Annotated in this window: 54 protein-coding genes and 1 riboswitch (1 of these 55 running past the window's edge); of the genes, 30 read left to right on the forward strand and 24 right to left on the reverse strand. The window is 52.9% G+C overall.

The window, feature by feature from the left end; translation table 11 throughout:
* Positions 1-153: 153 nt before the first annotated feature.
* The 10 genes from OXI60_02385 to argB all read left to right on the forward strand — a co-directional run bounded on the left by OXI60_02385 (position 154) and on the right by argB (position 9,365).
* On the forward strand, positions 154-900 hold the full coding sequence (locus OXI60_02385; GenBank protein ID MDE0308666.1) for an aspartate/glutamate racemase family protein: 747 nt from the start codon (positions 154-156) through the stop codon (positions 898-900).
* Positions 901-1,621: 721 nt separating this feature from the next.
* Positions 1,622-2,218 carry a ubiquinol-cytochrome c reductase iron-sulfur subunit gene (gene petA / locus OXI60_02390; GenBank protein ID MDE0308667.1) on the forward strand — a complete coding sequence of 199 codons (597 nt, stop codon included), beginning with the start codon at positions 1,622-1,624 and terminating at the stop codon, positions 2,216-2,218.
* Positions 2,215-3,471, forward strand: a complete 1,257-nt coding sequence (locus OXI60_02395; GenBank protein ID MDE0308668.1) for a cytochrome bc complex cytochrome b subunit — start codon at positions 2,215-2,217, stop codon at positions 3,469-3,471. The genes petA and OXI60_02395 overlap by 4 nt, the downstream gene beginning before the upstream one ends.
* Positions 3,468-4,124: a cytochrome c1 gene (locus OXI60_02400; GenBank protein ID MDE0308669.1), complete on the forward strand. Its 657-nt coding sequence runs from the start codon at positions 3,468-3,470 to the stop codon at positions 4,122-4,124. The genes OXI60_02395 and OXI60_02400 overlap by 4 nt, the downstream gene beginning before the upstream one ends.
* Positions 4,125-4,206: 82 nt before the next feature.
* Positions 4,207-4,839 carry a glutathione S-transferase N-terminal domain-containing protein gene (locus tag OXI60_02405; GenBank protein MDE0308670.1) on the forward strand — a complete coding sequence of 211 codons (633 nt, stop codon included), beginning with the start codon at positions 4,207-4,209 and terminating at the stop codon, positions 4,837-4,839.
* Positions 4,832-5,257 carry a ClpXP protease specificity-enhancing factor SspB gene (locus OXI60_02410; GenBank protein MDE0308671.1) on the forward strand — a complete coding sequence of 142 codons (426 nt, stop codon included), beginning with the start codon at positions 4,832-4,834 and terminating at the stop codon, positions 5,255-5,257. The genes OXI60_02405 and OXI60_02410 overlap by 8 nt, the downstream gene beginning before the upstream one ends.
* A gap of 38 nt (positions 5,258-5,295) precedes the next feature.
* Positions 5,296-5,835, forward strand: a complete 540-nt coding sequence (gene hslV, locus OXI60_02415) for an ATP-dependent protease subunit HslV (protein MDE0308672.1) — start codon at positions 5,296-5,298, stop codon at positions 5,833-5,835.
* 15 nt (positions 5,836-5,850) lie between these two features.
* Positions 5,851-7,257, forward strand: coding sequence for an ATP-dependent protease ATPase subunit HslU (gene hslU / locus OXI60_02420; GenBank protein MDE0308673.1), 1,407 nt, complete (start codon positions 5,851-5,853; stop codon positions 7,255-7,257).
* A 258-nt stretch (positions 7,258-7,515) separates the two neighbouring features.
* On the forward strand, positions 7,516-7,962 hold the full coding sequence (locus OXI60_02425; GenBank protein MDE0308674.1) for an Hsp20/alpha crystallin family protein: 447 nt from the start codon (positions 7,516-7,518) through the stop codon (positions 7,960-7,962).
* A gap of 491 nt (positions 7,963-8,453) precedes the next feature.
* Positions 8,454-9,365 carry an acetylglutamate kinase gene (argB, locus tag OXI60_02430; protein MDE0308675.1) on the forward strand — a complete coding sequence of 304 codons (912 nt, stop codon included), beginning with the start codon at positions 8,454-8,456 and terminating at the stop codon, positions 9,363-9,365.
* A gap of 21 nt (positions 9,366-9,386) precedes the next feature.
* On the opposite strand, the gene OXI60_02435 is transcribed toward argB, so the two are convergent.
* Both OXI60_02435 and msrB read right to left on the reverse strand, forming a co-directional pair.
* Entirely contained in the window at positions 9,387-10,328 is a 942-nt protein-coding gene (locus OXI60_02435; protein ID MDE0308676.1) for a DMT family transporter, read from the reverse strand.
* Positions 10,329-10,442: 114 nt separating this feature from the next.
* Positions 10,443-10,847, reverse strand: coding sequence for a peptide-methionine (R)-S-oxide reductase MsrB (msrB, locus tag OXI60_02440; GenBank protein ID MDE0308677.1), 405 nt, complete (start codon positions 10,845-10,847; stop codon positions 10,443-10,445).
* A gap of 183 nt (positions 10,848-11,030) precedes the next feature.
* Here msrB and OXI60_02445 point away from each other — a divergent pair, with 183 nt between their 5' ends.
* From OXI60_02445 to OXI60_02455, 3 genes are all read left to right on the forward strand, one after another.
* Complete coding sequence (locus tag OXI60_02445; GenBank protein ID MDE0308678.1) at positions 11,031-11,897, forward strand: DMT family transporter; 867 nt, start codon at positions 11,031-11,033, stop codon at positions 11,895-11,897.
* A 214-nt stretch (positions 11,898-12,111) separates the two neighbouring features.
* Positions 12,112-12,894, forward strand: a complete 783-nt coding sequence (gene djlA, locus OXI60_02450) for a co-chaperone DjlA (GenBank protein ID MDE0308679.1) — start codon at positions 12,112-12,114, stop codon at positions 12,892-12,894.
* 76 nt (positions 12,895-12,970) lie between these two features.
* Positions 12,971-13,936 (forward strand): quinone oxidoreductase, encoded by a 966-nt coding sequence (locus OXI60_02455; GenBank protein MDE0308680.1) that lies wholly within the window; start codon positions 12,971-12,973, stop codon positions 13,934-13,936.
* Positions 13,937-13,943: 7 nt separating this feature from the next.
* Here the strand turns inward: OXI60_02455 and OXI60_02460 are convergent, their stop codons facing one another.
* Complete coding sequence (locus tag OXI60_02460; GenBank protein MDE0308681.1) at positions 13,944-15,209, reverse strand: molybdopterin molybdotransferase MoeA; 1,266 nt, start codon at positions 15,207-15,209, stop codon at positions 13,944-13,946.
* A 124-nt stretch (positions 15,210-15,333) separates the two neighbouring features.
* Between OXI60_02460 and OXI60_02465 the strand changes: the two genes are divergently transcribed.
* Positions 15,334-15,540: a DUF6494 family protein gene (locus tag OXI60_02465; GenBank protein ID MDE0308682.1), complete on the forward strand. Its 207-nt coding sequence runs from the start codon at positions 15,334-15,336 to the stop codon at positions 15,538-15,540.
* A 6-nt stretch (positions 15,541-15,546) separates the two neighbouring features.
* Here OXI60_02465 and OXI60_02470 read toward each other — a convergent pair whose 3' ends face one another.
* Genes OXI60_02470 through OXI60_02500 form a run of 7 tightly spaced genes read right to left on the reverse strand, consistent with a single transcriptional unit; the run spans position 15,547 to position 21,320 of the window.
* Positions 15,547-16,485, reverse strand: coding sequence for an ABC transporter substrate-binding protein (locus OXI60_02470; GenBank protein ID MDE0308683.1), 939 nt, complete (start codon positions 16,483-16,485; stop codon positions 15,547-15,549).
* 5 nt (positions 16,486-16,490) lie between these two features.
* Positions 16,491-17,243 carry an ABC transporter permease gene (locus tag OXI60_02475; protein MDE0308684.1) on the reverse strand — a complete coding sequence of 251 codons (753 nt, stop codon included), beginning with the start codon at positions 17,241-17,243 and terminating at the stop codon, positions 16,491-16,493.
* A complete protein-coding gene (locus OXI60_02480; protein ID MDE0308685.1) occupies positions 17,233-17,979 on the reverse strand; it encodes an ABC transporter ATP-binding protein in 747 nt (248 codons plus the stop codon). Before OXI60_02480 ends, OXI60_02475 begins: the two co-directional genes overlap by 11 nt.
* A gap of 13 nt (positions 17,980-17,992) precedes the next feature.
* Positions 17,993-19,060: a TRAP transporter substrate-binding protein gene (locus OXI60_02485; GenBank protein MDE0308686.1), complete on the reverse strand. Its 1,068-nt coding sequence runs from the start codon at positions 19,058-19,060 to the stop codon at positions 17,993-17,995.
* A gap of 10 nt (positions 19,061-19,070) precedes the next feature.
* Positions 19,071-19,877, reverse strand: a complete 807-nt coding sequence (gene thiD / locus OXI60_02490) for a bifunctional hydroxymethylpyrimidine kinase/phosphomethylpyrimidine kinase (GenBank protein MDE0308687.1) — start codon at positions 19,875-19,877, stop codon at positions 19,071-19,073.
* A complete protein-coding gene (gene thiE / locus OXI60_02495; GenBank protein MDE0308688.1) occupies positions 19,874-20,599 on the reverse strand; it encodes a thiamine phosphate synthase in 726 nt (241 codons plus the stop codon). The genes thiD and thiE overlap by 4 nt, the downstream gene beginning before the upstream one ends.
* Positions 20,580-21,320 (reverse strand): hydroxyethylthiazole kinase, encoded by a 741-nt coding sequence (locus OXI60_02500; GenBank protein ID MDE0308689.1) that lies wholly within the window; start codon positions 21,318-21,320, stop codon positions 20,580-20,582. Before OXI60_02500 ends, thiE begins: the two co-directional genes overlap by 20 nt.
* 62 nt (positions 21,321-21,382) lie before the next feature.
* Positions 21,383-21,486: riboswitch (TPP riboswitch) on the reverse strand.
* A gap of 36 nt (positions 21,487-21,522) precedes the next feature.
* On the opposite strand from OXI60_02500, the gene OXI60_02505 reads away from it, so the two are divergent.
* Positions 21,523-22,620 carry a mandelate racemase/muconate lactonizing enzyme family protein gene (locus OXI60_02505; protein ID MDE0308690.1) on the forward strand — a complete coding sequence of 366 codons (1,098 nt, stop codon included), beginning with the start codon at positions 21,523-21,525 and terminating at the stop codon, positions 22,618-22,620.
* A gap of 9 nt (positions 22,621-22,629) precedes the next feature.
* On the opposite strand, the gene tenA is transcribed toward OXI60_02505, so the two are convergent.
* Entirely contained in the window at positions 22,630-23,313 is a 684-nt protein-coding gene (gene tenA, locus OXI60_02510; GenBank protein ID MDE0308691.1) for a thiaminase II, read from the reverse strand.
* 148 nt (positions 23,314-23,461) lie between these two features.
* On the opposite strand from tenA, the gene OXI60_02515 reads away from it, so the two are divergent.
* From OXI60_02515 to OXI60_02530, 4 genes are all read left to right on the forward strand, one after another.
* Positions 23,462-23,947, forward strand: a complete 486-nt coding sequence (locus OXI60_02515; protein ID MDE0308692.1) for a hypothetical protein — start codon at positions 23,462-23,464, stop codon at positions 23,945-23,947.
* A 211-nt stretch (positions 23,948-24,158) separates the two neighbouring features.
* Positions 24,159-25,121, forward strand: a complete 963-nt coding sequence (locus OXI60_02520) for an ABC transporter substrate-binding protein (protein ID MDE0308693.1) — start codon at positions 24,159-24,161, stop codon at positions 25,119-25,121.
* A 150-nt stretch (positions 25,122-25,271) separates the two neighbouring features.
* Complete coding sequence (locus tag OXI60_02525; protein ID MDE0308694.1) at positions 25,272-26,327, forward strand: ATP-binding cassette domain-containing protein; 1,056 nt, start codon at positions 25,272-25,274, stop codon at positions 26,325-26,327.
* Between the two features lie 27 nt (positions 26,328-26,354).
* On the forward strand, positions 26,355-28,418 hold the full coding sequence (locus OXI60_02530) for an ABC transporter permease subunit (protein ID MDE0308695.1): 2,064 nt from the start codon (positions 26,355-26,357) through the stop codon (positions 28,416-28,418).
* A 38-nt stretch (positions 28,419-28,456) separates the two neighbouring features.
* Here OXI60_02530 and OXI60_02535 read toward each other — a convergent pair whose 3' ends face one another.
* Complete coding sequence (locus OXI60_02535; protein MDE0308696.1) at positions 28,457-28,657, reverse strand: hypothetical protein; 201 nt, start codon at positions 28,655-28,657, stop codon at positions 28,457-28,459.
* 348 nt (positions 28,658-29,005) lie between these two features.
* On the opposite strand from OXI60_02535, the gene OXI60_02540 reads away from it, so the two are divergent.
* Positions 29,006-30,199, forward strand: coding sequence for an aminotransferase class V-fold PLP-dependent enzyme (locus tag OXI60_02540; protein MDE0308697.1), 1,194 nt, complete (start codon positions 29,006-29,008; stop codon positions 30,197-30,199).
* Here the strand turns inward: OXI60_02540 and OXI60_02545 are convergent.
* Positions 30,192-31,025 (reverse strand): methylated-DNA--[protein]-cysteine S-methyltransferase, encoded by an 834-nt coding sequence (locus OXI60_02545; protein ID MDE0308698.1) that lies wholly within the window; start codon positions 31,023-31,025, stop codon positions 30,192-30,194. The two genes, OXI60_02540 and OXI60_02545, sit on opposite strands and share 8 nt — an antisense overlap.
* Before the next feature lie 85 nt (positions 31,026-31,110).
* Here OXI60_02545 and OXI60_02550 point away from each other — a divergent pair, with 85 nt between their 5' ends.
* Positions 31,111-33,609: an FAD-dependent oxidoreductase gene (locus OXI60_02550; protein MDE0308699.1), complete on the forward strand. Its 2,499-nt coding sequence runs from the start codon at positions 31,111-31,113 to the stop codon at positions 33,607-33,609.
* Between the two features lie 44 nt (positions 33,610-33,653).
* Positions 33,654-34,403 (forward strand): alanyl-tRNA editing protein, encoded by a 750-nt coding sequence (locus OXI60_02555; GenBank protein ID MDE0308700.1) that lies wholly within the window; start codon positions 33,654-33,656, stop codon positions 34,401-34,403.
* A gap of 122 nt (positions 34,404-34,525) precedes the next feature.
* On the opposite strand, the gene OXI60_02560 is transcribed toward OXI60_02555, so the two are convergent.
* From OXI60_02560 to OXI60_02575, 4 genes are all read right to left on the reverse strand, one after another.
* Positions 34,526-34,660: a hypothetical protein gene (locus tag OXI60_02560; GenBank protein MDE0308701.1), complete on the reverse strand. Its 135-nt coding sequence runs from the start codon at positions 34,658-34,660 to the stop codon at positions 34,526-34,528.
* A gap of 218 nt (positions 34,661-34,878) precedes the next feature.
* Positions 34,879-36,432, reverse strand: a complete 1,554-nt coding sequence (locus OXI60_02565) for a cation:proton antiporter (protein MDE0308702.1) — start codon at positions 36,430-36,432, stop codon at positions 34,879-34,881.
* 378 nt (positions 36,433-36,810) lie between these two features.
* Positions 36,811-37,086: a hypothetical protein gene (locus tag OXI60_02570; protein ID MDE0308703.1), complete on the reverse strand. Its 276-nt coding sequence runs from the start codon at positions 37,084-37,086 to the stop codon at positions 36,811-36,813.
* 215 nt (positions 37,087-37,301) lie between these two features.
* On the reverse strand, positions 37,302-38,504 hold the full coding sequence (locus tag OXI60_02575) for a Xaa-Pro peptidase family protein (protein ID MDE0308704.1): 1,203 nt from the start codon (positions 38,502-38,504) through the stop codon (positions 37,302-37,304).
* Positions 38,505-38,818: 314 nt separating this feature from the next.
* Between OXI60_02575 and OXI60_02580 the strand changes: the two genes are divergently transcribed.
* Positions 38,819-39,211, forward strand: a complete 393-nt coding sequence (locus tag OXI60_02580; GenBank protein MDE0308705.1) for a GFA family protein — start codon at positions 38,819-38,821, stop codon at positions 39,209-39,211.
* Positions 39,212-39,518: 307 nt separating this feature from the next.
* On the opposite strand, the gene OXI60_02585 is transcribed toward OXI60_02580, so the two are convergent.
* From OXI60_02585 to ald, 3 genes are read right to left on the reverse strand one after another with little or no spacing between them, the layout of a single operon-like run.
* Positions 39,519-40,508, reverse strand: a complete 990-nt coding sequence (locus tag OXI60_02585) for a phosphate acyltransferase (GenBank protein MDE0308706.1) — start codon at positions 40,506-40,508, stop codon at positions 39,519-39,521.
* Positions 40,509-40,513: 5 nt separating this feature from the next.
* Positions 40,514-42,265: a sulfoacetaldehyde acetyltransferase gene (xsc, locus tag OXI60_02590; protein ID MDE0308707.1), complete on the reverse strand. Its 1,752-nt coding sequence runs from the start codon at positions 42,263-42,265 to the stop codon at positions 40,514-40,516.
* Between the two features lie 50 nt (positions 42,266-42,315).
* Positions 42,316-43,437, reverse strand: a complete 1,122-nt coding sequence (gene ald, locus OXI60_02595) for an alanine dehydrogenase (GenBank protein MDE0308708.1) — start codon at positions 43,435-43,437, stop codon at positions 42,316-42,318.
* 249 nt (positions 43,438-43,686) lie between these two features.
* Between ald and OXI60_02600 the strand changes: the two genes are divergently transcribed.
* Both OXI60_02600 and OXI60_02605 read left to right on the forward strand, forming a co-directional pair.
* The gene (locus OXI60_02600) at positions 43,687-44,988 is read left to right on the forward strand and encodes an aminotransferase class III-fold pyridoxal phosphate-dependent enzyme (GenBank protein MDE0308709.1); all 1,302 of its coding nucleotides are present in this window, start codon (positions 43,687-43,689) and stop codon (positions 44,986-44,988) included.
* 112 nt (positions 44,989-45,100) lie between these two features.
* Positions 45,101-46,171, forward strand: coding sequence for a cobalamin-independent methionine synthase II family protein (locus tag OXI60_02605; GenBank protein MDE0308710.1), 1,071 nt, complete (start codon positions 45,101-45,103; stop codon positions 46,169-46,171).
* 158 nt (positions 46,172-46,329) lie between these two features.
* Here OXI60_02605 and OXI60_02610 read toward each other — a convergent pair whose 3' ends face one another.
* Positions 46,330-48,090, reverse strand: a complete 1,761-nt coding sequence (locus OXI60_02610; protein ID MDE0308711.1) for a hypothetical protein — start codon at positions 48,088-48,090, stop codon at positions 46,330-46,332.
* A 351-nt stretch (positions 48,091-48,441) separates the two neighbouring features.
* On the opposite strand from OXI60_02610, the gene OXI60_02615 reads away from it, so the two are divergent.
* On the forward strand, positions 48,442-49,074 hold the full coding sequence (locus OXI60_02615) for an NIPSNAP family protein (protein ID MDE0308712.1): 633 nt from the start codon (positions 48,442-48,444) through the stop codon (positions 49,072-49,074).
* 99 nt (positions 49,075-49,173) lie between these two features.
* On the opposite strand, the gene OXI60_02620 is transcribed toward OXI60_02615, so the two are convergent.
* The 3 genes from OXI60_02620 to OXI60_02630 are packed head-to-tail and all read right to left on the reverse strand — an operon-like array spanning position 49,174 to position 51,993.
* Positions 49,174-50,478, reverse strand: a complete 1,305-nt coding sequence (locus tag OXI60_02620) for a TRAP transporter large permease (GenBank protein MDE0308713.1) — start codon at positions 50,476-50,478, stop codon at positions 49,174-49,176.
* Positions 50,479-50,504: 26 nt separating this feature from the next.
* The gene (locus tag OXI60_02625) at positions 50,505-51,005 is read right to left on the reverse strand and encodes a TRAP transporter small permease subunit (GenBank protein MDE0308714.1); all 501 of its coding nucleotides are present in this window, start codon (positions 51,003-51,005) and stop codon (positions 50,505-50,507) included.
* On the reverse strand, positions 50,998-51,993 hold the full coding sequence (locus OXI60_02630) for a TRAP transporter substrate-binding protein (protein MDE0308715.1): 996 nt from the start codon (positions 51,991-51,993) through the stop codon (positions 50,998-51,000). The genes OXI60_02625 and OXI60_02630 overlap by 8 nt, the downstream gene beginning before the upstream one ends.
* Positions 51,994-52,512: 519 nt before the next feature.
* On the opposite strand from OXI60_02630, the gene OXI60_02635 reads away from it, so the two are divergent.
* The 4 genes from OXI60_02635 to OXI60_02650 all read left to right on the forward strand — a co-directional run.
* Entirely contained in the window at positions 52,513-53,478 is a 966-nt protein-coding gene (locus OXI60_02635; GenBank protein MDE0308716.1) for an ABC transporter substrate-binding protein, read from the forward strand.
* A gap of 112 nt (positions 53,479-53,590) precedes the next feature.
* Complete coding sequence (locus OXI60_02640; protein MDE0308717.1) at positions 53,591-54,394, forward strand: ABC transporter ATP-binding protein; 804 nt, start codon at positions 53,591-53,593, stop codon at positions 54,392-54,394.
* Positions 54,395-54,406: 12 nt separating this feature from the next.
* Positions 54,407-56,299, forward strand: a complete 1,893-nt coding sequence (locus OXI60_02645; protein ID MDE0308718.1) for an ABC transporter permease — start codon at positions 54,407-54,409, stop codon at positions 56,297-56,299.
* Between the two features lie 208 nt (positions 56,300-56,507).
* Positions 56,508-57,671 carry the 5' portion of a CoA-acylating methylmalonate-semialdehyde dehydrogenase gene (locus tag OXI60_02650; protein MDE0308719.1) on the forward strand. 357 nt of this gene lie beyond the right edge of the window, so the window shows 1,164 of its 1,521 coding nt (coding positions 1-1,164); it begins with the start codon at positions 56,508-56,510; its stop codon lies beyond the right edge, outside the window.

Here is a 57,671-nt window from a genome sequence, read left to right on the forward strand (position 1 = left end):
TTTGCCTTATCGGGTGCCGTCGGCTGCGGCATTCACTCGGTTCCGAGAGTCGCTGATGTACCTCCACCGCCCGCATTATGAATAACTTATAGTATGGTTTTGTACCATACGGATTCCAGATTCTCTCATTATTTTGTCTCCGTTGACTGACTCATGCGGATATTGCTGATCAACCCCAACACCAGTGAATTCGTAACTGATCGTGCGGTCGAGGCGGCGCGTAAAGTTGCTGCAGCCGATACGGTCGTCAAAGGGGTGACTGGCAGCTTCGGTGCACCGATCATCAACAGTGAGACGGATATGGTGGTTGGCGCGCACTCAGCGGTGGATCTCGCTGCTGTCCATGCCGCGGGGTTCGATGCGGTCGGACTTGCGGTATCGTTCGATACTGGACTTGCGGCTTTGCGCGAGATGCTGACAATTCCGGTCGCAGGCTTGGCGGAGAGCTCGATTCGACTCGCACTTGAGCACAGCAGGCGGATTGCATTGGTATCTTTCGGCGAGCGTACGCGGCCGCTGTACGAAAGACTGGCACTGCGATATATGCACCGGGATAATCTCGCCGGTGTGCGATGCATGGAAGCGCTCAGTGCCGCCGAGATGAATGATCCTGACTATCTGCAGGAAAGGATAGAACTGGAAGTTGAGAAGACCACACTTGTACTTGACTGCGATGCTGTTGTATTGCTGGCCACCGCATTCGCAGGTCTTTCTGACAGTGTGACGCACAAGGTGCCCGTGATCGACTGCGTTGCCGCAATGATCCGCGAACTCGAGTCATCCAACCGAAATGAAAAGGTCAGACGAATGCTCACCGATGAAGCGCTTCCCCAACACAAGCTAATGCACGGTGTGTCGGAAGATCTTTCAGGTTTTTATCGGAATTTACCGTCGGAATGAAACAATTTGGCAGCGTCTGACGATCTGCTGGGAAGGCAGTCTTGATCTTCGGATTGAGGATTTGAACTCCCCAATTTCATATAGATATCATTAGTGATATATATTTTGCAATATGAGTAATAATATATCATTTGTGATATGTATTGTGAACATGCATATGGAATATTGCAATATGGATAATTTGTAAAACGACGAGTTTGTGTGCGCGTCGACAGCGAAACGATTTACGGGTTCGCCGCCAATTTTCTGGCTGGGACTCGAATTCGTTCGAAACTCCGAGTCAATATTCTTTGTTGTTTCCAATCAACCTGTCCCTGATCCTCCCATCACTCATGGACAATTGCTCCCGTCGGGTCAGCGGCCACAATTTCACATGGCTGCCTTCCGTGCACGGGATTCCGATACTTTCTCCATCAGCAAAAGATTCGTTGAACCAGCCAGAATGAAACACGCCGCCTGCCTGTTTCTGTCAACCTTAAGTTTTATGTCTGTCAGAATATTCGGATTTCGTTGATTTTCATCAAGCGTAACCCGTGCAGTTCCACCGGATTACGCCTGCGAATCGCGGCGTTCGAGCGGTATAAACTGTCAAATTTGTTCTGCTATAATTTTTCGCCGTACTGTCAAATTTCAGAACATCAGGACAGTATGAAGGCACCGGTTGGCACGTGACCGTTAAGCCGGTGCTCTTGCTTTATATATGACAGCTAGAGGAGAAAAGATGGCTGACGAACATGTCGATAAGGATCGCCGGCGGTTTCTGACAGGCGTCACAACCGGAGTGGGTGCGGCAGGTGTCGCAGCCGCGGCAGTGCCATTTGTTTCCAGCATGACGCCGAGCGCGAAAGCACGCGCGGCAGGTGCCCCTGTACTGGTTGACATCGGGGATCTGGAACCTGGAAAACTGCTCAAGATAGAATGGCGGGGCAAGCCTGTCTGGATTATCAAGCGGACGCAGGAAATGCTCGACTCACTGGAGACCGTGCAAGATGAGCTTGCCGATCCCGATTCGGACCGTGAGCAGCAACCGCAATACGCGCAGAACGCCACCCGTTCAATTGAACCGGAAGTATTGGTCCTGGTGGGACTTTGCACCCATCTCGGCTGCTCGCCACTCGAAAAGCTCAAGCCGGGTGAGTTGGACTCGGATTGGCAAGGGGGCTTTTTCTGCCCCTGTCATGGGTCAAAATTCGACTTGGCGGGGCGTGTATACAAAAATGTTCCCGCACCGACCAATCTTGAAGTCCCACCACACCGATTCCTATCTGACTCCAGAGTCGAGATCGGTGTTGATTCGGTGGAGGAAGATCTGGCGTGATTGCGAAACTTCGTAACTGGATTGATGAGCGCTATCCCGCGACGAAAGTCTGGGAAGAGCACGTCTCAAAATACTACGCACCGAAAAATTTCAATTTCTGGTATTTCTTCGGATCTCTGGCACTTCTTGTTCTCGCCGTGCAGATCATAACGGGAATATTCCTGACCATGCATTACAAGCCTGACACCGATCTGGCATTTGATTCGGTAGAGCACATCATGAGGGACGTGTCGTGGGGCTGGCTGATGCGGTATCTGCACTCGACCGGCGCATCACTGTTCTTCGTGGTGATATATCTGCATATGTTTCGGGCGCTGCTCTATGGTTCCCACCGCAAACCGCGTGAGCTTTTGTGGATCGTTGGAATGGTGATCTACCTGACACTGATGGCGGAAGCGTTTTTCGGCTACCTGCTGCCGTGGGGCAACATGTCGTACTGGGGGGCGCAGGTGATCATCTCGCTGTTTGCGGCGATTCCCTTTGTCGGTGAGGGCCTTGCCGAATGGATTCGCGGCGATTTCGTCGTGTCGGATGCAACCTTGACACGATTTTTCGCGTTCCACGTCATTTTGGTTCCACTGCTGCTGGTGGGTCTTGTATTTGTGCATATGGTCGCCCTTCACAAGGTCGGCTCCAACAATCCCGACGGTGTCGAGATCAAGGCACGCAAGAAAGAGGATGGAACACCGAAAGATGGCATTCCGTTTCATCCCTATTACACCGTCAAGGATCTTTTCGTCGCAGGTGTATTTCTCTGTATTCTGTTCGGTATCACCTTCATCGCACCGGAGATGGCAGGATGGTTTCTGGAGCGCGCGAATTTCGAACCGGCCAATCCATTGCAGACACCACCGGACATCATTCCGTTGTGGTACCTGACACCTTACTACTCGATTCTTCGCGCAGTCACCTATCCGCTGTTCGGCGTGGACGCAAAACTATGGGGGGTTCTCTCCATGGGGTTTGCGATATTCCTTTTCTTCCTGCTGCCATGGCTGGACAGATCGCCGGTGAAGTCGATTCGATATAGAGGCTGGATGTTCAAGACCGCATTGACTGTATTCACAATATCTTTTGTGTTGCTTGGTTATCTGGGTACAAAAAATCCCCAGGCGATCGATCTGTTCCTGTTTACCAATGTCACATGGGCACAGATCTGTTATTTCCTTTATTTCGCATTTTTCCTGCTGATGCCGATTTACACAAGACTTGATCCAGTGAAACCAGTTCCAGATCGGGTGACGTTCAAATGATCAGATCAATCGTTTCAATATTGTTGCTGTCCATTGCCGGGAGCGTATATGCGGCTTCCGGAGGTTCCGAAAATCTGGACCCGGTCCACATCAATCTGGACGATCGCAAATCGCTGCAGCAAGGTGCTGCGACATTCGCCAGCTATTGCCTGTCATGTCATGGCATCAAATACATGCGGTATAACCGGATGGCAGACGATCTTGGAATCAGCGAGGACGTGTTGCGGGAGAATTTTCTTGTCGGCTCACAGAAACCGTCAGATCCGATGGACGTGACCATGTCGGAAGAAGATGCCAAACGGTGGTTTGGTACCGCACCGCCCGACCTCAGCCTGACGGCAAGGTCACGCTCTCCGGAGTGGATCTATACGTTCTTGCGAGGGTTTCACGCTGACGACGGTTCTGTAACGGGATGGAACAACGATCTGTTTGAGGATGTCGCCATGCCGCATGTGCTTTACGAGCAGCAGAATAATTTTGAGCCGGATGACTACGACAAACTGGTCCGTGATGTCGTCAATTTTCTGGTCTATGTCGCCGAACCGGCAAGACTTGTCCGCTATAACATTGGGATACTGGTATTGCTGTTTACGGGTCTTTTCACGATCCTTGCCTATCTGTTGAAGAAGGAGTATTGGAAAGACGTTCATTGAATCAATTGAAAGTTCCACTATTGCCCCCACATATGTAATTTGCGATCCGTCTATTCACAAACAGAACCGTTGAATTCGGGAAATGGCAGACAATATTGAGAATCGAAGATCCGGGATGATTCTGTTTTCGACCGAGACTTGCATAGAAGGTCATGCATGCCGGATGGTACTGCACGAAAAGGAAGTGGAGTGCGAAGTCGAATATGTCGACCTGAACCGCAATCCGAATCCCATCATCGAATTGAACCCGTACGGTGAGAGTCCGACATTGATGGACCGGGATATGGTCCTGTATGGTTCTCATGTCGTAGCTGAATACCTGGACGACCGACTCCCCCATCCGCCCTTGATGCCGCCCGATCCGGTGAATCGCGGCAGGGTGAGAATGATGATTTACAGAAGTCAGCGCGACTGGTTGCGCAGGCTCCGGGAATTGGACGAAAAGAAACAGAAACCCAATAAGATCTTCCGCACCGCACTCACTCGAGATCTGTCCAGTCTGGCTCCTTATCTGGCGGAACAGGATTTCTGGCTGGGTGAGGAATTCAGCTTGGTCGATTGCTTCATTGCCCCCTTATTGTGGCGACTGAAACACTATGGTATCGAACTGCCGTCGCAGTCTCGTTCCATCACGCAGTACGCCGGTCGGCTATTCGTCAGGGAATCTTTCCGCAAGAGCCTCAGCGAAGCGGAAATGGAAATGCAACTTGATTGACGCAGACATGCAGCAGGAGATTTCCAAAGTACCGTACCTGATTGATGCGATGCGAAGTTGGGCCATGGATTCCGGATACACGCCGTATCTGACAATTCAGGCCGATTATCCCGAAGTGAATCTTCCGTTCGATAAGATCGAATGCGAGAACGGATTGGTCACACTCAACATTCATGACCGGGCATTGAGAGGCTATACGGTTTCCGACGGCTGGATCCTGTTCGAGGCACGGTTTTCCGGAGAGAGTCATCACGTGGACCTGCCGCTCGAGTCAGTGGTGTCGCTGATTGTTCCCGAAGCGAGGAATCAGATGGTTTTCAAAGAACACAGCACGGAATCCGTACAATACGATGATTCATCACAAGCGTCGGAAAGTTCGCCGCGCAAGGGCAAACCTCACCTGCGCCTTGTTGAGTGAACGATCGCAGATTGCAACTTTCCCCAAGCGGCCCTAAATTGCCAACAATTCGCAGTACAACAATTCTGTCAGTGCGTCGGGGCGACCGCGTGGTGCTCGGTGGCGACGGACAGGTTTCGCTTGGCGATACCGTGATCAAGTCGAACACCAAGAAAGTTCGGCGACTTTACAAAGATCAGGTGCTGGCGGGATTTGCCGGCGGCACCGCGGATGCGTTTACCTTGTTTGAACGTTTCGAGGGCAAGCTGGAAGAGTACTCGGGAAATCTCGTTCGATCAGCGGTCGAACTGGCAAAGGAGTGGCGAACGGACCGATTTCTCAGACGTCTTGAGGCATTGCTTGTTGTCTGTGACCTGAACGATTCCCTGATTATTTCGGGCAACGGTGATGTGATTCAGCCTGAAGATGGATTGATGGCGATCGGATCCGGTGGCAATTATGCCAAGGCGGCGGCCAAGGCGTTGCTTGAGTCGACGGATCTGGATGCCAGGCAGATCGTTGAGAAAAGTCTTGCCATCGCTGGAGAGATCTGTGTCTATACCAATCACAGCATAACAATTGAAGAGCTGGAGGCTTGACAGAACGTGTCGGAGATGACACCTCGAGAAATTGTCCAGGAACTGGATAAGCATATCATTGGCCAGCTCGATGCCAAACGTGCGGTCGCCAATGCGCTGCGCAATCGGTGGCGGCGCCTCAATGTCGAAGACGAGGATCTCCGTGCGGAGATCACGCCCAAGAACATCCTGATGATCGGACCCACCGGCGTCGGAAAAACCGAAATTGCCCGTCGGCTTGCGAAACTCGCGAACGCACCATTTCTCAAGGTTGAGGCATCCAAGTTCACTGAGGTTGGCTATGTCGGCCGCGAGGTTGATTCAATCGTTCGCGATCTGCTGGAGTTGGCCGTCAAGATGGTTCGTGAAGAGAATTACGAGTTGGTTCAGGTGCGTGCAGAGGCTGAGGCGGAAGATGCGGTGCTGGACATACTGATTCCTCCTGCTCGTGCGGATTATGATGATGACTATGGTTCCTCCGACCCGGATTATGACGACGACGAGTTTCCAAGAAACATTTCGCTCCAGCATTTCGACGACAGGGACGAGGTGGCGCCCATAGAGGACAGCGCAGCCAGAAAGTCGTTCAGAAAGAAGCTCAGACAAGGTGAGTTGGACGACAAGGAAATCGAGATTGAGCTCAGCACCTCTATCGGTGTGGAAATATTCGGACCACCGGGGTTCGAAGAGATGACCAGTCAGTTGCAGGGCATGATGCAGAATCTCGGAAATCGAAAGAGTCGCAAACGCAGGGTCACTGTCGCACAGGCGCTGAAATTACTGACTGACGAAGCGGCGGAACGCATGGTGAACGACGAACAGATCAAGATCGATGCCATCAACAGGGTTGAGGAGAATGGCATCGTATTCCTGGACGAGATAGACAAGATCGTCGGTCGCTCGCACCACACGAGCGGTCCGGATGTCTCACGTGAAGGTGTCCAGCGCGACCTGCTTCCCTTGGTTGAGGGCGCCACGGTATCGACCCGCTACGGTATGGTGAAAACTGATCACGTACTGTTCATTGCCTCAGGTGCGTTCCAGCTGACAAAACCGTCGGACCTTATTCCGGAGCTGCAGGGTCGCCTGCCCATCAGGGTGGAACTGAACGCGTTGACCACCGAAGATTTCATTCGAATCCTGAACGAGACTGACAGTTCCCTGACCCAGCAGTACTTTGAACTGCTGAAAACCGAGAAGGTGGAGTTGGAGTTTGTCGATTCCGGCGTGCAGTGTCTGGCTGAGTTTGCATGGCGGGTGAACGAATCGACCGAAAACATCGGCGCCCGCCGGTTGCATACGGTCATGGAGCGCCTGCTGGAGAAGATTTCCTTCGAGGCCGCCGACCGAAGCGGCGACAGGGTTGTCATCGACAAAGAGTTTGTTGAGCAGGAATTGCAAGGACTCGTCGAAGATCAGCAGCTTGCCCGTTACATTCTCTAGCCATCTTTGAGGGACCGCACTGCTGCAGTCGTACCCCACACTCAGCTCACAACTGCGCCGTTACAAGATCCGCCCTTCGGGGCAGTGCTGAACTTTCACTGCGATCCGGCCAGACCGGTGGTGAGATGGCGAATCTCCACTCGCGCCTCACTTTTTCTGTCAGCACTTGAAAAAAGCAATTGTGCTCCCACTTATACAACCAGAGGATTCACGACAACCGGGAATCAATGAAAAATTTAAGTGTTTGAGGTAGATAACATGAATCAACTTGTAAGAACCAGAGATTGGAGCACAAACCCCGTGTCTGTTTTTGATGCGGGTTGGGGTCTTTACAGTCCCTTTTCGAAGATTCGAAATGCGGTACCGTCGGGAGCTGCTGTGCTTGCGGTCGATATCAGCGAAACTGACACCGGGTATGATGTCGTTGCCGACCTGCCGGGAATTTCGAAGGATGCGCTGAACGTATCGGTTGCCGATAATGTTCTGAGTATCGAGGTCAGTGCCGAGAAGGACAACGAGGACAATCTTGAGGGTCGTATGATTCGCCGGGAACGATACCGGGGAAAGGTGACCAGGTCGTTCAAACTGGGCGAAGCTATGGACAGCGAGAACATTCAAGCCAGTTACAAGGATGGTGTACTGTCCGTTTCTGTGCCGAAGAAAGAAATCTCGCAACCCAAGAAGATTGAAGTTTCGGTTCATTAGTTTCATCGTCTGATCAATTTCAGACGATTGAGCAACTGTTCGAGCGACTGCCTGGGTGCAGTCGCTCTTTTTTGTGCGCCAGGCATGGCGCGCAGCGCCTTGACTGGCGCTATTGCAGTGCACGCGGTGGTGGCCGGATGACTTGGCGGTGAAAGTACGCTGCTGGCCCGACAAGGGGAACAGTCAGCCGAACGGCAAGGGTGTCCGTTGCGAAGCGGAATCTGAAGCAAGCCGAAGGCAAACCACTGGCCTGACGAAGTCGAATCGCATACGAGGCGGTCACGGTGGGTGAGAAGGCAGATATCTTCCAAGCCCCATGCTTGCACGGCAGCCGTGGACGCATATGCGGCGGGTATAAGTCGGAAAGTCGCGCGCATTGCGCTGGGAGGACGGCGGGAGCAATCCCGCCTCCTGCCCGATGCTGGTAGGTCCATCCGCGAGCCTAATTTATCGGATAATACAGACATTGTGAATCTTGGTTTCGGCAGGTTATGACAGGCACAAAATCCAGTACCAGGCGGTCAGCAAATATTCTTCTTGAGGGACTGCCCTATATTCATCAGTTTCGCGATAAGACTATCGTGATCAAATACGGTGGCAATGCAATGAATTCGGTGGAACTGCAAAGGGATTTTTGTCGTGATATCGTGCTGATGAAGAGTGTGGGGTTGAATCCTGTGGTGGTGCACGGAGGCGGACCCCAGATCAGTCGGGCCATAGAGGCAGCAGGTCTCAAGTCCAGATTCGTGAACGGTCTGAGAGTGACTGACCGGCAGACGATGGACATCGTGGAGAAGGTGGTCACTCAATCCATCAATCCTGACTTGGTCAGTATGGTGATCGAGGAAGGATGGGACGCGTTCGGACTCGGCGCAAACTTGGGCGGTACGTTCATTCGGGCAAAGAAACTGAATTCTGATTTCATTGATCCGGATTCCGGAATGCCGGTGGAATATGGTTTTGTCGGAGATGTTGAGAGTATCGATGTCCAGTTGCTTCAGCTCGAATCCAGCGACAATGCGATTCCGATCGTCGCACCAATCGGTGTCGATCAGGACGGCCTTACCTACAACATCAATGCCGACACGGTCGCCGGCTCGGTCGCTGAGGCGGTCGGGGCCGAAAAGTTGGTGGTGCTGACCAATACGTCGGGCATCCTGGATTCACAAGGTGCGTTGATATCGAATCTGACAACCTCACAGCTCGAGGGTCTGATCGAAGATCGGACGATTTCCGACGGCATGCTGCCAAAGGTACGCTGCGCGAAACATGCGCTGGACCACGGAGTGCAGTCCGTTCAGATCGTCGACGGTCAGCTTCCCCATTCCGCGTTGCTTGAGATCTTTACAGACGCGGGTGTCGGGACGCTGTTGGTCAGCGATGAGTCTCTCGATCAGGCCTGAAGGTTCGCTGTCAGCCTGATCTCAAGTCTCGCTCAATGCGCCGGGCGTATTCTCTTTTGTCAGGTTCCTGGCCTTCTGAACGATTCCGATACCCATGAACATCAGCAAAGTCGCTATCCAGACCAGTATCGGCAACACCTCATCGTGGACGTACGCGCCGATCATGATCCCGATTATCGTGGTTGAATAGGTAACCTGACTCGAATACAGTGCACCGGACATCTTTACCAGGGTAAAGAACAGGCAGAATGCGATGGACGTCACCAATCCCTGAAGCAGGGTCAGACTGGCAACCAGTGGTGGTGCGTTCCATAGTGGGTACAGCGGCTCGAACAGCAGCGTAGCGACGAACATCACGGCGGTCGCAGTGACCAGCATGCAGGTTGTCATATCCATGATATGCAGATCTGCCGGACGGCAACGCGCGGTGTACACCAGGTTCATGGCATAGAACGCGGGGGCCAGAAAGCCGATGAGAACACCCCCTATCGGCGCTTTCATTTCGGCGATGGAGTCGGGTAGCAGAATGAGGACAATGCCGACAAATGCCAGCAGCACTCCAACTGTTTTCAGCGGATGGTGCTTTTCCGTATTGGTGATCAGCGAGAAAATGTAAGTGAATATCGGTGTCACCGCGATCAGCAGTACCATCAAGCCGGCTGGAATCTCGACGACCGCGAAATACATGGCTGTAGTGGGGATGGCGCTCCCGGTCAGTCCGCAGACCAAATAGAACACAATGTAGGGAGGCGGCCGCTGCCTGCTTCGGATGAAGTTTATTGAGCCGGTCATGATTGAGGCCGTGAAGAAGATCCAAAACGAGTAGCTGAGCGGAGAAACACCCTGCTGGGTGACATACTTGGATAGGCTTGGCACACCACCCCAGATCAATCCCAGAATCAAGATCAGGGCAAAGGGCAGGTAACTGACTGTGGTGCCGAAGCCTGTGCGGTCGGAAGTCATATATTTTCCGGAGTCAATGGCTGGCTGACCGCAGCAGGCGCTGTCGCGTAGTCATCAAACGGGGTCGGCGCAATGCCGGACAACCGAAATCCGGGGCACGAACAATCAGCTGAGTCAGCTTGCGGATTGCGGACCAGGCTCGAACACCAGTGCCACGCCATTGTTGCAATACCGTTTCCCGGTCGGTTTCGGACCATCTTTGAAAACATGTCCGTGATGGCCGCCACATCGCGCGCAATGATACTCAGTTCGAGGTATGATCAGCTTGAAGTCGGTGCGGGTTTCTATACTGCCCTCGATGGCGGAGTGAAAACTCGGCCAACCGGTTCCACTGTCGAATTTTGTGTTGGAGTCAAAAATAGCAAGACCACAGCCGCGGCATTTGTAGACACCATCGGCATTATTCTTGTTCAGCTCGCTGCTGAAGGGCGGTTCAGTTCCCTCCTGTCGCAGTACGTGATATTCATCCACACTCAGCAACTCTCGCCATTGCGAATCTGACTTGGTAACTTTTTCCATAGCAACGTGAACTCCTGCCAAACAGTTGAAGGTCAAGAAACACAAAGATAGCAGAATTATCCGCACTGCGAGTCGGTTTCTTTCAAATTTACTTGTGCGGAGCGCAACTTAAACTAAAATTCCATTTTTCGTATCTGGAGACAGATGCAAGTTTGATCGGTTCTACGAATGATCCCGGATTCAATGAGGGAAGATCGCGCAAAGGGTGTGTTTCTCGTCCTGACCGCTGGAGTATTTTGGAGTTTCGCAGGCCTTGCTGTTCGGCTTATCGAATTCGCCAACGAATGGCAAATTCTGTTTTACCGGTCGACCACACTCGTTGCCTTTCTCGTTCTTTACCTGTCGGTCTCGCGCGGCCGCGCGGTCATTGATGCAGTTCGCGATTGCGGCTGGATTGGATTCTTCGCGGGATTTTCGCTCAGCCTTGCGTTCTGTACCTGGATTTACGCGCTGACGCATACAACCGTCGCGAATGCTCTGTTTCTGCTTTCTACGGCACCTTTCATAGCCGCACTCGCGGGCTGGTGGCTCCTCGGCGAGAGAGTGACCAGCACCCTGGTTTGGTTCATTCTCATGGCAACGGTCGGTGTTGCGGTCATGGTGGCGGAGGGGTATCAGTTCGGTACGCTTTTCGGGACTGTCATGGGATTGCTGTCTGCAACAGGATTCGGGTTATTCGCCGTTTTTCTCAGAATGGGCAGAACAACCGACCTGGTCCCCGCGGTTTTGTGGGCTGGTGTGAGTGCCACCATAATATCCGCTTGCATGGTCGGGTTGACCGGATCAGGTCTAGAGGTCACTACGCGGGATTGGCTGCTTTGCGCCTCGATGGGAATCTTCCAGGTCGGAGTTGGCCTGGTGATTTTCACGCACGGTGCAAAATATCTCCCAGCTGCCGAAATCACATTGCTTTCGCTTACAGAAATTGTGCTTGGTCCTATCTGGGTGTGGCTTGCCATCCGCGAAGTGCCAGGCATCATGACCGTGATCGGTGGTGCGATTGTGCTTTCGGCTATTGCCGGTCAGTCGTTTTTCACCCTTCGCAGGTGAGATCGAGCGGCTGTTGCATGATGATTGCGCGCGGTGCCCGGCTGCTTCGTGCATCGAACTGCTGGGTCCGTGTATGTGGCTATAATAATGGCTCCTGACCCTGCGACAAGACATGCTCTTGAGAATTACTGTCAGAAAATCCGATTGCCATGCCGCGGCTGGACCGCTCGCGGACGATACGGTAATGCCCATTCACTGCAGTTGAGGTGTATCCATGGCTTGGTGGGGTAAGGTAATCGGTGGTGTTCTAGGATCAATGGCACTCGGCCCGATCGGGATCATTCTGGGTGTCGCGGTTGGCAACATGTTCGACAAGCGACGAGCTTCGGTCGGCAGTGGCAGCTGGAATATGCAGGAAAGAATGCAGACCGTATTCTTTACCACCACTTTCTCAGTACTCGGATACATCGCCAAGGTCGACGGCCATGTCAGTCCGCAGGAAGTTCGGTTCGCCGAGGAAGTCATGCGCAACATGGACTTGGACGTTGACATGCGTGAAGTCGCCATCCAGTTGTTTCGTCAAGGAAAACAACCGGAATTTGAGCTCAACCCGATACTGAAACAGTTCAATCGGGAATGCGGCAATCGCAAAAATCTCAAGCGAATGTTCATCAACATCCTGTTGAGCGGCGCTTTGTGCGACGGTGTTATCGATGATGTCGAAAATGAGGCCATACGCGACATCGCTGATCGGATCGGAATTTCGAGGCGGGAATTTGCGGAACTGTACAACGAGGTTTCAGGTCGGTCGTCCGGTGCCGGAGCGAGTCAGCAATCCCTGTCGGACGATTACAAGATGCTGGGACTGAGCGAAAATGCGGACGATGACGAAATCAAACGTGCCTACCGAAGAAAAATGAGTCGATTGCATCCGGACAAACTGGTATCGCAAGGATTGCCGGACGAAATGATCGAAATGGCAACCGAGAAAACCAAGCAGATCAGAGCGGCATACGATCGAATCCGGGAACGCAAGAAATACAATCAGGATGCATGACGGTCCTGTTCTTGGGATTATTGTCGAAATAAGAATCTGGATCCATTGAATCAAGGAGATTAATATGCCGAAAGCGATGCAAGTATACGAAGTGGGAAATCCTGACGTGATGAAGTGGGAAGAGGTCGATCCGGGCAGTCCCGGTGAAGATCAGGTGCTCGTTCGACACACCGTAGTCGGGTTGAATTTCATTGATGTGTATTTTAGAACAGGTGTTTACCCGCCACCGGGCTTCCCCTTTGTACCGGGTTTGGAAGGAGCCGGCGTTGTAGAACAAGTTGGAGCCGCGGTATCCGACCTCTCAGTGGGAGATCGTGTAGCCTACGCATCGCCGCCGTTAGGGGCATACGCTGAACTTCGCTTGATGCCGGCCGACAGGCTGGTCCGAATACCGGACTCAGTCGATGACGAAACTGCCGCTGCCATGATGCTTAAAGGCATGACGGCACAATATCTTCTGCGGCAGGTATACAAAGTTGGCGCCAGCGATACGATCCTGTTTCACGCAGCAGCGGGCGGAGTGGGACTGATTGCCTGTCAGTGGGCAAAAAGTCTCGGCGCGACGGTCATAGGAACTGTCGGCAGCGAAGAAAAAGCCGACCTTGCGCGGCAACACGGGTGCGACCATCCGATCATTTACACCCGTGAGGATTTTACTGAACGTGTGAGAGAGATAACGAACGGGAAGGGTGTTCCTGTGGTCTACGATTCTGTCGGGTTGAGCACATTCGAAAAATCACTTGACTGTCTTTCACCCAAAGGGTTGATGGTGAGTTTCGGGCAGTCATCGGGCGGGGTCGAGTCATTCAACCCGGTGGTGCTGAGCGCGAAAGGTTCCCTATTTCTGACAAGACCGACCCTGATGACCTATACGGCCGAACGGGAAGATCTCGTCATGATGGCGGACGAGTTATGCGACATGGTGACGACTGGCGCTGTTGGAATACCTGTCAGACAGCGTTTTGCGCTCGAAGATGCGGTTGAGGCGCATCGCAGTCTTGAGTCGCGCGCCACTCAGGGTGCAACTGTGCTTGTGGTCTGACCGGCAATCAGTTCAGCCCTTCAAATAACTGGACATCGACCATGTCACCCGGGTTCACAGAAGCGGCATGGTCGTCCAACAGTACGAAGCAGTTCGCCTGGGACATGCTGCTGAGCAGTCCGGACCCCTGCTGACCGGTACTGACAACAACCGGTTCCCCGTTGTCGTCCTGCGACAGTACCGCACGATAGACTTCGGACCTGTTCGGCTTCTTTCTGAATCGGCTGAGCGCACGGGCCTTCATGATCGGTACCGGATTGACATCAGACTGTCCCATCAATCGACGAAGTGCCGGCTGGACCAGTTTATAGAAAGTTACCATGACAGCAACGGGGTTGCCCGGCAAGCCGAAAAACAGCTTGTCCTGAATCTTGCCGAACGCGAACGGCCGGCCGGGACGAATCGCAATCCGCCACAGACTGATTTGCCCAAGTTCTTCCAGCGTACGGATGACAAAATCAGCACTGCCAGTTGAGACTCCACCGGAAGTGATGATCAGGTCCGCCCGGTCGCTGGCATCAGCGAGTGCGGTTCTCGTGTGGACAGGATCATCCGGAATGATGCCCAGATTCAGGATTTCAAGTCCCATGCTCTGCAACAGCCCGATCAGTGTGTATCGATTGCTGTCGTATATCGCTCCGGGCGGCAGGTCATCGCCTGCGTTGCGCAGTTCGTCGCCGGTCGAAAAAATAGCGACAATCGGTTTTCTGAATACGCAGACCCGACCGACTCCAACCGATGCGAGCACACCCAACTCGGCAGCGCCGACACGAACCCCGGCATCAACCGCAGTTTCGTCGCGTTCCAGATCCTCTCCGGCCTGACGGACATTCTGCCCCGTTCTGTGTCCCGCCGAGACAATCGCAATCTGATTCTCCAACTGAACATCTTCCTGGATTACGACGGTATCTGTTCCCTGTGGCATGACCGCGCCGGTCATGACCTGTACTGTCTCATCCGGCTGACAGGGGTGTTCCCACGGCTTGCCTGCCAGTGCGGTTCCAACCACGGTGAACCGATGAACTCCATCAGAGGGAAGCGAGTCACCGCATACGGCATAGCCATCCATCGCTGAATTTGCATGTGGCGGAACGTCAATCGTTGAGGCGACAGGTTCGGCGAGAATCCGTCCGACCGCATCCGGCAGCGAGACGACTTCTGTATCAGCAATCGGAACCACCTCATCAAGCAATGCTTTTTCGGCATCAGCGATTGGAATCAGCCCGATTCGAGGGTCAAAGCAATTGTTGGGACCTGGTGGCGAAGAATCCATCGTCGGAACTCATGAATGTTCGGAAAGGTAGACTTTCACGTATGCAATATGACGTTTGATGCACTGTCAATCGTTGTTTTCACTACAATTGTAATGAATCTGAATAACACAGGAGCAAACAAGAATGAACGAAGATGTCTTTAATATACAGGTTCGCAAATTCCTGAAGAAAGTGGGGATTGAGTCGCAGCGTCAGATTGAGCGAGCGGTGCGCGACGGAATCGAGTCCGGTGCATTGACGGGTTCTGAAACGCTGAATGCGACAGTCCAACTGAAAGTTGAAGCCGCTGGCGTTGATCACACCATCGAGGATACCATCGCGCTGGAATAGGTTGAGTCAGTTCAGCTCAACTGCATATTGTTCCATTTCGGGTTTTTCGGCGATCAGTCCCCGTGCCATGAGAAAGTCGGCGAATCTGTCGTAGCGTGCGCGATCCAACGCGCCCGGCCGAAGGGCGAATCTGGGTAGCGTATCGCGCCACGCGCGGCGATTCAGCTCGTCATCCAGAGCCTTGTCGTAACTGATGAAATTATCCCAGGCTTCATCTGGATGATTGATCATGAACTGTACGCCGCGTTCCACAGCGTCCATGAATTTTCGCATCTTGGGGTCATTGACGCGATCAGTGTGTGTGACGACGATGAGTTCGTCGTAGCTGGGAATCCCTTCCTCTTCCAGATAGAAGGCCCGGCCCGGCTCGCCATGCAGATCCATCTGGTTGAGCTCGAAATTTCGGTATGCGCCGATCACCGCGTCCACCTGACCGGACATGACAGCAGGTGACAGGGAGAAGTTGACATTGATCAGTTCAACATCCTCAAGTTTCAGGTCATTCGCTTCAAGAACAGCTGCCAGCAACACATCTTCGAACCCGGCGACTGAGTATCCGACCTTCCTGCCTTTGAGGTCCGCGATCGCATGAATGTCAGAGTCGTCCAGAACGACGATGCAATTCAGCGGAGTTGCAACCAGTGTACCGATCCGCACCAGCGGTAATCCCTGTTCGACCTGAAGGTGAAGTTGCGGCTGATAGGATATCGCCACATCCCCCTTTTTGGCGGCAACAAGTTTTGGCGGGTCGTTGGGATTCGCCGGTGCGATCAACTCGACATCCAGACCTGCGTCGTCGAAGAATCCCTGAGCGTCGGCAACAAACAGCGGGCCGTGATCCGGATTGACATACCAGTCAAGAAGTACTGTAAACTTCTGTGCCGCATGGAGCGACTGTCCCGCAAGAAGAAGTGAAAGCAAGATAGCGGTAATTGATCTTTTCATAATGTTCAATGAGCCTCCAAGGTGGTTTCCGTTTGCCAGAAAATAGTTTTTTTGATCAGCGAATCAATGCCAAAATACAAAAGCACGGCGAACGCCGCCAATACGATCAGCGCTGCGAACATCAGATCAATCTGCGACCTCGCGTTGGCATGCAGCATCAGATAGCCGAGTCCGGAACTGGATCCGACCCACTCCCCGACTACTGCGCCGATGGGTGCGACCGCGGCCGCAATCCGCAGTCCGGACCCAAGTGACGGCAAGGCGGCCGGCAGGCGGATGAATTTTGCAACCGTGTGTTTGGATGCACCCATGATTCGAGCCATGTCGATCCATCCGGAATCGGTATTTCTCAACCCGTCGTAGAGCGCAGCTGTGACGGGGAAATAGATGATCAGTGTCGCCATGGCAATTTTCGAGGGCATACCAAATCCGAGCCACAGCATCAGAACCGGCGCGATCGCAAAAACAGGCAATGCCTGGCTTGCGACCAGAATCGGCAGAAACCACGTACGAACCGGCTGAAATTGCAAGATCAGCCAAGCACTGCCAATTCCAATGGTACAGCCGAGCAGCAGTCCGGCAATGATTTCGAAGATAGTCACTGTTGCATGGAATCCGATCAGGCCGAGATTCCCGATCAATGCGGTGGCCACTGCGAGCGGTGCCGGTACGATAAACGGCGGTGCTCCGGTTATCCAGACAATGATCTGCCAGACTGCGATCAGGCTTGTAATGATGACAACCGACTTAAACCACATTGGTTGATGACTCGGGATGTACCAGTTGATGCATAAGGTCCGCGTAAGCATTGCTCACGTTGACGTCGGACAGCTGTCGCGGTGGCGAGCCCGGAGGCTCGATGCGATGCGCCACCGTCGCGGGGCGTCCGCTCAAGACGTAGATGAAGTCGGCCATGCGGACCGCCTCAAGAGGATCGTGCGTCACAAGCAACGTCGTTGTCTTGGTGAGCATTGTGCATGCCAGGTCCTGCAGCTGATAGCGGGTCGTCGCATCCAGCCCTGAGAATGGCTCGTCCAGCAGGTTGACTGCTCGGTCCTCGATCAGGGTTCTCGCCAGCGCGACTCTCTGACGCATTCCGCCAGAAAGTTCATGCGGATAGCGTTCATCCACACCGCTGAGCTCGACTTTCTCGAGCAGCTGTCTCGCCAGCTCAACTCGCCTGTTGCCGTTCTCACCGCGCAGAAACGATCCGATCATTACATTGTCAATCACTTTCAGCCATGGCAGCAGCAGGTCCTGCTGGGCCATCCACGCAATCCGGCCGTTGAGCGGGCTGTCATCACTCGCAACGACCGATCCGGTTGCGATGTCGGGAGACATCAATCCTGCGATAAAACGCAACAAGGTCGATTTACCGGAACCGCTTTTCCCGAGCAGGCAGATCAGTTTTCCCGATTCTAGAGTCAATCTGAAGTCGTCGAAGATGCGCTCCTCGCCATAGTTGAGGCTGACCCGGACTGAAACGGAAATCATGGATCTGCACAGATCAGGCGGAGCGTGCCCTGAGAAATGGCAGGCTTGAGACTCTCGACCATTCAATCTGGGTATTCTTTGTCTCCCTGAATGAGCGGGTGATTCTGTTTGTGATGTCATCGTGTTGCGCAAGGTCATCCAAAACCTCATCCGCCGCCTTGCTGGCCGCTGACATCACATCATCCGGAAATTGGAAGACTTGTGTTCCATGCTCGGAGATCAGCTTGTGCAGCGCCTCGGGGTTGGACCTGTCGATTTCCGTAAGGCTGTATGCGTGCTCGGCAATGCATGCGGTATTGATGATTTGCTTGATGTCATCCGGCATGCCTTGCCATAGCTCCCTATTGACCACGAACTCCCCAGCCCCATTCGGCTCATGGAATCCGGGGCCATAGTAGTATGGTGCGCTCTTGTAAAACCCCATGGCCAGGTCCGACCAGGGTCCGAGCCACTCGGCCGCATCGACTGTACCCAAGTGCAGTGCCGGTCCGATTTCGGGTGGCGGAAGGGTTACCGCGACGGCGCCGATCCGTCGGAACACCTCACCACCCAATCCCGGTACCCTGTATCTGAGTCCCGCGATATCGTCAAGGGAGTTGATCTTTTTCTTGAACCAGCCGCCCATTCCGATACTGGTGTTGGATGCCAGAAACGGCTTCACATTGAACGGGGCATACAGTTCGTCCCAAAGTTGCTGTCCTCCATTGTGGTAGATCCATACCATGTGTTCCTGAGGGGTCAGTCCGAAAGGAACAGCTGTAAAAAAAGCGCTGGCGCGCATTTTGCCCTGCCAGAAGAAAGAAGCGCTGTGTCCGAAATCGGCAGTCCCGGACCCGACTGCATCAAGGACCTCAAACGGACCGACCAGTTCACCGGCAGCGAAAATCTTGATCCTGACTCGTCCGGCACTGAGGGTTTCTATTCTGCGGGCCAGTCGTTCCGCGGTAGCGCCTGCGCCGGGACTGTTCTTGATCCACGACATGGCCATGCGATATTCCTGTTTGTCGGCATGGCTGATACCGGGAGCCACGGCAGCGGCTACACCGGCACCAGCCCCCTTAAGAAAATTTCGACGTTGCATGATGTTTCACCTAGTTCCATTGATGATGAAAGTGATGGATCGGACCGTGGCCGGTACCGACGTCCAGTACGTCGGCACAGGCGATTGCCTGGCTGATGTACTGCTTGGCAATGAATACTGCCGATTCCATACCCTGCTTTTTTGCAAGTTCGGCGCAGATCGCTGATGACAGCGAACATCCGGTACCGTGAGTATTTCTGGTGTCGACTCGCGGGCTCGACATGTACCTGAAATTGTTGCCGTCAAAATAAAGGTCGGTACTCTCTGCAGTGTCATGATCGTGTCCGCCCTTGAGCAGAATCGAGCCGCAACCGAGGGACAGCAGCCGCTCGGTTGCGGCCTCCTTGTTGGTGTAGACAAATTCTTCCTTGCGTCTGAGCAGCCGGGCGGCTTCCGGAATATTGGGTGTGATGATCGATGCGATTGGAATCAGCATCGATTTCAGAGCATCAATGGCGTCATCGTGCAGGAGCGGGTCGCCACTTTTGGCGACCATGACGGGGTCCAGCACAATGTGACCGATTGAATGGCGTTCAAGTGCCTGTGCGACGGTCTGAATTACATCAGTGCGATGAAGCATGCCGATTTTTGCGGCGCGGACGTTCAGGTCACTGCACACCGCATCAATCTGCTCGGCGATGAATGCCGGGTCCACGTCGTGAACGGCGGTGACACCGGTTGTGTTCTGGGCAGTCAGTGCAGTGATTACACTGGCACTGTAGACCCCGAGCGCGGACATGGTCTTGATATCCGCTTGTATTCCGGCGCCACCGCCGCTGTCTGAACCTGCGATGGTCAGTGCAATCGGTATTGTCATTCTGTCCTCATCCTGTTTTTGTATCGATCGATTAGAATCTTGAATTGCTGTGCCGCCAAGTGTGGATTGTGCGACTCGCAGATTGCGGAGACGACGGCAACCCCGTCAACTGCGCATTCCAGAACCGACTCAAGGTTGCGAGTTGTGATTCCACTGATGGCGATGATTGGAAGTTGCGGGTCCCGCGAGCGCAACAGACTCACAATCTCCTCCAGCCTGTCGAGCCCGATGGGCGGGTCCGGGTTGATCTTGCTGTGTGTGCGGAACACGCCGCCGACGCTGATGTAGTCAAGCAAATGAACCGGAGCGCTTTGCGCCTCGCTCACCGAGCGAACTGTGAGTCCGATGCAGGCGTCCTCTCCCAGCATTGCCCGGGCGGCATCAACCGCCATGTCTTCCTGGCCAAGATGCACGGCATTCACGCCGGTCGAGGCGGCAATGTGAACACTGTCATTGACAAACACAGGAATGTTCAGGGAGCCCAACGCGTCGACAACGCCTGTCACCAGCTCGGCAAGTTTCTCAGGGCCCATGGTTTTGGATCTGAGCTGAATCGCGCTGACCCCACCCGTGACAGCTGCGATGACCGTCTGTTCGACACTATTATGGATGCACTGCTCAGGGTTGATGACAAGGTAGAGCGTCGGGTCGAACTTTCCGATCCGAACCGGTTGTGCGTGACGGCGTGTTGCGGTCTGGGCTTTATCGGATGGATTCGGCATGAATGCAATCAAGAAAGTTTCCGGCATAGGTTCCTGGACCATGCGATACCTGAGCGGCCGTCTGTCCGATCGAGCCATAAGTCTGTGCGATTTCAACTGCAGCATCGAACGGGTCTTGCCTGACCGTCAGGGAAGCCGCGAGCAGTGCTGAAAAAGCGCAACCCAACCCGGTGACGCTCTCCATCCACGGATGCCCACTGGTGATCTCGCGGGTGCGATTGTCCGAGATTACATGGTCGAACTCCCCGGTTGTCATCACAACGATCGAATGTTCCCGTGCGAGTTCCTCGCGGGTCAGGTCCATACTGCGGCAGATTGAGTCAATCTCAGCTGAGTTGCCGCGAAGTGCACTGGGTCGGTTTTTGATAAGTCCCGTACAGAAGTCCAGTCGGGATTGTGAACGGTCGCACAATGTCGGGTCCAGTACCCATGGAATTTGCTTGTCTGAAGCTGTGTCTGAAGCGATCATGATCGCCCTGCACTTGGATTGTGTGAGCATTCCAAGATTGATACTGAGCGCATCGGACGAGTTCGTGAATTGCGCGACCTCGTGAGGGTCGTGAGTCATACAAGGAGAAGCTCCGCACGCCAATAGAACATTTGCGGTCAATGAGACTGCAGCTTCATTGACGATGCAATGGACTCGCGGATGCAATGCACGGATTTGTGCGAGCGGGTTTGAGCACGCCGAAGACTCGAATTTGTCAGCAGTATCGGTCATTAACCTCACTCGCCGAAATACCTTACAATACGGCGAAAGAGAAGTTATGTCCGGCTGGTGAAGCCCTCAGCCATCCTGATTCCCTACGCCAGCATAATCTGGATCAGGTTCAACGGGTTGGTAGATTCCAACGTCTCAGCCCTTGCGGGCACCCCGTCAAGATGTAAGGACTATTTTAGCACTGAGTTTCGAGTCTGCGCAGATGAAAATCAACTCGATTGAGACATTCAACGATGAATACATCGGCTTCGTCAAAGTGACGGCTGATAGCGGAGATTTTGGCTGGGGCCAGGTTTCTCCCTACAACGCCGATATTACATGTCAGGTTCTTCATCGTCAGGTCGCGCGATGGGCGATCGGATCACAGTGTGACGATCTTGATGATCTGGAAAGTCGAATCTACGAACGCGAGCACAAGTTTCCGGGAACCTATATGAATCGTGCGATGGCGGGTCTGGACACCGCGTTATGGGACATGCGCGGGCGGATCGAACGCAAACCGGTTGTTGAATTGCTCGGTGGTCATGCCGGAAAGCTTCGCGTCTACGGCTCATCCATGCGTCGTGACATTACCCCTCAGCGGGAACTGGAACGATTGCAGCGTCTGCGTGACGAGTATGGATATGATGCCTTCAAGTTTCGTGTTGCCGCAGAGTGCGGTCGAGATGTTGACGAGTGGCCGGGTCGCACTGAGATGATTGTGCCGACCATTCGTCGTGGAATCGGTGATGATGTTGCCTTGCTGGTTGACGCGAACAGCGGATTTTCCGCCGAACGTGCGATCTCGGTTGGCAAGATGCTTCAGGACAACGATGTCTGTCACTTCGAGGAACCGTGTCCATATTGGGAGTTTGAACAGACACGGCGGGTCACCGAAGCGCTTGAATTGGATGTCACCGGTGGTGAGCAGGATTGCTATCTGCCGGCTTGGCGCAGGATGATTGACATGCGTGCGGTGAATATTGTTCAGCCCGATGTGTGTTATGTCGGCGGAATTACGCGCGCACTCAAGGTGGCGCGCATGGCGCAGGACGCCGGGCTGCCAGTCACCCCTCATGCGGCAAATCTGTCAATGGTGACGGTGTTTACCATGCATCTGCTTGCGGCACTTGTCAATGCAGGCAAGTATCTGGAGTTCTCGATCGAGGATGAAACGTACTATCCGTGGCAGCAGGGGTTGTTTCGGAATCCACCGTTTGATGTGGAAGATGGCAAGGTCACCATCCCGTCCGATCCGGGTTGGGGTGTCGAGATCGAGCCGCGTTGGCTGGATGGCGCCAACTATATCGCCACCGACTGAGAAGCGCGATTATTCTGTCTCCAGGCACATCTGCCAGAATCCAGTTTCCAGAATCGTAGCCTGGCGGTAGGTTTCGACCAGTTGCTTGAACCGCGAATTTCCTCCCCGCTCGACGCTGATCCGCTCCAGGTTGCTGATTGAGCGGATTGCGAGTGCCTGATATTCCTCGCTGGCGTACATCTCGACCCACTCGCGATATGGATTTTGTGCCAGGGTAGAGGAATAGTCGAGTTGCAGGCGAACACCGATCTCGGCGTAACCGACAACACACGGCATCAGGGCGATATACAGGTCCAGCAGGTCACCACTTTGACCCTTGTCCAGGACATATCTCGTATAGGCCAGGTTTTCCTGGTATTCGGGCGCGCTCTCGAGTTCGGATTGGGTTACTCCGAACTGTTCGCTGAATCGGACATGCAAATCCATTTCGACATTGAGTGTGGAGTGCAGGATTTCGGATGCCCACTGCATGTCGCGTAAGCTGGTCGACTTGTAGGCGGCAAGCGCCCAGGCGCGGCAAAAGTGTATGAGAAACACATAATCCTGCTCAAGGTAAAGGCGAAATGATTCCATCGGCAGTGAACCGTCACCGACTCTCTCAACGAATTCGTGATGACAGTAATCCTTCCATTCGCTGGAACAGGCTTGTTTCAGACGGTCGAAAATGGATGTTCCATAGTTTTGTCTTTGCATAAATCAGGCCTCTGCAAGGGCGTTGACCGGTCAGTTGCCGGGTGCCAATGATTGAATAATCGAGCCTATTCTACACGAACACGGATAGGTAAGACCTGACCAACTCAACGGACCATGGTCAGCGAGATGGAACTAATGAGGAACACCAATGAAACTGAACGCCTGCGGACAGAGGCTCGGCAAGGGGAACCGGCTTGCCTGGCACTATCGACGGCCTGCTGGCCCATCATCTGCCCTGTGTACGGGTGAGCCGGCAGAAATTAATTTTCCAGCCGCTGAGGGCGCAGCACCGCTTCAGACCGAAACCCTTTCGCAAGCGGTGTTCCGGTGCGGACGTTCAATTGATTGCACCAGTGGAGTCGAGACTCTCGAGACTTACAATGACACCGGCCTTAACCGTCACCTGCACACCGGTATTGAAACGCGTGACACCAGCTGTCAGACGTTCTCGATTCACCCCGACCAACCGAATTCTGCGGTTGGAACGTGTACCTGGTGGAAGCGCTGCGCAAGGCAGGGCTGGCGCGCGGATGTTGAAGCCTCGGTTGAAGTGCGAGCCGGCGAATCAATTTGGACGATTGGGGCGACACTCAAGGCCAGTGATGCAGACGGCGTCGTTGCCGAAAAACCATAATCTGAGCGTATGCAGAGGGACTTAACTTGAGCATCAGGGGTTCGGCCGGGAACACGCACCCGGATCATGTTCAATGTGCCGCGACTGAAACAGAACCTGGCCCGCTTTTGTCAAGACGGTTGAATTTCACTTGTTGAACTGAGTAACATAGCCTTTTTATTTGCTTACTGAGTGAAAGTAATTTACGGAGGATAATCCATTGAAAACTTCAATGAAAAAGATGTTTACGGGCATACTGCCGCTGTTTTTTTTCGGTTTGGTCTCGGGTTCCGCGATCGCCGACAGCAGTGAACCCATTAAGATTCCGATCAAGAACTGGTCAAGTCAGATTGTAATGGCGCACGTGATTGGTGGTATTTTTGAGAGTATCGGCAATACCGTGGAGTACGTCCCTGTCGATAACCAGGCAAGTTTTGAAGCGGTTCGGACCGGTGACCTGACGCTTGTGCACGAAGTGTGGCAATCGACGATGCAGAACGCCTACTACGCTGCGATGGAAAAAGGCGGCCTGATTGATGCCGGAACTCACGCAGCAGAAACCCTAGAAGAAATGGGCGTTCCAAACTGGGTAATCGAGAAGGATTTATGCCCGGGCCTGCCGAGTTGGGAGGCACTGAAAGACTGCTATGAAAATTTTGCCACACCGGATTCAGACGGCAAGGGCCGGTGGTTGGAAGGCCCGCAAAGCTGGCACGGAGATGTCATGCCGAACCGCCTCAAGGGATTAGGCCTCGATGACACCTGGGTGGTCAAGTTCGCAGGGGCAGCGGATGCACTTTGGGCAGAACTCAAGGCTGCTGAGAAAGAAGGCCGGGGCACGATCATTTTCAACTGGTCACCAAACTTCACCGATGCTGCAGGCTTCACTTTCATTGAATTTCCACCATATTACGACGGTTGCAGAATTGTCGATGGCGGTGATGTGACCACCACAGGTTGCGGCTCCCCCACTGGATGGCTCAAGAAAGGCGCCAACTACCGGTTTCCCAGGTCGCACCCCAACGCTTACACCATTTTCACCAAGTTGTCTTTCACCACACCGCAGATCGGTTCCATGGCAGCGCTGGTTGATGTTGAAGGCATGACACATAAGGATGCAGGTGCCAAGTGGCTCATGGACAACGAAGATGTCTGGAAGCCGTGGACGGAATCCGTGCTTGGCGAATCCAACTGATCAGGCAAGTGTTCATCAAATGGCTGACTTTGGTGACTTGATTTGGAACCTGGCTCCTCCCTGCCTCAGGGAGGAGCCTGTATGAAAATTCCCGCGATGATCAGCCTGATCCCTTTTGAAAGAAAGATGTTCGCAACCGGCACTTGATTTATGTCGGCTCAAGACTCATCCGCTTCGCAACCCAAGACCATAATCAAGTGTGAGTCTGTCTACAAAATATTTGGCAACAATGCCAAATCGATGCTTGAACAGTCCGATGGAAAAGTAGAAAGCGACAAGTTTCTCGAGGCCGGACTGATTGTCGGCGTCAATAACGTGTCTTTAGAGGTCTACAGCGGAGAGCTGGTGGTGATCATGGGACTGTCAGGGTCAGGAAAGTCGACGCTGCTGCGCTGTATTTCCCGCTTGACCGATGCGACCGCTGGGAAAATATTTATTGAAGGTCAGGACCTGCTGGCTCTTGGCCGCAAGCAGCTGATTGAACTTCGCCGCAAAAAAATGGGCATGGTTTTTCAGTCGTTCGGTCTGCTTCCCCACAAGACGGTACTGGAGAATATAGCCTTCCCGCTCCAGGTCAAGGGAAGCAAAACCAGGGACAGTGTTGAACGAGCCTCTGAGATGATTCAGCTGGTTGGACTTCAGGGTCGGGAAAATTATTTTCCGAGAGAGCTTTCCGGCGGTCAGCAGCAACGAGTGGGTATCGCGCGTTCGCTCGCCGCAGAGCCTGACATCTGGTTTCTGGATGAACCGTTTTCCGCCTTGGACCCCCTCATCCGCAAGGAAATGCAGGATGAGTTTCTTCGATTGCAAAAGGTTTTGAGCAAAACGATCCTGTTTGTGACTCACGATATCGACGAGGCCCTGCGTCTTGCAGACCGAATGGCGATCATGAAAGATGGCGTAGTTGAGCAACTCGACACGCCGGCGAATATTGTGCTGAGTCCGGCGACCGACTATGTACGCAGGTTTACAAAGGACGTGCCGCGGGAGAAAGTCCTTAAAGTCGATTCCGTTATGGACCCCGCAGACCCCTCAGAGAAGCTGAGCGAGCTTAGAGTTCCGCTTGGCACCATTATCGAAACTGTCGCCGAAGACATTCTTGGACAGGACAAACCTGTCGGAGTGGCCAACTCTGACGGTGATATAGTGGGGACACTTCATTCATCCCATGTACTGAATGTCCTGTTCGGAGAACGGTCCGACTGAACCCGCGCGGACCGGCTACACTGTGTGATGGCAGCACGCTTTCAGAAACACCCCAGGCTCTATCAGTTCGGTCTTGTGCTGGCGGTGTTCTTTTTGCTTTGTTTTTCAATCTCTCCTGACGAATCCAATATTCTTTGGCGTCTGCCGCCGCTATTGAAAAGCATCCCGACGATCATTAACGATGCTGTGAACCATCTGATGTTTGACTGGATGCCGGTTCAGGTGTACGACCCGGTTATCGAAGACTATGAAGAAAAGCCGCTCTTCAGGGAATTTACGCGTTCTGTATCCAGTGGATTTCTGTTCGTCATCAACTTTCTGCGAGAAATCATTCTGGGCGGTAACAAAACAGTTGTTGTGTTCACCAGTTGGGATTTCATCAACGAGAATCCGTGGGCGCGGCTGCCGGCCATTCCATGGATTGTGATCCTGGGCTGGGCCGTGATTCTGGCATACAGGCTGCAAGGGAAGGGACTGGCTGTTCTAGCGGCACTGTGCACCGTGTACATCGCGCTGTTCGGACAGTGGAAGCCATCGATGGAAACGTTGTCATTTGTTTTGATCGCAGCACCAGTATCGGTCGTTCTCGGTATCGTTTTGGGTATCTGGGCCTATCGAAACCGGTTCATTGAAGCAGCGCTGAATCCGATTCTGAATGTCGCACAAACCATGCCGCACTACTCATACCTGGTTCCGGTCATCGTGCTTTTCGGTGTCGGAGATCACGCTGCGGCGATTGCAACCATCGTGTTTGCCACGCCGCCGATGGTTCGACTGACTCTGCTGGGACTGAAAATGGTACCCGGTGATGTTGTTGATGCAGGCATGATGAGCGGTTGTAACGGGTGGCAACTGATGTTCCGGGTGCTGATTCCCACTGCAAGACGAGATATTCTGATCGGCGTCAACCAGGTGGTCATGCAATGCCTTGCGATGACCGTCATCGCTTCATTTATCGGCGCCCAGGGTCTGGGATCCAATCTTATGATTGCACTGAACTCGCTGAAGGTCGGTACCGGTATCGAAATCGGGATTTGCATCGTCGTAATCGCGGTGGTGCTGGACAAAATGTCACTGGCTTGGGCGAATAAGCAGACGGACTACTTTGCCAACCTGTCTTTTGTGCGGCGACACAAGTATTCGCTGGCCGCCGCCGCAGTCTTTGTTGCCGGCTGCCTGCTGGCATACCTGGGCAGTTTGATTTTTAAGGACGGGTTCAATTATTTGTATATCGTTCCGCACAACAAGGGGATTACCACCGCACCCTACTGGCAATCTGCTGTGGACTGGACTTGGGATACATTCTTTTTCACGCTGAAGGGATTCAATGAGTTCTTGATCACGAAAGTGCTGGTGCCCATGAAAAACACCTACCTTGCCATGCCCGTTGCGGCAACGTTCGTGCTCATGATGGGGGTGGGTTACATTCTGGCGGGCATACGCTCAGCGCTCATCATTGGCGGATTCTTGCTGTTCATTGCCTTGTCGGAATACTGGGACAGGGCCTTGATTACTGCCTACATCACCTCTTTTGTAGTGATTGTTTCGGTTGTTCTTGGTGTGAGTCTAGGATCGGTCTGTGCACAGAGTAATCGCGCCAGCAGGTTCATTCTGCTGATTTGCGACTTCCTTCAGACCTTTCCGTCATTCATCTATCTGATACCGGTGATTATGCTTTTCGGCATCACCGACACCTCGGTCATCATTGCCGCAATAGTCTATGCGACCGTTCCAGCTACGCGCTATACGGTCGAAGGTCTAAGAAGCGTCCCGTCCGTACTGCATGATGCAGGCTCCATGATGGGTGTATCGCGTTTGCAAAGGTGGATATCCATCGAGCTGCCCCTTGCATTTCCGCACATTATGCTGGGTGTGAATCAGACCGTGATATTTGCTTTATTCATGGTCATCATTGGTGCCTTTATCGGCACCACCGACCTCGGACAACTCATCCTCAAGGCCATTTCCGATCCGCGGGGCACGGGGATCGGACTGACGCTGGGACTTTGTGTTGCCTTTATTGGACTTGCTGTTGATCAGATCATCCGTACCTGGGCAAACGAACGCAAAAAAGCACTCGATTTAAAGTAGAGGGACTGCACAAAGACTACACGACGGCAACCGTGGATTTACGCGGTTATCGCCACTGCACAGGGGACAATCACGCCTGGAATCACCATCATCTCATCGGTCGGCCTGTCAGGTTCGTATTTCGCCATCCGATGCAAGTCAAACACCCGCCACGCAGCAATCGCACCAAACGCCGGGCACTTGAGCAGGTCTTCGGCATCATCAAACTGGCGTTTCTCAATCTGACAGCCGATCTTCAAGGCATCAAAAATACCCCTCTATCCCCCAGCGCACCTCATACCACTGGCAAATGCACACCACATTGTCACCGCGCCCGCCTCACCCTCGGTGCACAGAAAAACCAATGCCGAACAAAACCTGTCACTGGTGAAACATTCCGCTTCACTTTCGATCGCACCCGTGTGAAACGATGAAAGGCTCAAAAAAAGAAAATTGATATATATTTGTACCCGAAATAGATTGAAGATAGAAATACAGGGTTCGCCTACCGCGGTTTTCTTGGCATCCTCAAACCGACCGCATATTTTTCACTTGATGGGCAAGCGTTATGTTGTATGGATCTTACGTCATCACGGATGGACAGATTGATGGTATTTGACACTCAATTGGCTCGACGGGATACACCCGGTTGTTTAGGTGTGGTGCACTTGCACCATTCCGGTTCAGCGATGATGCCGATACCGGTGATTGACGCATTTCGAGGCCATATTGAGCTCGAAACAATTCGCGGCGGTTATGAAGCTGAAGAAGAGGCCAAGGAAAAACTGAACGCAGTCTACTCCTCCATCGGCAGCATGATCAACTGTTCGTCCAACGAAATTGCCTTGACCGAAAGCGCAACAGTCGCATGGAACGCCGTGTTTTACGGCATCGCCCAGACATTGAAACCGGGTGATCGCATTCTCACGTCCAAGTCTGAGTACGTCTCGAACATGATTGCCTACTTTCAGGTCGCTGAGCGGACCGGTGCGCAAGTTGAGGTTGTGCCGGATGACGACACCGGTCAGTTGGATGTTCGGGCACTTGAATCCATGATCAATAACCGCGTCAGATTGATTTCGGTAACGCATGTTCCGACTCATAACGGGCTCGTCAATCCGATCAATGACATTGGTCAGGTCGCGAGTGACTACAACATTCCCTATATTGTTGATGCATGCCAGTCGGCCGGGCAGATGCCACTGGATGTGACACAGATTGGCTGCGACGCGTTGTCAGCTACTGGCAGGAAATTCCTGAGGGCACCGCGGGGAACAGGATTTCTCTATGTGCGCGAGCAGATGCTTGAAAGGTTTCCGCCGGTCACACTGGACCTGCACGCGGCAACCTGGACCGGCCCGCAGACCTACGAGTTGCAAGCCGGCGCGAGACGTTACGAAATGTTCGAGTCCAACATTGCCGCGCGGATCGGGCTCGGAGCGGCAGTTGACTACGCCATGTCCTGGGGATTGGCTGATATCTATTCGCGAATTCGCTTTCTTGCGGACCGCTTACGCGAGCAACTGGGACTGATCGAGCGCGTAACACTGCGCGATAAGGGTAAGGAAAAGTGCGGCATCGTCACTTTCACACTCGACGGTATCAATGCTGAGGAGTTTCAACAGCTGATGCGAAAGAAAAATATCAATGTCGGTGTTTCCAAAAGAAACTGTGCCCTGACAGATTTGGAAGAGTGGGGCTTGGATTCATTAATTCGCAGCCCGGTGCACTACTACAACTCAGATGATGAGATTGAGTTTTTTGTCAATGAGGTGAAGAAACTGGCTGAGTCGCTCAGCTGACGGGCAAGCTTGCGGCAGTATTCGCACTTTCCCAGGTCAGCATCGCTCGCTTGCGGCTGGTCCCCCATCGGTATCCACCGATACCACCACCTTTCTGAAGTACCCGGTGACAGGGAATGACGTAGGAGATGGCGTTTCGGCCGACCGCTGAAGCCACTGCCCGAACCGCATTCGGCCGCTCAACCCTGCTTGCGAGCCGGCTGTAGGACACAATCTCCCCGGGAGCAATTTCGAGCAGCGCCTTCCACACCCGAATCTGCAGGTTGGTGCCCTTGAGGTGCAACATGATCGATTTGTCTGTTTCGTCGGTTTCGAATATCCGACTGATCAGTTCGGCTGTCTTTGCCGGATTCATGACAAGGTCCGCTGCTGCCCACTGGCTGCCCAGCGCGACCAGTCCCTCTTCGCTGTCGTGGAAACTCATCCAGCATAACCCTTTGTCAGTTGCTCCCGCCAGGCAGGTTCCGAACGGTGTAGGATGCCAGCCATACTCGATTGTCAGCGAATCGCCGCAGTCACGATACTCCTTCGGCGTCATCGCATAGACATTCACCATAAGGTCATGTAATCGACTGGGGTTCGACAGACCGGTGTCCGAGATGACATCCATCATATCGGATTGGTCGCGAAGGAGCTGACCGCTCAACTGTGCAGTCAGATATTGGACAAACCTTTTCGGTGAGATGCCGGCCCAGCGCCTGAAGAGCCGCTGAAAATGGTAATCACTCAGTCCGACATGCGCTGCGACTTCAGAAAGTGCCGGTTGATGGACATAGCTCGTCTCCAGGTACCGTATGGCCCGTTCGATTCTTTGGTAATCATTCATCTGATTATGACCGTAATTCAAGTGATTCATTACCAACCATTTTCGGAAAATTGCGACTGCCTTGCAATCCGATTCTTGCTATAAAATGTCGTTTCGTTCATCTGTCAACTACAAGTCAATCAATATTTCAGCTGAAATGGATTCAGGTCTGCCTGCAAAAGCGCGTGTAGTCATTATCGGTGGCGGCTGTGTCGGCACCAGCACCCTATACCATCTTGCAAAAATGGGATGGGAAGATATCGTACTGCTTGAACGCAGGGAATTGGGTTGCGGAACAACATGGCATGCCGCGGGACTGGTCGGCCAATTGCGATCGAGCTACAACCTTACGCGGCTCGCGCAGTATACCACCGAACTTTTCGCCAATCTCGAAGAGGAAACCGGGCAGCCAACGGGATACCGCGTCAACGGTTCGATCGCGGTCGCTCCTCATGATCAGCGCTTTGAGGAGCTCAAGCGTTCAGTCTCCATGGCTCGTGCGTACGGTATCAAAGCCGATGTCATCACACCTTCGCAAGCCAAGGATCTTTATCCGGCACTGCATATCGACGACCTGGTCGGCGCGGTCTTTATCCCCAAAGACGGTCAGATTAACCCCTTGGATCTGGTTCAGGCCTATGCGAAAGGAGCGAGAATGCATGGTGCGATGATTCGTGAGAATGTCAAGGTGACAGACATCATTGTTGAGAACGGTGCGGTGTGTGGCGTTCAGACCGATCAGGGCGACATATCGGCACCAGTCGTTGTCAACTGTGCAGGCATGTGGGCGAGAGAGATTGGATTGATGTGCGGTGTGGAAGTTCCATTGCATGCTGCCGAGCATTTCTATGTCGTAACCGAGCCGATCAGCGACTTGCCATCGAATTTGCCGGTCTTGCGCGATCCAACGGGTTACACATACTACAAGGAAGATGCGGGAAAGCTGCTCATAGGCGCATTCGAGCCGAATGCGAAGCCATGGGGAATGGATGGCATACCTGAGGATTTCTGTTTTGATCAGTTGCCGGAGGACTGGGATCATTTCCAGGACGCGCTGAACAACGCGTTGCACCGCGTACCCATTCTGGGCAGTGCCGGTATTCATACCTTTTTCTGCGGGCCGGAGAGTTTTACCCCGGACAACCGATACTATCTGGGTGAGGTGTCGACGGTGAAAGGTTTTTTTGTGGCCGCGGGGTTCAATTCAATTGGAATTCAGTCATCCGGCGGCGCGGGCAAGGTCATATCCGAATGGATCGCACACGGACACCCATTGAACGACTACTGGGACGTGGATATCCGCAGAATCGCGCCGATGCAGAATAACAGCCGCTATCTTCACGATCGGATTTCGGAAACATTAGGACTTCTCTATGCCATGCACTGGCCATTTCGGCAACCTGAAACCTCTCGGAACGTCCGCAAATCGCCGTTGCACGACCGTCTGGCCGAACGAGGCGCATGCTTTGGTGAGACATACGGCTGGGAACGCCCTGACTGGTATGCGCCCGGCGAGCGCAATCCTCAATACGAATACTCCTACGGACGTCAGAACTGGTTCGAGAATGTGCGTGCGGAGCACGAAGCGGTACGAAGCAACGTCGGTATATTCGATCAGACTTCGTTCGCCAAATTCATGGTTGAAGGTCGCGATGCCGAGACATTTCTGAATCGGATCTGCGCCAACAATGTTGCAGTCGAGCCGGGCCGGGTTGTGTATACGCAGTGGTTAAATGAGCGCGGTGGTATCGAGGCGGACCTCACAGTCACACGGCTGTCAGAACGCCGTTATCTGGTGGTCACCGGCGCCGCGGTCCAGCAACGCGATCTGAGCTGGCTGCAACGACATGTATCGGATGACATGCATGTTGTGGTCACTGACGTGACATCCGGATATTCAGTATTGTCGATCATGGGGCCGAATTCGCGTAATCTGCTTTCGAAGGTGACGACAGCCGATCTTTCGAATGAGGCGTTTCCATTTCTTTCGTCAAGGGAAATTGAACTCGGTATGACATTTGGGCGGGCCTCCCGAATCACCTACGTCGGGGAGCTTGGATGGGAGTTATACATCCCCACTGACTTCGTACAGCATGTCTATGACGAGATTGTCGCCGCTGGAGAGGAGTTTTCGCTGGTTCACTGTGGTTACCTTTCATTGAATTCATTGCGGATCGAAAAGGCCTACCGTCACTTCGGTCACGACATTGCTGATGAGGACAATCCGATTGAGGCGGGACTCGGATTCGCTGTGGCGTGGGACAAGGACGGCGGATTCATCGGTAAGGATGCCCTTGAACCGATGCGAGGTAAGTTGCCGAATCGGCGATTGGTTCAATTTCTGTTCGAGGATCCGGAACCGTTGATCTACCACGAGGAACCGATCTATCGTGACGGCGAGATAGTCGGGCGTGTGACTTCCGGCATGTATGGCTATGCGCTGGGGGCTTGCGTGGGGCTTGGCTACGTCGGATGTGAGCAGGGCGTCAGTGCGGACTTCGTCAACAGTGGAAGTTACGAGATTGAGGTGGCGGGAGAACGATTTCCTGTTACGGCGTCCCTTAGACCGATGTACGATTCCCGCTCGGAACGGCCCAAGGCCTGAAATCCGAAGTCGAGTCCGGCAAAACCCATCATCCGGAGCATTCCGTGAGCGAGGAACTGTTTCAGACTTTTCCGTATCTGCGAGAGTGCAAGGCTGTTGTCCAGACAGTCGATGCGGACGCCGGAAGTTTCACCGTCAATCGCACTGTTTTTTATCCTACCGGCGGTGGACAGCCCGGTGACATCGGTGTTTATTTTGACAGCAGTGATCGGGAATACCCGATTACAGATACTCAGCGCAATCGCGCGACCGGAGACATCGATCACTTTATCGAAGACCTGGCCCAACTGCCGCAGGTCGGTGACACCATCTATCTGGAAATCGATTGGGAGCGCCGCCATCGGCTGATGCGCATGCACAGCTGCCTTCATCTTTTATGCGCGGTGATATCGGGGAAGGTAACTGGTGCGCAGGTGTATGATGGCCGCGGCCGCGTAGACTTTGATACCTCGGAAACCTATGACAAGAATCAGCTTTCCACCAGCCTGAATCTTCTCATTGAACAGAACGCACAATGCCAAAGCCTGAGTTATTCAACTGCTGAACTCAGTGCTAATCCGGAATTGGTCGACAGTCTTTCGGTGCCAGTTCCGCCGATTGAGGGATCGGTCAGATTGGTTCACTTCGACGGAATCGACATCCAGCCGTGCGGCGGGACACATGTTGCGAATACCGAGGAAATCGGGCATGTGAAGGTGGTGAAGATTGAAAGCAAGGGTCGACACAATCGACGAATTTCCGTGGTGCTGGATGATCGGAATTCGTCATCAGAATACGACAGTTCAGACAATTGACAGGTCCGAATGGAGGATGCCGTGCATCAGGGGATTATGAACTTGGCTTGCCCATTGGAATAATTCTCTAAAATCCCTGATCCGCAGATAGAGACTGCCAGTATCTCCCCGAGGTCAAAAAGTCATCGAATGTCCTTCAGCTTGCTTTCTGATATGTCAGCTCTCAGGTTGTACCACCACACAATCTGCTCATCGCTCACCACCCATCTATTGTGCACCATCAGACAAAACGCCCCCCTGCCTGTGTTCCATCGCATGCGGTGTGCGGGTCTCAAATTCGGTTTCCGAAACACTGCCATCCTCATCAACCAGTGCCTGCCAGCCGTCATCGGGTATCTGTATTTGGGGGAACCAAGGTTTCGTTGTGGCATGCGTGTAGCCCCGTTTTCTTTTGTATGCTGGGGTAAAGCGAATTTGCGATTTTGGATCACCGGCGAGAAACTACTGGTCAATACACCGACTTGATACCCCGGATTTACGCAAACCGCTTCTTTTTCATTTTTCTAAGCACACACTGAGCGAACCCGCGCCCCGCTTCTGCGTACAGATTGAAAGCAATACAGCCCTTGGCCTCAAGTTCCGCAGTGTGCTCAGGATAGCGTGAAATCACGGCAAGGACGCCTTTGTAGTTGAATTGTTTAGCCAGCGTGACGACATGCAAATTCTCCTGATGGTTCGACAGATTCACAAACAGTAATCGTCTTTCAGTCAGTTTCGCGTCAAGCCAGAAATCGTAGTCACTGGCGTCTGCGAGAATACAGCGGTAACCGTGCCGATTCAATTTGTTGACACGGTCGAGATTCTGTTCCACACCGATAACGCTGTCGCCGAACTGTTTTCTTAATTGCCTATATGCGCCAAGGCCGACGCGCCCCATACCGAGAATGACACAATCAGTGTCACCGAGCGAAGAGAACTTATCCCGCTCGAGGCGTTGGCGGCGTTCGAATTTCTGCAGAAAGTCCGAGCTTTTGCTGTACAGCTCATGCACCCAGGTATTGAAAGGCGTTGCAATAAATAGTGAAACTGCCATCGCTAGAGCCAAAGTGGTCAGCCATTGCGAAGAAAGCATCCCTGAAGAAACTGCGATTGACCCGACGATTAACCCGAACTCAGAATAGTTGAACAGCGAAAACCCGCAGAGAAACGCAGTTCGAGCCCGAAGGCCAAACGCTACGAGAAGAAAAAAGTACAAAAGCGGACGTATGAAAATCAGCAAAGAAAGTGCCAGCGCAACCAGCAGCATTTCCGCTGATGGCAGCCCGTAAAACCCAATTTGCAGAAAAAAACCAATAAGAAACAAGTCCTTCACCGATATCAGACTGTTGTATAGTTCTTTCGATTTCGTAGAATTGCCAAGGAATACGCCGATCAGCAGTGCGCCAAGATCGCCTTTAAGGTGAACCAGTTCAAACAGTTCATGGGCGCCGAAAGCAGCAACCACTCCGAAAAGAACAAGCAACTCTCCGTATCCGACTCGGTCAAGAATCCGCGTGAACAATGGTTTCAGCAACGGCAGAACAAGCAATCCCAATGCCCACAAACTGGGCAATTCATCGCTGGTGAAAACCAAAAAGCAGACCGCAAAAATATCCTGTACGATCAAAATGCCAATCGCGATGTCTGCGTGAAGCGAAGATCGTCCACCTCTTTGCTCAAATATCTTTACTGCAAATACCGTGCTTGAAAATGACAGGGCGAAAGCCAGAATCCAGGCAGCTGAATAACTACCGAGCGCGAGCGGTGAATAAAACAATCCTGCCAGGATAATCACCGGTACAGTCAGCACAACCGCAATAATCATGTGGGTCGCGGCAGTTCCCCAAACCTGTACCTGAGCCAATTCCCGAAGATTGAGCTTTAGGCCAATTGTGAATAATAGGAGGGTGATGCCAATGTCTGCCAGCTGGCGAATCGTTTCAATTTCACCGACGCCGAACTCATGAGCAATGAATCCCGCGAGCAGGAAACCGAGCAGTGGCGGATAACCGAGATGCCGAAAGGCCAATCCGGCAAGCAGAGCGACCATTAACAATACTGCTGTCATATTCGAACCCTTAGTGGAATGGTTTTTTGAATCCGTCAATCGTGACGCAAAACTGTCAAAATGATGCCGTATTGAATTTCAACCGGTCTTTCATATGACTCCCAACCCCGTCTCAGGCGTGGACACCATCACGGAAGAAACAGGACATTCCAAGAGTCAAGACATAGACAATTGAAAGAAGGTATTCTGATGGCAATGTGTCGGAACCAAGGCCGTTCTTCTATGGTGACCTGGGTCCCGAATTTGAATTTTGGGCCACTGCGCAGTTATTGCCTATCACTGGTGGCGCCGCAGGGCGACCCCATTGCAAAGACTGTGCAAGACTCAATAGCGGAGCAGCCGACGCAACCATCGTATCGTTCAATCCAACGAAACAGATTGTAGCACGAGAAAGATGATCAAGAACCTGACGTCCTCGCTCACTGCATATGAGATGAATCCTGAATAAGACTTTGTTTCTATGGTCTGCATAACGATGGAATCGGCTCCAACGTGTGGCAATTCAATGCGGACACGCATATCCTGACCTGACTTGAACATTTCGGTCAGCGCTTTGATGTCATTACTGATGAAGACCTGCACGCCGAAGGTGTCGAACTCCTCAGGGACTACCGGATGGTGATCACCGGATCGCATCCGTACTGCCACTCGCTCGAAAGGATTGACGGCCTTCAGTCGTACGTAAATCGCTGCGGGTAGCGGAGCCGTCTTCTCAACCGGACCGATTTGCCTGGGCAGGCTTCTATTCCCATGAGCACTGCAACAACGATGCGGCCCGCGTTACAGCCAAGCGCTAGAACGCTTTGCAGACTGAGAAGCCCTTCGACATCCTGCCCCAGGGCTGACCGGGATCAGTCCAAGTCATCCTCAAACGGAAAGTCCGAAAGCACAATCGGTCCGTCGGCGCTGATCCAAACCGGCTGTTCCAGTTTTACACCTTCGTGCCCGCCCTTCTCACCAACGTAGCTTTCAATGCATACGATCATGTTTTCCTCAAATACACCGTCGTAGGCACCATATTTTTCGTCCTCCTGATACCACAGAAACGGGTATTCGACTCCGAGACCACAGCCATGACCAACGTCAGCGTACCGGTTTGCCAGGTATTTTTCGGGCAATTGGTAGGCTTTCGAAGAATACTCAAGAAAAGACATACCGGGATGCAATAGTGAAATGTTGGTTTCGAGCTGAGTCCGGGACTCGCGGTAGAGTTTTCTTTGTTCATCAGTCGGTTTCGCATCGCCAACAATCCAGCTGCGGGAAATATCGTTGTAATAGCCCATCGGACCAATCAGATCGGTATCAAAGGACAGAAAGTCTCCGTTTTCGATCACTCGATCGCTGGTCTCCTGAAACCAGGGGTTGGTGCGCGGACCTGAGGTCATTAACCGGGTTTCCGGATACTCGCCGCCGCGGTGAACGCTCTGTGCCAGCAGAATTGACAACGCCTGCTGCTCGCTCATGCCGGGCTGAACCTGTTGCCTGAGTTCTTCCATGGCAGCCTCACAGGTTGAAAGCGAAGCTCGAAAAGCCCGGATTTCTTCCAGAGACTTGATCGCTCTTGCGTGTTCCATCACCTCTTTACCGTCCGACAGTACAAGTCTCAAGCGCTCAAGTGCATGGGCGGTCCCCGCATCCAGCCGATCCACCGCCAAACGACGGTTTCCACCAGCATGCTGTCGCACCAGATCGTCAATCTCGGAAGCCCATTTGGATTGAATTTCCGGTGTGCGCGGGCCGATGATCAAATAATCGGTAGACAGAGCCGGGCGCACTTCATCAATCGTGTCGAGATTTTTGAGCAGGTGCATACCGTTTGGCAATTCGAACATCACGCAAGGACCTGAGGTCAGAACCAGTGCATAGCGACAAAAGTTGTGCATGGTCCAAACTTGCATGTTACGTGATCCTGTAGCATAGCGGATGTTGATTGGATCGAAAAGAAGTACTCCAGCGAGGTCCTGTTTGGCCACTTGGCTGCGTACCGAGTTCAATCGGTATCGCCGCACCGCACTTTCGTCAATTGGGTGGGGTGAATCAAAAAGACCGGGCATCAACGCACTCCTGTAAAATGGCAAGAAGTCCTTTTGTTCGTACAACTGTTTTTTTTAATTTGTCCAATAGACGCAATCGATACCAGGCAAATCAGTGTCGTTTGGACTGAAGACAACAGCATTGGATGACAGCTCTTTCCACGGACGGCACCTAGCGAAGGATTCTGTCATAGCCAAGATCGGACAAATCCGGTGTTGATGAATTCACCATTAATCAGGACATTATAGAATTGACTTACGTATCGAAATATTTTACTATTCAAGCCAATAATTTAGAAAAAATTTCTAATTAGCAAGCTAGGTTTATCATCCCCATGCATAAAGGTAGTTGTCTTTGCAAGACAGTGACATTCGAGATTGATTCCGAAATCCACCGATTCCATCATTGTCACTGTCAGACCTGCAGGAAAGCTCATGCGACCGTGTACGGTTCGAGTGCGCTGGTCAAGGCTTCTGAATTTCGGATCCTGAGCGGCGAGGACGAAATCTCCCGCTATAAATCCTCACCGGACAAGACCCGGTATTTTTGCAGTAATTGCGGTACCCACGTGTTCGCTACCTGCCTGCGTGATCCGGGAGATGTGATCTTGCGTATCGGAACGATTGATGGCGATATTGGCATCAAGGCACGGGGACACATCTGGGTCAGTCATAAACCTGACTGGTATGACATCGCCGATGATCTGCCGCAACACGACGAGTGGTAAATTCGGATCCGCCTCTCCCAACCCAACACAAGGGGTCCATCAACTTGACCGGTTCAATGGAATAAATTAGGTACCACACCACCTCCACCCCCGCCCCCGAGTCCCTCGTCGTAAAGATGGCAAGTCGGGACGACAATCCCGAATTTTGTTGTCGTTCCTCAGTTTTTTTTCGGACTTCGTAGTTCGGTAAAGTACGGGAAAGATCTCACGTGTATGTGAACAACATCAGACCCCTGCGCACTTTCTGGAAAAGACCCAAGGCGGCGTTGGGAATTGACGGCGGGACTTTAGGTCGATTTGGTTGAATTCAGGTTGTGGCGAGCAGCACGATAGTTGACTTTACGATGTCATCGACCGTTGCGCCTCGGGACAGATCGCTGATCGGTTTTGCAAACCCCTGAAGAATCGGGCCGATCGCTTGGGCGCCCGCGAGATACTGGGCGATCTTGTAACCGATATTTCCAGAGTTCAAGTCCGGGAAAATGAGCACATTGGCCTGGCCAGCCACTTCACTGGCGTAGTCGACTTTCAATGCAGCCACTCTCGGATTTATCGCCGAGTCGAACTGGAACTCACCGTCAACCAGCACGTCGGGATTCTGTTTGCGAACCAGCTCGACGGCCTCGGTCACCTTGTCCACTTTTTCGTGGCGCGCGCTGCCCTTCGATGAGAACGACAACAAGGCAATTCTCGGCTCATCCTCTAGCAATTTTCTGGCATTGGATGCGGTGGCCAGCACAATTTCCGAAAGCTGGACGGCTGTTGGGTCGATATTGACGGCGCAGTCGGCAACAATCAGTGTCCTCGGTAGACTGTCGGCTGTCGCCGGTACCAACAACACAATGTAGCTCGACGCGGTAGTCACATCAGCCGGCGTGCCAATCATCTTCAACCCGGCCTCAATCACACGGGCGGTGGGTATTGATGCGCCGGCGATCAGCGCATCTGCGTCACCGCAACGCAACATCATTGTTCCGTAGAGCAGGGGATTTTTCATCATCTCCCTCCCTTCGGACAAACTGACTGGACGTCTGAGCCGGGTACAGTCAACCGCATAACGCTCCGCGTCGTGCCGGTTTTGCAAAGGATCGGCAATCTCAATCCCCTGCAGGGCGACGTTGCATGCACTGGCAAGCGAACGGACTTTCTGTTCCTCTCCGGTCAGGACTGGAACCGCGATTTTCTGCGCCGCCAGTATGGCAGCGGCACGAATTGCCCGCTCATCTGTAGCGTCAGCTAAAACAGCGACACGCGGTCTTTGTTGCGCCAGACGCGTCAGTCGATCAAGATCACTCACCCGCGCTATACAAATGACTTGTATTTATCGAGATGTCGCACGGGCTTGCTCAGCGCATCCCGTCTAAAGGGATCTCCAAGTTCTCGGGTACACATCACTTCGATCACCGTGGTCTTGCCTTCGTTCTGTGCCTCGCAGGCTTCGCGAAGCGCATCACCGACCATATCAAGATGATCAACCACGATACCCTCAGCCCCCATTGACTTGGCGATGCCAGCCCAGCTGGGATTGTCGAGATCGACACCCTCAAAACGGCGTCCATAGAAATCGACCTGGTTCTTTTTCTCCGCTCCCCACTGTCGATTGTTGAATACCACCGGGGTGACAGCAATATTTTCCCGGACGCAGGTAAGAATCTCACCCATGCTCATTGCCCAGGCACCGTCACCGACGTACGCGATCGCTGCCCGTTGCGGTGCTGCTGTCTTTACGCCCATGACAGTCGGAAACGCATAACCGCAGTTGCCGAAACTCATTGCCGCAAAGAAACTTCTCGGTTCCTCGAATCTCAGATAGCTGTTGGACACAGAACAGATATTTCCGATGTCGGTTGAAACCGTCGCATCGGACGGTGTGGCCTTTTCAAGCTCCCGGAGCACCTGCCGCGGATGGAGCATTCCCGCATCTTCCTTTGACACCAGCCGGCTCCACTCATCGACTTCTTCGGACCAACTATTCAGCTCGGATTCCCAAGACTGCTTCTCGCCGGCGATCTCCTCAAGACGTGCATCCCGATTTTTCAGACAAGCAACCTGTTCGCGGTTCCTGACGCGTTCGAGCAGTGCTGAAGCCGATTCGCCTGCATCACCACAGATACCGACTGCAATTTTCTTCACCAATCCGATCTTGCGGTAGTCAACATCGACCTGGATGATCTTGGCGTCTTTGGGCCAGTAGTCCATACCGTGCTGGGGAAGGGTGCCGAAGGGTCCCAATCGCGTACCCAGGGCGAGCACCACGTCCGCCTTGGAGATCAGTCGCATCCCAGCCTTCGACCCCTGATATCCGAGCGGTCCGCACCACAGCTTATGGCTGGCGGGAAACGAATCGTTGTGCAGGTAACTGTTGACGACGGGTGCTGACAGGTATTCGGCAAGTTCGACACACCCTTTCACCGCGTCGCCCATAATCACACCACCACCTGCCAGGATGACAGGAAATTCGGCTTCGGCAAGAAGACGCGCCGCGTCGTCCAGTGAATTGGCGCCACCGGCACCGCGTTCAATCACCTGCGGTTGAGGGACTTGTACGTCCACATCCCCATAGAAATAATCGCGGGGAATATTCAATTGTGTCGGTCCGCGTTCGGCCATGGCCATGTCAAAGGCACGGGCGGTTAACTCTGCCATTCGCCCGGGGCCGCTGACATGGGCCTGATACTTGGTTATCTTGGAGAAAATGGGCAGCTGTTCAGTTTCCTGAAATCCACCGAGTCCCATTGTGTTGCTTCCGGTTTCAGGTGTGATTGCCACAACCGGCGAATGCGCCCAGTAAGCGGCGGCGATCGCGGTGACGAAATTTGTGATGCCCGGACCGTTCTGTCCGATGCAGACACCGTGCCGACCGCTTACCCTGGCGTAGCCATCAGCCATGTGCGCCGATCCCTGTTCATGTACCGTGGGAATAAAGCGGATTCCGGCGGCTGGAAAAATGTCCAGCGCGTCCATGTAGGCGGAACCGACAATTCCAAAGACGTCGGTCACGCCGTAGGAGGCGAGTGTTTCGACAAACGCTTCGCTTGATGTCATTTTTGGCATAGTAGATACTTCCTTGGTCTCAAAATGTAAACGGGCTCAAATTTGTCCATTCAGCCCATATCCAGAATTTGCTCAACTGGCGTGTAATCGTAATTCAGGCTGGAGGCGACTTCGCTGTGCGTGATCTTTCCGTGACACACGTTGAGTCCGTTCAACAGATGCGGGTCACGTCGGAGTGCCTCTTTATACCCTAAATTCGCAATGCTCGTGGCAAAAGGTAATACGGCGTTATTCAACGCGTAGGTGGATGTTCGCGGAACCGCACCGGGCATGTTCGCGACGCAATAGTGTGTAATGCCATGCACGTCATAGGTCGGGTTCGAATGCGTGGTCGCCCGAGAGGTCTCAAAACAGCCACCTTGATCGATTGCAACGTCCACCAGCACCGATCCGGGTCGCATGGCCTTTACCAGCTCTTCCGTGACAAGACGGGGAGCGGTCGCACCGGGTATCAGTACCGCACCGATGACAAGGTCAGCCTCGGCTACGTGTTTTTCCAGCGTGCTTCTCGTTGAATACACGCCATTGGTGGAGCGACCGAACTGCTGCCAGTGCTCGTCAAGCACGCGGACATTGCGATCGAGAACGAACACGTCTGCACCCATACCGACAGCGATGTGTGTGGCATGCGTGCCGACCACACCGCCACCGATGATCACAACCTTGGCAGGTTCCACACCGGGCACACCCCCAAGCAGGATGCCGGTCCCGCCGTGTGGTCGCTCAAGGCACCAGGCACCTTCCTGTATCGCCATCCTTCCCGCCACTTTTGACATGGGAGCCAGAAGCGGCAAGGCACCGCTATCGTCGGTTACGGTCTCGTAAGCGATGCATACGGCACCGCTGGCGACGAGGTCTCGCGCCTGATCAGGATCCGGTGCCAGGTGCAGATACGTGAACAGAATCTGATCTTCCCTGAGCATTGCCCTTTCCGGGGCAAGCGGCTCCTTGACCTTGATGATCATGTCGGCACTGTCAAATACCTCCTTTGGAGTTCCGACAACTTGTGCTCCGGCTGAACGGTAATCGTCATCACTGGCACGGATACCCCCGCCAGCGTTTGTCTCAACTACGACGCTGTGCCCGTGAGCGACAAATTCCTGCACATTGCCGGGTACCAATCCGACCCGGAATTCGTCGGTTTTTATCTCCTTGATCACTCCGATTTTCATGGGTTGAAATTCCTTTTTTCTGACCTGTAAAACAAAATGAATAATAGGTGAATATGATAGTGTATGTTGATTTTTTCAAGAGTCTTTATTGCTTGGTTTCGTACCCTGTTTCGACTGAAAAACCGGCTTGCCGCGATCGTGTTGACTGTAACACTCAAACCTGTAAAATAACACCTGAAACCGCTTTGTCAGCGGTTGCAGATGACTTCAACACCGATTCACCCATTACGAATTTCGAGGCCTGTATTCATGCGACTGGAAATGGATAATTTATGGATGCCCTTTACGAGCAATCGAGATTTCAAGGCCGACCCGCGATTGATATCTCACGCGAAAGGTGTCTACCTCTACACACCTGAAGGCAGACAGATCATTGATGCGTCGTCCGGACTGTTCTGCTGTGCCGCAGGACACAGTCGGGACGAAATCGCGACTGCCGTTTACCGCCAGTTGAATGAACTCGCGTATTCCGCCCCATTCCAACTGGGACACGAGCACTCCTTCGAGCTTGCCCGTCGCTTGGCCGAACTGACTCCGGAAGGCATGGATCGAGTCTTTTTCGTCAATTCCGGCTCCGAATCCATCGATACTGCGATCAAGATCGCACTCGCCTATCACTACGCCAGAGGTGAGGCACAGCGTCAGCGCTTGATCTCGCGCGAAAGAGCCTACCATGGCGTCAACATCGGAGGTACCGCGCTCAGCGGCATGGTGAAGAACCGACAGGGGTTTGGGTTGACCATGCCGGGAATAGCCCATATGCGTCACACTTGGCTGGCTGAGAATCGCTTTGAGCGCAATCAACCGCAAAACGGCGCCTATCTGGCGGACGATCTGCAACGTCTGGTCGACAATTATGGTGCCGACACAATCGCCGCCTGCTTCGTAGAGCCGGTCGCCGGCTCGACCGGCTGTCTGGTTCCTCCGCAGGGATATCTGGAAAGATTGCGGGAAATCTGCGACAACAACGGTATTCTGCTTGTTTTCGATGAAGTCATTTGCGGATTCGGCCGAACAGGTGAGCCGTTCGGCGCACAGAGTTTTGGTGTGACGCCGGATCTGATGACCCTGGCCAAGGCGCTGACCAATGCCGCGCTGCCGATGGGTGCGATCGTGGTCGGCAGACATGTATACGATACCATTGTGGATGCAGCACCGGACAAGGCGATTGAGCTGTTTCATGGTTACACGTATTCAGGACATCCCGCGGCCTGCGTTGCCGGGCTTGCGACACTTGATATCTATCGCGATGAGAATCTGTTCGAGTGCGGCCGTCAGTTGTCAGGCTATTTTCAGGACTCGGTGTTCGCACTTCAGGAACATGATGTTGTGACGGATGTGCGGGGCTTCGGGATGATGGCAGGTATCGATGTGAGACAGGACGGCGCCCCGGGCAACGCTGGGCTGACGATACAAAAGCAGCTTTTTCATTCGGGACTGCATGTGAAGGCAACCGGTGATGCGCTGATTGTCGCGCCGCCTCTGGTCTCAACCAGAGCGCATATCGACGAGATCTGTGAAAAGTTTGCCGGCGTATTCAAAGCCTGTTGATCGGCACCGGCAGTACACAATATTTCGGGTGACGACCGGGCGGTTCGGGTCCGATCAGTGATCAGCCGCCAATCGAAGCATCGGCTCTGCCGACAAGCTTGTTGAGCTCTCGATGCTGACCACTTGTATCGGAGCCTATCCGAAACCCTCGTTTCTTGAGCTTCCGGATTGGTTCAGCAATCCCACCGGCATGGATATGGAGAATCCAACCAAGTCCTGGGCTGGCGCGATTGCGGCGATGGGCGATTCAGCTGAACAGAACATCACCAACGCATGCCGGGAGGTCGTGACAGACCAGGTTGAGGCTGGCATTGATATTCCGACTGACGGAGAGGTCTGCCGCGAAAATTACATTCACTATCATTGCCGACACCTTGAGGGGTTTGATTTCAATCAGTTGACCGAGCGTGAGCTTCGCGGTGGCACCTATCGAGCCCAACTGCCGACGATCAGCGGGCCTGTGCGTGCAAGAGATGTCGGATTCCTGGTACGAGACTGGAAACGTGCCCAGTCATTCACGAACCGTCCGGTAAAGATCACCATGCCCGGACCCCTGACTGTGACCGATTCCAACGCCAATACATACTACGAGTCGGAAAAACCGCTCGGTGCGGCGATTGCAGACGCATTGAACACCGAAGCGCTCGCCCTGGTCGATGCCGGATGCGTCAACATTCAGGTTGATGAGCCGGTGTTCGCCCGTAAACCTGATGTCGCCCTCGATTACGGAATTGAGAATCTGGAACGGGTTTTTCATGGCGTGCCGGCAAGCGTCAACAAGGTCATGCACATGTGCTGCGGCTACCCGGACCGAATGGATCGGCTGGACTATCCGAAAGCCGACCGCAATGCATATTTTCGAATTATGGGTGCGGTGGACGACAGTTGTGTGGATATGGTGTCCATAGAAGATGCCCATAGACACAACGATCTGTCACTGCTTGAACTGGCTGGCAAAACCAAGGTCATTCTCGGTGTGGTGGCGATTGCCCTGAGTCGGGTCGAAACGGTCGGGCAGATTGTCACACGACTGGAACAGGCTTTGCAGCATATTGATCCCGACCGATTGGTTGCGGCACCGGACTGTGGGCTGGGATTGCTTGGCCGACACCTGTCTGTAGTGAAGTTGCGCAATATGTGCGAAGCGGCCGCAAAGCTGTCCAGCTCAGCGCACGCCCTGTAGTCCGAACTCGGTGCGGGTCGTTGTACCGGCCCGTGCAACGAAACTGTGCATCTCGAAACCAATCTGAAACTGGCTTATGAACCGTCACCTGACCAGTTTCAAACGCAGGACAATATCATGTACACCGCCAGGTTAGCAGGAAGTCAGGTTCTCTGAAATCAGTGCAGAATGTCAACCCGTATGGTCAAAATGTCGCAATCGCGATATTGCTGATGATGAACAGATGACGACAAGTGTCGCAATAGTCGAAGCGACATCTCCTCTTGCACATGATCCAAATCAACCTGTTCACCAAGCAGCGCGATGCGGTCCTGAATATTTTCCGCGCTCGAAGAAGCGATAAACTCAAGAAATAACTGGGCCCCTTCCCTATACGCATCGACGCGTAGGTGGTGTCGTTCGTATTGTTCTTTCAATTCAGTTCTCTGAAGCAATGTGAGCAGTGTCTCTTCACTGACAGCGGAGAGACGTTCGCTCATCCTTTCATCCCATCCATTGCGAATCGCTATGTTGTTGAGAAACTTCTGAATCGGTACCAGTGCCGACAAACTGAGATTCGTGTCAAGTCGGTGGCGACGGGGTTTGGCGAGTTCGAGCAGCAAAGTCAGCAAAATCGCAGTAGTCCCTCCCGCTACCATCCCATTTTGAAACATCCCTCCTGCAAAATCTGAAACAATTTCCGGAAAGATGGAATCCAGTTCGAAACCTACGCCAAGCCAGAATGAGATGCCGACGATTGTACCCTTGCGAAAATTAATCTCGTCCTGAACAACAATCTTCATGCCGATGATGAATATTGCCGCCATCATCACCGTAATGAATGCCGCTACAATCGGGCCGGGTATCGCAAGAATCGCCGCGAGCGCTTTAGGGAGGAGCGAAATGGCAATCAGCACGATCCCGAGCGCGACGCCTACTCGTCTGGAACTGATTCCGGTGATTTCGACCATTGCAGAACCGGTCGGGCGATAGCCCAATGGAGAAATACCCGCAAAGCCCGCCAAAAAATTTCCTATTCCATCTGCGTTGATCGCACTTTGAACTGATCTGAAGTCGACAGCTCTGGGGGGTCGCCACGAAACTCGCTGAATTGTCACAGAACCGCTGATCTGCTGAATCGTGCACACCAAGGCGATGAATATAAAGGCGGGCAGCAGTGCCCAGAATGAAGAATCAAAATTGAGATCCAGACCAGGCCAGTACATTTCAGGCAGTCCAACCCACGAAGCATTCACAACTCGATCAACATCATAAATTCCGAACAGTGCCGCCACTATTGAACCGCTGACGACGCCAATAAATGGGGACCACAATCGCATCAGGCCTGTACCCAAGAGCATCAAGATGACGATTACAGCAAATGTCGTCGATGCGCACAAAGGAGCTGCAAGATCGGAAACGCCTTCAGGTACGTTTTTCAACTGATCAAACAGGATGGGCATAACAGTCACAGGTGTCAGCAACATGATTGTTCCTGTTACTGTGGGCGTCAAGATCCTGCGAAACAGCAGGAGTTTATAGGAGAAGACAATCTGTGCAAGTGCCATTGCGACAACCAGGGATGCAAGCATCTTCAAACCGCCACTTGTGATTGCCGATACGCTTGCGGCGATTGCAACACCTGCAGTGCCTGCAGCGACGATATAACCTGCATTCGATCGACCAAAGCGCATCGCGTGCAAGATCGAAACCATGCCGCATATGACAACTGAGGCGAATACTGCCCATACCACTACAGATTCAGTTTGTCCAGCCGCCCGAAATACAATTGTTGGGATCATCGCTATACTCGGAAGCAGCACGGTAGCGATCTGAAGAGCCAGCCCGGCTGCGAGTCTGGATGAAATATTCGCGTCGGGAGACCTGCGTGTTTCTGTATGCATGCCCGAACCGCCAGACTGCGTATTTTGTCTACTCATTGCGGAATTTGACGCATGCAATCAAGTGGCTGAACTGCATATCGAAGAAGTGTTCGCACCAGTCAGAGTTGGATTTTAACAGTGTGCGACAAATTGCTTCCGATTCCGGCAAGCGAAACTTCGAGAATAAAGGGAAACAGTTGCAAAGAAATCAAACGGTGAAACAAAGAAATGAATTTGCTGACTGATTCAAAAAAACCGCTGAGTTGCTGCGTGTACTCAATCTGTGTCCGTATCGCCCATAGAATGAAAGATTTTCGTATTACATATACTACAATTGATTGACAAGCGAGCGTTGCTCACAGCAACGCCAGTCATTTTAACATTCATTGAAATGGTGATGAAATAGTTATGATTTATGAATTGCGAACGCACACAATTCGCCCGGGCAGCGAGCAACACGTCGTTGATGCAGGTAAGCGAATCAAGGAAATTCGAGGTGACAGCTGCGGGACACTGGAAGGCAGTTGGACGCCATCAACCGGTCAACTGAATCAAATTAATATATTGTGGAGTTACCCTGACCGAAATGAGCGTCAGAGACTTCGCAAAGACCTGATGAAAAACGAGCGTTGGACGAATGGTTATCTTCCCATGATTTCCGAATACGTGAGTCGTTTCGAACTCAAAATTCTCGATCCTATAGCGCCGTTCCATCCCCCTGCGACCGAAGGTAATATATATCTTCTGCGTTCCTTTCAAACACTGCCGGGTCAGGTTTGGAAATGGGCAAATATGTTTCGGGAGATATTACCGGTGCGTGAGAAGTACTCAAAAAATGTAGGTGCGTGGATATCCGATGCGAATATTCCAGACGAGGTATACCTCATGTATGCTTACCCATCAATCGATGCAATTACGCAGTGTGCCCGGAACATGGCGGCCGACCCGGAATGGAACAGCTTCATAGAAGAATCATCTAAGATTCTTCGAAATCGCCACCTCACGGTACTGTCACCAACGCCCAGTTCACCGATGCGGTAAATCTCAATGCTGCTCCGCGAGGTAAAACGCGGACAGCTGGCGAGTTTACGTTTTGCATGGGGCTTGTCGCGTCGATATCGAAATATTGCAATGTCCGGCTCAGCTGAACATTGTATTGGGCAGATATGTAGCGATGCTCGGGACGGCAATCACCAGGATAATCGCGATTGCCATCGCTAGCCAGAACGGCATGATACCTCGGAAAATGGTGTTGATCGGCACATCGGGCGCAATTGACTTTACTGCGAAAACATTGAGTCCGACTGGCGGAGATATCAGTGCCATTTCTATTACCAATACAAACAGCACCGCGAACCAGACAAGATCAACCCCCTGACTTTGCAGAATTGGCAGCACAAAAGGAACGACCAGGACGAGAATTGCGAATCCGGTCAGAAATGTTCCGAGTGCAATGCATGTAGCAAGAGTGACAACTACAACCTCCAGGGCGGTGAAGCCTTGCGAGTCAACCCACTGGGCAAGCACTGACGTCACTTGAGTGAAACCGATGAATGTCTTGAATACGAAAGCGCCAAATACAACCAGGAAAATTGTGCCGGTAGCCTGCAGGGTATCAAGTATGACGTCCTTGATACTTGACCAGTTGAGTGTACCTCGAATCAAGGCGCTCAACAGAGTCAGGGAAGCGCCGACTCCGGCCGCCTCAACCGCGGAAAAGACGCCGAGATAGATTCCGCCGATTGTGATCAGGATTATTCCGGCAATCCACAGGGCACGCGCTGCGAGGAGGATTCTTTCTCGAATCGGTGCGGATTCAGCGGCCTGAGGTGCGAGAGACGGATTTCTCAGTACAGTGAGCCAGATTGTGAAGATAAACAGCACCGTCAGCAGGAGCCCTGGGAAAATACCTGCAATGAACAGCCGTCCAATAGACTGTTCCGTCAGAATTGCATAGAGAACAAAGCCAACCGACGGTGGAATCAATATTCCCAGCGTACCGCCGGCTGCAACGGTGCCGGTTGAAAGTGCAGAGTTATATCGATAGCGCTGCATTTCAGGAAGACTGGCGCGTCCTACTGTGAGGGCTGAAGCAAGTGAAGAGCCTGATAACGCTGAAAAAATGGCGCATCCTACAACGGTTGTGATTGCCAGACCTCCTCGGAGGTGACCGAACCAGCTTTGGGCTGCCGCGTACAGGTCTCGACTCATGCCCGAGACCGCGGCAAGGTTGCCCATCAGAATGAACAGTGGAAAGATGATCAGGGAATAATTCGATGCCTGGCTGAAAATCTCGCTTGCCACTGCCGGCAAACTAGCCTGCGGGCGGATCAGCAATATTCCGGCAGCGCCAACAAAAATCAACGCCAATCCCACCGGCATCCGAATCAATAACAATACCGAGAGCGAGCCGAATCCTAATATTGCAATTAACGTGCCGCTCATTGTGCTGTCAACTCATATGAGCACGACTATCTCCAATGAAGCAGATTGAACACGATCTGATATAGCAAAACCAGGAAATAAAAGGCCATTGATGCCGCGAGAAAGTAGTAGAAAGGCACATGTACAATCGCCAGGCTGCCGGTCACTGCCCCGCAGGGAAATCCGCACGAACCCACAGTAGCTAAAGCGTAGGCGACATAACTGACAGTTCCCGCGCCGAACAGTCGAGCCGCAATTCCGCAGAATTGCATCACACGATTGCCTGCCATCAGCTCGATGAGATCTACGCTGACATGGGACTTGGTCCACGCGCCATATGCGATTGATGACGCGGCAATGATCGTCAGAACCAATACTGAGATGTCCTCGATTCCATATATCGGATCGTTTATGACGTATCGAGCGATCACAGCCACATCCACCAAGGTCATCAGGACTAACAGTGCAACACCGCCGATTACAGCGAACGACACGGCAATGAACTGAAGATATCGTTCCCAGGGTGAAAGCATGATTTCGTCAATCAAGCCCTGATTTCATCATCGATACAATCTCGGACGCTTTCATGTCTCCTACGGTCATGTTCATAAGATCATCCAAAGTGTCCATAACCTCGGTCCTGAAACGCTCTTTCTCTGATTCCGGAATGTCGATCACCTCAACGCCTGCATCGCGAGCGTCCTGAATACCTGCCAAATCAGCTTGGTGGTAGCTGTGTGCTCCTGCAATGGCAAGTTCTTCAGTCGAAGCTGCGTCAATCCATGCGCGTTGCTGCTCACTGAGATTTTGATAGACCTGTTTATTCATCAATATAGCGAAAGACAGCCCGGAGCCAGGAAAATACGTGGTCACGTATTTTGCTGGCTCATAAAGCTTAAACAGCCGAATGGCTGCCGGAGTGGTGAGGACCCCGTCTATTACGCCATTGGCTAAATTCTGGTGAACTACGGTAATGGGTTGCGACACAGCACTTGCCCCCACCGCCTCAACGAATCGCGCGGCCAGCTTGGATGCCACTCGAATTTTCATCCCCTGCAGATCTTCCAATGTTCGTACTGCTTTGTCGCGGGTGATGAGAATTTGCGGCCCGCTACCGATTAATGCCAGTACTTTTGCGTCGTACTCCGGTTCAAGCTCCTGACGGGCATTGATAAGCGCATGAGTGCATTCGACAGCGTTATCGCATACGTCAGGCAACCCCAGCAGATTAGTTTTTGGGAACAGATCACTGGTATACCCTGGGAGCGCATAAACTATGTCTGCAACCCCACTGAGCATTATGGAGTACTGTTTTGGCGGTGACGAATTCAGCGCACCCCCGGGAAATTGCGTGACTGTGATCGTACCATTGGAAAGTTCCTCAATGTGCCTGGCGAATGGTTTGAATACCGAATCGTTAAAATGATGCTTCGGTCCCATGAAGTAGGCGAAACTCAAATTGATTTCGGTTGCCGCAACATTGCTGGTTGCCAAGGCCGCAAGCAAACAGATCAGAATCTTAAATCTAGACAACATTTGATACAGTTCCCGGCGATGTCAGGAACCATTTGTTCCTGACTTCCGATATAAACAGCGACAATACAGCTCGCCTCAGGTTGATTTTTCCGAGCAGTGCAAATTTTCAGCATGCGACTGCATAAGGCAGTTTAACCAAAAAGGCTGGCGAAGTGCAACATCGTGTACTCGCTCACCACATATGAGACTGGCGTCGGGCAGCCGGTAAGGAATGATTGACGTCAAGCTGGTTGGTCCCCAGTCAAACGCAGGCCAAGCGCACGAAGGGCCGAACCACCTGCGATGACGACTAGCGTCACTCAAACAACCGCTCGCCAGGATATGCAAAATTTTGGGGCGAATCGTTACGAGAATTGTTAGAATATCGCCTCTACTTGCCTGACCTTATTCGTTGAATCAATGATTTTTTTGGGATTCTTCCAGGTCAGGATGAGTCTGAAACAATACTATTGAAGGATTGAAGCCTATCAATGGTCCCGATTTACCGGGCATAATCAATAAAATCTTTTGGAGGTCAAAATGAATTTAAGGAAATCTGCATGTGCAGTGATTTTGTCTATTGCCGTATCCGGTGCTGTTCAAGCTGCTGATGAGGTCAATGTCGCATTCTTTCTCGAGTGGGCTACTCCGAATCAGGTCGCTAAAGTTGAAAAAGTCTACGACGATGCCTTGGGCGTGCCGGTCAACTGGACCAACTTTGACGCAGGCACGCAGATGACCGAAGCAATGCTTGCCGGGGATATCGACATCTCCTACAGTCAGGGACTTGCTCCGTTCATCAATGCTGTCAATGCAAATGCACCGATCAAGCTCGTCGCGATCGCTGTACAGTATCCAGCTAACGACTGTGTGGTTCGCAATGGCGAGGGCATCGATAAGACCAATGCTACGGAACTCGAGGGCAAGTCTGTCGCAGTCCCGATCGCCACCATGGCTGATTACAGCTTCAGAATGATGATGCGTGCTTTGGACGTGGATACGGATAAGATCAACGTCGTGGACCAGGTTCCGGCCGATGCTGCCGTATCACTGGCTGATGGCGCGGTTTCCATGGCCTGTGGATTTGGCGCTGACTCGATGGCGAAGATGTATGAGGTCGGCGAGCCTTTGCTTTCTGCGGCCGACAAGGAAGACGCAGGCATCATCAGTTTTGATGTTATTTCAGTGACCGAGAAGTTCGCGCAGGAGAATCCTGACATGGTGCGAACGTTCCTCTCCGTCACCGACGAAGCGAATGCAGCATTCGCGGCCGATCAATCCAAGGTTGATGTAATTGCGAAAGATGCCGGTCTGAGCGTTGAGATGACGCAGAATCAGATGTCTGAATTCCACTTCCCGACCAACGAAGAACAGTTGTCACAGTACTTCAATGATGGTGGGCTGGCTTCTGTAGCCATTGCAGTGGTTGGCAGTGCGTTCGCCACGGCAGAAAATCCGGCATTGGATGATTACAGTGCCGTTGTTGATACTTCTTTCCTGCAGTAATCAACGTTTACTGAAATGTCATGAGCCGGACTGGATTGACGAAAGTCCGGCTCATGACGATTCAGGATGAAAATTCCGCTTCCATGATCTGTCCCGCGACGCATCTGGCATTATGAGTGATCTGGTTGCCGACAATCTGGACATGCAGTTCTTCATGCCTGAAGGTGCGGTAGTCCATGCACTCAAGGATGTTTCGTTCACCCTGAAACAAGGAGAGCTGCTCTCTGTTCTCGGTCCCTCCGGTTGCGGAAAAACCACTCTGCTCAATATCGTAGCCGGATTCTTGCACCCCACTGGGGGCAGTATCTCGCTGGGCGGTAACATCATCGAAAAACCAGGTGTCGATCGCGGCATGGTATTTCAGCAGGGTGCCTTGTTTGAATGGCTGACTGTCGCCAACAATGTCAATTTCGGTCTTCGGATGAAAAACGCCGATCCCAAGGAGACTGCCGAAAAGGTAGAGGAATGGCTTGATATTGTGGGACTTCAAGGGTTTGGCGGGACGCCAACCTATCAACTGTCAGGTGGCATGCAACAACGGGTTGCACTGGCCCGCTGCCTGATCAATGATCCCGATGTCATCCTGATGGATGAACCGCTTGGCGCGCTCGATGCCCTGACACGGGAAAAAATGCAGTCACTGGTATTGAAAATCTGGAAGGAAACCGGAAAGACAATCATGATCATCACCCATTCAGTGGAAGAAGCGCTGTTATTGGGTGAACGTCTGTTTGTCATGGCACCCCGACCGGGTCGGCTGTACAAGGAATACAATCTTCCGTTCGCAGAGATGGGACTGACCGGCGATTCGCGCGAAATAAAAAATGCCGATGACTTCACACAGACCAAGGAAGAGATTCTCGCCATGATCTGGAATATGGAAGAAGAGATCATGGGCAAGGTCGAAACTTCCTGATCGAAATCGCTCATGGTTGTTGTTGGCACAATATTTGTCTGCCTGGTCCTCGCGCTGGTGTGGTCGATCTTCTATGGACGACGGGTCATACGGACTGAAAAAACCGACGCCGTTTTCGGAAATCCCGTTCGTGCACTCGGCGGCTGGCATTGGGTTGTCTGTGGCGTGTCCAGTCTGCTCATATTCTGGTTGTGGTTTTCGTGGGATGCAGGTCGGGCGTTTTTCCCCGGTGCGGCAAACGAATTATGCCAGGTCGCCAAGTTAAACCGGGCTGTCAATCCAATACGCTCTGCTTATCCGATCGACAATAGATACCTGCTCGGAACCCGATTGCTGGAACGGGACTTCAAGCAGATTGAATTGCTCTACGAGTCCCTGGCCGGAGTCAATTTCAACGAGACTGACCGCAAGGAAGTGACCGAGGTCATCGATCTCATGCACAACGCACTCGAGGCACAGGCCAACTCCGAATATCTTTCTCACGACACTGTGGAAAAATTCGCCGATGCGGCGTCCAGGATCAATCATGTCGCGAATGAATTGACTGATCCGGACTATCCTGGCCCCGCAGACAGTGAAGCATTGGAAAAAGCGCTCAGCCAGCCCGGCTGGGGCGAATCAAGTGCTGAGATTCCGGTTCTGCCAACGACTGACCGCGGGCGTGCGTTCGACGCCGCAGCCGAGGTCATGGAGGGAATCGCAGAGGATTACGGAAAAATTCGAAACGACAGTGCGCAGATCACGGCGATGATTGCCGAGATGAGTCAGAGAATAGAGGCATTTGTCATTGACGAAAGCGGTACTGAAGTCGATGTTGAGCGGCGCGAGGAATTACTGAGTCAGGTCAAGAAGATATCGAAGCGAGTCGATAACCTGAAGGTGTTCCCCTCCGAGACAACCGACGCGGTTGAGGCCGCACTGCGTAATCTCGATGCGGCGATGGATGAGCGGCAGGGTATGCTGCGGGTTATTGACATTTGGGCAATGCCGGGGGGCGAGATATTGGCGGGCAATAACGCCTGTTCGGAACAGGGTTCCGGACGGTGGCTGCCGAAGCCTTCAGACACACTCGCAACCTTTGTATACATGGCACATCCGGACAAGGGGTATAAGGGATTTCCTCTTCTGTGGTTCAAGATGAAGCCGGTTTCTGAAATGGTTGGTTTCATTCTGCCTGACTGGATTGCGAACCTGATGCCTGGCGAGCATGCGCGCCACAACGATCAGGGCGTGATTGAGACAAGGTTCAAGGACAAGGTCTACAACATCGTCACCGGCAACTTCAACTCGTTTTCGGTACCTGTGCCGACCGGCCACATCTGGGACTCAATCATGCGAGTTCTTGCCGGTTTGTTTCTTGGCGTGATCTTGGGTGTGCCGCTGGGACTCTTTATGGGTCTTTCCAGATTCGCCAAAGGATATTTTGACCCGTTGGTTGAGCTTTACCGCCCGGTTCCCCCACTCGCTTGGGCGCCGTTGATCCTGACTATTTTCGGAATCCAGGATGATGGTAAGATTTTTCTTCTGTTCATGGTGGCGTTTGCGATCATGGTCATTTCGGCTCGTACCGGCGCGACCGGAACACAGTTATCGAAGATTCACGCCGCGCACTCTCTTGGCGCCTCAAGCCGACAGATTGTCCGGCAGGTCATCCTGCCGAATTCGTTACCGGAAATTCTGACCGGAATCAGGATATCAATCGGTGTCTGCTGGGGAACACTCGTTGCCGCGGAGATGCTTGCGGGGACTACAGGAATCGGATTTGTCGAAAACGTGGCCAGGAAGCAGTCAGACTATGAGATCATCTGGATGACGATCATCGTCATGGGGGTGCTCGGTCTGATTTTCGACATGATCATGCGTTTTGTGATTGACAAGACCATCCCCTGGAGAGGAAAGGGATAGCTTGGCTCCAACCGGTTCGTCACTGCGATGGACCGCAGCTTGTCCGATACGGACACTCGGGTGAATCGCCTGGCAGGTGAGAATTCTGCCTCAAGGGATACTGGCAGCCGCTATCTGCGGACAAGAAACCCACACTCATTTCGGAGACAGCTAATTTTGCTATACTTCGCGTTGAGCCAATGGTCAAAACTATGCAGGTCGGCAAGTCATGGATATGCAAGTCAAGGAAACTCTATATCACTACGTCAACGGTAAACGGGTAGAGGGCCGCAGCGGTCGCTATGGTGATATCTACAACCCGGCGATCGGTGCTGTTGTCAGGCAGGTACCGTACGCGAACGCTGAAGAAGTCAGCAATGCGATCGATGTCGCTGCCGAAGCATTGCCCGGATGGTCCGCGACACCGCCGGCTGCCCGTGCCCAGGTCATGTTTGCATTTCGCGAAATCATCAAAAAGAATATGGATTCCATCGCGAGGGCGGTATCCGAGGAGCATGGTAAAACCGTGGAGGACGCGAAAGGTTCCATTAGTCGAGGTCTGGAAGTTGTCGAATTCGCCTGTGGTATCCCACAGCTTCTGAAAGGTGAGATGTCCGAGCGTGTTGCAAGGAATGTCGAGAGTTATTCCATTCGACAGCCGGTCGGAGTCTGCGCAGGCATTACACCGTTCAATTTTCCGGCGATGGTTCCGATGTGGATGTTTCCGGTCGCGATAGCATGTGGAAATACCTTCGTATTGAAACCATCCGAAAAAGATCCGTCCTGTCCGCTCATGCTCGCTGAGATGATGAAGGAGGCGGGTCTGCCCGGCGGTGTGCTCAATGTGGTCATCGGCGACAAGGAAGCAGTCGACACGATTCTGATGCATCCCGGTGTCTCAGCGGTCAGTTTTGTCGGTTCGACTGCAGTTGGCGAATATATCTACCAGACGGGCTGCAAGCATGGCAAGCGGGTTCAGGCGCTGTGCGGCGCCAAAAATCACATGGTAGTCATGCCGGATGCGGATATGAACCAGGTGGTCGATGCCGCGGTCGGTGCGGGGTATGGCTCGGCCGGTGAACGATGTATGGCAGTGTCGGTCGTGGTTGCTGTCGGAAAGGACACCGCGGATGAGCTGGTTGAGCGACTGAAGCCACGTGTCACGGATCTGAAAATTGGACCCTACACCGACTCAGAAGCTGAAATGGGACCGCTCGTCACACCAGAGCATTACCAAAAGGTCAAGTCTTATGTTGACCTCGGCGTTGAGGAAGGTGCGGATCTGGTTGTGGATGGACGTGATTGTTCGATCAAGGGCTATGAGGAAGGCGCGTTCCTTGGCGGGTGTCTGTTCGATAAGGTTACATCCGATATGAAAATCTATACGGATGAG

The organism is Acidiferrobacterales bacterium, assembly GCA_028820695.1.
GTDB lineage: Bacteria > Pseudomonadota > Gammaproteobacteria > Arenicellales > JAJDZL01 > JAJDZL01.

What these genes read in the sequence shown, in the direction of transcription:
- OXI60_02385 (MDE0308666.1), top strand. Translation starts at nt 154, where the DNA reads ATGCGGATATTGCTGATCAACCCCAACACCAGTGAATTCGTAACTGAT.
- petA (MDE0308667.1), top strand. Translation starts at nt 1,622, where the DNA reads ATGGCTGACGAACATGTCGATAAGGATCGCCGGCGGTTTCTGACAGGC.
- OXI60_02400 (MDE0308669.1), top strand. Translation starts at nt 3,468, where the DNA reads ATGATCAGATCAATCGTTTCAATATTGTTGCTGTCCATTGCCGGGAGC.
- OXI60_02405 (MDE0308670.1), top strand. Translation starts at nt 4,207, where the DNA reads ATGGCAGACAATATTGAGAATCGAAGATCCGGGATGATTCTGTTTTCG.
- hslU (MDE0308673.1), top strand. Translation starts at nt 5,851, where the DNA reads ATGACACCTCGAGAAATTGTCCAGGAACTGGATAAGCATATCATTGGC.
- OXI60_02425 (MDE0308674.1), top strand. Translation starts at nt 7,516, where the DNA reads ATGAATCAACTTGTAAGAACCAGAGATTGGAGCACAAACCCCGTGTCT.
- argB (MDE0308675.1), top strand. Translation starts at nt 8,454, where the DNA reads ATGACAGGCACAAAATCCAGTACCAGGCGGTCAGCAAATATTCTTCTT.
- OXI60_02435 (MDE0308676.1), bottom strand. Translation starts at nt 10,328, where the DNA reads ATGACTTCCGACCGCACAGGCTTCGGCACCACAGTCAGTTACCTGCCC.
- msrB (MDE0308677.1), bottom strand. Translation starts at nt 10,847, where the DNA reads ATGGAAAAAGTTACCAAGTCAGATTCGCAATGGCGAGAGTTGCTGAGT.
- OXI60_02445 (MDE0308678.1), top strand. Translation starts at nt 11,031, where the DNA reads ATGAGGGAAGATCGCGCAAAGGGTGTGTTTCTCGTCCTGACCGCTGGA.
- djlA (MDE0308679.1), top strand. Translation starts at nt 12,112, where the DNA reads ATGGCTTGGTGGGGTAAGGTAATCGGTGGTGTTCTAGGATCAATGGCA.
- OXI60_02455 (MDE0308680.1), top strand. Translation starts at nt 12,971, where the DNA reads ATGCAAGTATACGAAGTGGGAAATCCTGACGTGATGAAGTGGGAAGAG.
- OXI60_02460 (MDE0308681.1), bottom strand. Translation starts at nt 15,209, where the DNA reads ATGGATTCTTCGCCACCAGGTCCCAACAATTGCTTTGACCCTCGAATC.
- OXI60_02465 (MDE0308682.1), top strand. Translation starts at nt 15,334, where the DNA reads ATGAACGAAGATGTCTTTAATATACAGGTTCGCAAATTCCTGAAGAAA.
- OXI60_02470 (MDE0308683.1), bottom strand. Translation starts at nt 16,485, where the DNA reads ATGAAAAGATCAATTACCGCTATCTTGCTTTCACTTCTTCTTGCGGGA.
- OXI60_02475 (MDE0308684.1), bottom strand. Translation starts at nt 17,243, where the DNA reads ATGTGGTTTAAGTCGGTTGTCATCATTACAAGCCTGATCGCAGTCTGG.
- OXI60_02480 (MDE0308685.1), bottom strand. Translation starts at nt 17,979, where the DNA reads ATGATTTCCGTTTCAGTCCGGGTCAGCCTCAACTATGGCGAGGAGCGC.
- OXI60_02485 (MDE0308686.1), bottom strand. Translation starts at nt 19,060, where the DNA reads ATGCAACGTCGAAATTTTCTTAAGGGGGCTGGTGCCGGTGTAGCCGCT.
- thiD (MDE0308687.1), bottom strand. Translation starts at nt 19,877, where the DNA reads ATGACAATACCGATTGCACTGACCATCGCAGGTTCAGACAGCGGCGGT.
- thiE (MDE0308688.1), bottom strand. Translation starts at nt 20,599, where the DNA reads ATGCCGAATCCATCCGATAAAGCCCAGACCGCAACACGCCGTCACGCA.
- OXI60_02500 (MDE0308689.1), bottom strand. Translation starts at nt 21,320, where the DNA reads ATGACCGATACTGCTGACAAATTCGAGTCTTCGGCGTGCTCAAACCCG.
- OXI60_02505 (MDE0308690.1), top strand. Translation starts at nt 21,523, where the DNA reads ATGAAAATCAACTCGATTGAGACATTCAACGATGAATACATCGGCTTC.
- tenA (MDE0308691.1), bottom strand. Translation starts at nt 23,313, where the DNA reads ATGCAAAGACAAAACTATGGAACATCCATTTTCGACCGTCTGAAACAA.
- OXI60_02515 (MDE0308692.1), top strand. Translation starts at nt 23,462, where the DNA reads ATGAAACTGAACGCCTGCGGACAGAGGCTCGGCAAGGGGAACCGGCTT.
- OXI60_02520 (MDE0308693.1), top strand. Translation starts at nt 24,159, where the DNA reads ATGAAAAAGATGTTTACGGGCATACTGCCGCTGTTTTTTTTCGGTTTG.
- OXI60_02525 (MDE0308694.1), top strand. Translation starts at nt 25,272, where the DNA reads ATGTCGGCTCAAGACTCATCCGCTTCGCAACCCAAGACCATAATCAAG.
- OXI60_02530 (MDE0308695.1), top strand. Translation starts at nt 26,355, where the DNA reads ATGGCAGCACGCTTTCAGAAACACCCCAGGCTCTATCAGTTCGGTCTT.
- OXI60_02540 (MDE0308697.1), top strand. Translation starts at nt 29,006, where the DNA reads ATGGTATTTGACACTCAATTGGCTCGACGGGATACACCCGGTTGTTTA.
- OXI60_02545 (MDE0308698.1), bottom strand. Translation starts at nt 31,025, where the DNA reads ATGAATGATTACCAAAGAATCGAACGGGCCATACGGTACCTGGAGACG.
- OXI60_02550 (MDE0308699.1), top strand. Translation starts at nt 31,111, where the DNA reads ATGTCGTTTCGTTCATCTGTCAACTACAAGTCAATCAATATTTCAGCT.
- OXI60_02560 (MDE0308701.1), bottom strand. Translation starts at nt 34,660, where the DNA reads ATGCGATGGAACACAGGCAGGGGGGCGTTTTGTCTGATGGTGCACAAT.
- OXI60_02565 (MDE0308702.1), bottom strand. Translation starts at nt 36,432, where the DNA reads ATGGTCGCTCTGCTTGCCGGATTGGCCTTTCGGCATCTCGGTTATCCG.
- OXI60_02570 (MDE0308703.1), bottom strand. Translation starts at nt 37,086, where the DNA reads ATGCGATCCGGTGATCACCATCCGGTAGTCCCTGAGGAGTTCGACACC.
- OXI60_02575 (MDE0308704.1), bottom strand. Translation starts at nt 38,504, where the DNA reads ATGCCCGGTCTTTTTGATTCACCCCACCCAATTGACGAAAGTGCGGTG.
- OXI60_02580 (MDE0308705.1), top strand. Translation starts at nt 38,819, where the DNA reads ATGCATAAAGGTAGTTGTCTTTGCAAGACAGTGACATTCGAGATTGAT.
- xsc (MDE0308707.1), bottom strand. Translation starts at nt 42,265, where the DNA reads ATGCCAAAAATGACATCAAGCGAAGCGTTTGTCGAAACACTCGCCTCC.
- ald (MDE0308708.1), bottom strand. Translation starts at nt 43,437, where the DNA reads ATGAAAATCGGAGTGATCAAGGAGATAAAAACCGACGAATTCCGGGTC.
- OXI60_02600 (MDE0308709.1), top strand. Translation starts at nt 43,687, where the DNA reads ATGCGACTGGAAATGGATAATTTATGGATGCCCTTTACGAGCAATCGA.
- OXI60_02605 (MDE0308710.1), top strand. Translation starts at nt 45,101, where the DNA reads ATGCTGACCACTTGTATCGGAGCCTATCCGAAACCCTCGTTTCTTGAG.
- OXI60_02610 (MDE0308711.1), bottom strand. Translation starts at nt 48,090, where the DNA reads ATGAGTAGACAAAATACGCAGTCTGGCGGTTCGGGCATGCATACAGAA.
- OXI60_02615 (MDE0308712.1), top strand. Translation starts at nt 48,442, where the DNA reads ATGATTTATGAATTGCGAACGCACACAATTCGCCCGGGCAGCGAGCAA.
- OXI60_02620 (MDE0308713.1), bottom strand. Translation starts at nt 50,478, where the DNA reads ATGAGCGGCACGTTAATTGCAATATTAGGATTCGGCTCGCTCTCGGTA.
- OXI60_02630 (MDE0308715.1), bottom strand. Translation starts at nt 51,993, where the DNA reads ATGTTGTCTAGATTTAAGATTCTGATCTGTTTGCTTGCGGCCTTGGCA.
- OXI60_02635 (MDE0308716.1), top strand. Translation starts at nt 52,513, where the DNA reads ATGAATTTAAGGAAATCTGCATGTGCAGTGATTTTGTCTATTGCCGTA.
- OXI60_02640 (MDE0308717.1), top strand. Translation starts at nt 53,591, where the DNA reads ATGAGTGATCTGGTTGCCGACAATCTGGACATGCAGTTCTTCATGCCT.
- OXI60_02645 (MDE0308718.1), top strand. Translation starts at nt 54,407, where the DNA reads ATGGTTGTTGTTGGCACAATATTTGTCTGCCTGGTCCTCGCGCTGGTG.